General features: G+C 66.2%; 43 protein-coding genes (2 of these 43 cut by a window edge). 25 read left to right on the plus strand and 18 right to left on the minus strand.

Annotated features, from left to right (window positions below):
* The 17 genes in view from AC3FLX_RS08295 to AC3FLX_RS08375 are tightly spaced (at most 47 nt apart) and all read left to right on the plus strand, a layout consistent with a single transcriptional unit that may run on beyond the window.
* On the plus strand, positions 1–233 hold the 3' portion of the coding sequence (locus AC3FLX_RS08295; RefSeq protein ID WP_488695489.1) for a lysophospholipid acyltransferase family protein. The gene continues 547 nt to the left of window position 1, outside the view; only the last 233 of its 780 coding nucleotides appear in the window; its start codon lies off the left edge, out of view; its stop codon occupies positions 231–233.
* Positions 220–489 (plus strand): phosphopantetheine-binding protein, encoded by a 270-nt coding sequence (locus tag AC3FLX_RS08300; protein WP_488695490.1) that lies wholly within the window; start codon positions 220–222, stop codon positions 487–489. The genes AC3FLX_RS08295 and AC3FLX_RS08300 overlap by 14 nt, the downstream gene beginning before the upstream one ends.
* 47 nt (positions 490–536) lie before the next feature.
* Positions 537–797: an acyl carrier protein gene (locus tag AC3FLX_RS08305; protein ID WP_488695492.1), complete on the plus strand. Its 261-nt coding sequence runs from the start codon at positions 537–539 to the stop codon at positions 795–797.
* Positions 798–809: 12 nt separating this feature from the next.
* Positions 810–1,367 carry a COG4648 family protein gene (locus AC3FLX_RS08310; RefSeq protein WP_488695493.1) on the plus strand — a complete coding sequence of 186 codons (558 nt, stop codon included), beginning with the start codon at positions 810–812 and terminating at the stop codon, positions 1,365–1,367.
* Complete coding sequence (locus AC3FLX_RS08315) at positions 1,360–3,033, plus strand: ApeI family dehydratase (RefSeq protein WP_488695495.1); 1,674 nt, start codon at positions 1,360–1,362, stop codon at positions 3,031–3,033. Before AC3FLX_RS08310 ends, AC3FLX_RS08315 begins: the two co-directional genes overlap by 8 nt.
* Complete coding sequence (locus tag AC3FLX_RS08320; protein ID WP_488695496.1) at positions 3,030–3,782, plus strand: glycosyltransferase family 2 protein; 753 nt, start codon at positions 3,030–3,032, stop codon at positions 3,780–3,782. Before AC3FLX_RS08315 ends, AC3FLX_RS08320 begins: the two co-directional genes overlap by 4 nt.
* Positions 3,779–4,813 (plus strand): lysophospholipid acyltransferase family protein, encoded by a 1,035-nt coding sequence (locus tag AC3FLX_RS08325; RefSeq protein WP_488695498.1) that lies wholly within the window; start codon positions 3,779–3,781, stop codon positions 4,811–4,813. Before AC3FLX_RS08320 ends, AC3FLX_RS08325 begins: the two co-directional genes overlap by 4 nt.
* Positions 4,791–5,207 (plus strand): acyl-CoA thioesterase, encoded by a 417-nt coding sequence (locus AC3FLX_RS08330; RefSeq protein ID WP_488695500.1) that lies wholly within the window; start codon positions 4,791–4,793, stop codon positions 5,205–5,207. Before AC3FLX_RS08325 ends, AC3FLX_RS08330 begins: the two co-directional genes overlap by 23 nt.
* Entirely contained in the window at positions 5,204–5,827 is a 624-nt protein-coding gene (locus AC3FLX_RS08335) for a LolA family protein (protein WP_488695502.1), read from the plus strand. The genes AC3FLX_RS08330 and AC3FLX_RS08335 overlap by 4 nt, the downstream gene beginning before the upstream one ends.
* On the plus strand, positions 5,820–8,192 hold the full coding sequence (locus AC3FLX_RS08340; RefSeq protein ID WP_488695504.1) for an MMPL family transporter: 2,373 nt from the start codon (positions 5,820–5,822) through the stop codon (positions 8,190–8,192). The genes AC3FLX_RS08335 and AC3FLX_RS08340 overlap by 8 nt, the downstream gene beginning before the upstream one ends.
* Positions 8,189–9,418 carry an NAD(P)/FAD-dependent oxidoreductase gene (locus AC3FLX_RS08345; protein ID WP_488695506.1) on the plus strand — a complete coding sequence of 410 codons (1,230 nt, stop codon included), beginning with the start codon at positions 8,189–8,191 and terminating at the stop codon, positions 9,416–9,418. The genes AC3FLX_RS08340 and AC3FLX_RS08345 overlap by 4 nt, the downstream gene beginning before the upstream one ends.
* Positions 9,406–9,978: a DUF3261 domain-containing protein gene (locus AC3FLX_RS08350; protein WP_488695508.1), complete on the plus strand. Its 573-nt coding sequence runs from the start codon at positions 9,406–9,408 to the stop codon at positions 9,976–9,978. The genes AC3FLX_RS08345 and AC3FLX_RS08350 overlap by 13 nt, the downstream gene beginning before the upstream one ends.
* Positions 9,975–11,165: a beta-ketoacyl-ACP synthase gene (locus AC3FLX_RS08355; RefSeq protein ID WP_488695510.1), complete on the plus strand. Its 1,191-nt coding sequence runs from the start codon at positions 9,975–9,977 to the stop codon at positions 11,163–11,165. Before AC3FLX_RS08350 ends, AC3FLX_RS08355 begins: the two co-directional genes overlap by 4 nt.
* 2 nt (positions 11,166–11,167) lie before the next feature.
* On the plus strand, positions 11,168–11,653 hold the full coding sequence (locus AC3FLX_RS08360) for a hotdog family protein (RefSeq protein WP_488695511.1): 486 nt from the start codon (positions 11,168–11,170) through the stop codon (positions 11,651–11,653).
* Entirely contained in the window at positions 11,650–12,381 is a 732-nt protein-coding gene (gene fabG / locus AC3FLX_RS08365; RefSeq protein ID WP_488695512.1) for a 3-oxoacyl-ACP reductase FabG, read from the plus strand. Before AC3FLX_RS08360 ends, fabG begins: the two co-directional genes overlap by 4 nt.
* Positions 12,378–13,613 carry a beta-ketoacyl-ACP synthase gene (locus AC3FLX_RS08370; RefSeq protein WP_488695513.1) on the plus strand — a complete coding sequence of 412 codons (1,236 nt, stop codon included), beginning with the start codon at positions 12,378–12,380 and terminating at the stop codon, positions 13,611–13,613. Before fabG ends, AC3FLX_RS08370 begins: the two co-directional genes overlap by 4 nt.
* Positions 13,614–13,616: 3 nt before the next feature.
* Positions 13,617–14,312 carry a 4'-phosphopantetheinyl transferase family protein gene (locus tag AC3FLX_RS08375; protein WP_488695514.1) on the plus strand — a complete coding sequence of 232 codons (696 nt, stop codon included), beginning with the start codon at positions 13,617–13,619 and terminating at the stop codon, positions 14,310–14,312.
* Positions 14,313–14,332: 20 nt separating this feature from the next.
* Here the strand turns inward: AC3FLX_RS08375 and AC3FLX_RS08380 are convergent, their stop codons facing one another.
* A complete protein-coding gene (locus AC3FLX_RS08380) occupies positions 14,333–15,067 on the minus strand; it encodes an IclR family transcriptional regulator (protein ID WP_488695516.1) in 735 nt (244 codons plus the stop codon).
* 268 nt (positions 15,068–15,335) lie between these two features.
* Between AC3FLX_RS08380 and AC3FLX_RS08385 the strand changes: the two genes are divergently transcribed.
* The 4 genes from AC3FLX_RS08385 to AC3FLX_RS08400 all read left to right on the plus strand — a co-directional run bounded on the left by AC3FLX_RS08385 (position 15,336) and on the right by AC3FLX_RS08400 (position 18,205).
* A complete protein-coding gene (locus AC3FLX_RS08385; protein ID WP_488695518.1) occupies positions 15,336–15,704 on the plus strand; it encodes a helix-turn-helix domain-containing protein in 369 nt (122 codons plus the stop codon).
* Positions 15,704–17,026, plus strand: coding sequence for a type II toxin-antitoxin system HipA family toxin (locus AC3FLX_RS08390; protein WP_488695519.1), 1,323 nt, complete (start codon positions 15,704–15,706; stop codon positions 17,024–17,026). The genes AC3FLX_RS08385 and AC3FLX_RS08390 overlap by 1 nt, the downstream gene beginning before the upstream one ends.
* A gap of 212 nt (positions 17,027–17,238) precedes the next feature.
* On the plus strand, positions 17,239–17,403 hold the full coding sequence (locus AC3FLX_RS08395; RefSeq protein WP_488695520.1) for a hypothetical protein: 165 nt from the start codon (positions 17,239–17,241) through the stop codon (positions 17,401–17,403).
* A gap of 19 nt (positions 17,404–17,422) precedes the next feature.
* Entirely contained in the window at positions 17,423–18,205 is a 783-nt protein-coding gene (locus AC3FLX_RS08400; RefSeq protein ID WP_488695521.1) for an alpha/beta fold hydrolase, read from the plus strand.
* 77 nt (positions 18,206–18,282) lie between these two features.
* Here the strand turns inward: AC3FLX_RS08400 and AC3FLX_RS08405 are convergent, their stop codons facing one another.
* The 4 genes from AC3FLX_RS08405 to AC3FLX_RS08420 form a co-directional block, all read right to left on the minus strand.
* Positions 18,283–19,011, minus strand: a complete 729-nt coding sequence (locus AC3FLX_RS08405) for a DUF4198 domain-containing protein (RefSeq protein WP_488695523.1) — start codon at positions 19,009–19,011, stop codon at positions 18,283–18,285.
* Between the two features lie 26 nt (positions 19,012–19,037).
* Complete coding sequence (locus AC3FLX_RS08410; RefSeq protein ID WP_488695524.1) at positions 19,038–21,476, minus strand: TonB-dependent siderophore receptor; 2,439 nt, start codon at positions 21,474–21,476, stop codon at positions 19,038–19,040.
* A 117-nt stretch (positions 21,477–21,593) separates the two neighbouring features.
* Positions 21,594–22,622 carry a FecR domain-containing protein gene (locus tag AC3FLX_RS08415; RefSeq protein ID WP_488695526.1) on the minus strand — a complete coding sequence of 343 codons (1,029 nt, stop codon included), beginning with the start codon at positions 22,620–22,622 and terminating at the stop codon, positions 21,594–21,596.
* A 3-nt stretch (positions 22,623–22,625) separates the two neighbouring features.
* A complete protein-coding gene (locus AC3FLX_RS08420; protein WP_488695528.1) occupies positions 22,626–23,147 on the minus strand; it encodes a sigma-70 family RNA polymerase sigma factor in 522 nt (173 codons plus the stop codon).
* 910 nt (positions 23,148–24,057) lie between these two features.
* On the opposite strand from AC3FLX_RS08420, the gene oxlT reads away from it, so the two are divergent.
* Complete coding sequence (gene oxlT / locus AC3FLX_RS08425) at positions 24,058–25,380, plus strand: oxalate/formate MFS antiporter (RefSeq protein ID WP_488695530.1); 1,323 nt, start codon at positions 24,058–24,060, stop codon at positions 25,378–25,380.
* A gap of 88 nt (positions 25,381–25,468) precedes the next feature.
* Here the strand turns inward: oxlT and shc are convergent, their stop codons facing one another.
* Positions 25,469–27,448 carry a squalene--hopene cyclase gene (gene shc, locus AC3FLX_RS08430; RefSeq protein WP_488695532.1) on the minus strand — a complete coding sequence of 660 codons (1,980 nt, stop codon included), beginning with the start codon at positions 27,446–27,448 and terminating at the stop codon, positions 25,469–25,471.
* Positions 27,445–28,032 (minus strand): TetR/AcrR family transcriptional regulator, encoded by a 588-nt coding sequence (locus AC3FLX_RS08435; RefSeq protein ID WP_488695534.1) that lies wholly within the window; start codon positions 28,030–28,032, stop codon positions 27,445–27,447. Before AC3FLX_RS08435 ends, shc begins: the two co-directional genes overlap by 4 nt.
* Before the next feature lie 165 nt (positions 28,033–28,197).
* On the opposite strand from AC3FLX_RS08435, the gene AC3FLX_RS08440 reads away from it, so the two are divergent.
* Positions 28,198–29,751, plus strand: coding sequence for a methyl-accepting chemotaxis protein (locus AC3FLX_RS08440; protein ID WP_488695536.1), 1,554 nt, complete (start codon positions 28,198–28,200; stop codon positions 29,749–29,751).
* 14 nt (positions 29,752–29,765) lie between these two features.
* Here AC3FLX_RS08440 and AC3FLX_RS08445 read toward each other — a convergent pair whose 3' ends face one another.
* Together AC3FLX_RS08445 and AC3FLX_RS08450 are read right to left on the minus strand one after the other, a co-directional pair.
* The gene (locus AC3FLX_RS08445) at positions 29,766–30,032 is read right to left on the minus strand and encodes a DUF1653 domain-containing protein (protein ID WP_488695629.1); all 267 of its coding nucleotides are present in this window, start codon (positions 30,030–30,032) and stop codon (positions 29,766–29,768) included.
* Between the two features lie 124 nt (positions 30,033–30,156).
* Positions 30,157–30,708, minus strand: a complete 552-nt coding sequence (locus tag AC3FLX_RS08450; RefSeq protein WP_488695537.1) for an RNA polymerase factor sigma-70 — start codon at positions 30,706–30,708, stop codon at positions 30,157–30,159.
* Positions 30,709–30,936: 228 nt separating this feature from the next.
* Here AC3FLX_RS08450 and AC3FLX_RS08455 point away from each other — a divergent pair, with 228 nt between their 5' ends.
* The gene (locus tag AC3FLX_RS08455) at positions 30,937–31,701 is read left to right on the plus strand and encodes a 4'-phosphopantetheinyl transferase family protein (protein WP_488695539.1); all 765 of its coding nucleotides are present in this window, start codon (positions 30,937–30,939) and stop codon (positions 31,699–31,701) included.
* On the opposite strand, the gene AC3FLX_RS08460 is transcribed toward AC3FLX_RS08455, so the two are convergent.
* From AC3FLX_RS08460 to AC3FLX_RS08475, 4 genes are all read right to left on the minus strand, one after another.
* Complete coding sequence (locus AC3FLX_RS08460) at positions 31,665–33,038, minus strand: lysine N(6)-hydroxylase/L-ornithine N(5)-oxygenase family protein (protein ID WP_488695540.1); 1,374 nt, start codon at positions 33,036–33,038, stop codon at positions 31,665–31,667. The two genes, AC3FLX_RS08455 and AC3FLX_RS08460, sit on opposite strands and share 37 nt — an antisense overlap.
* Positions 33,039–33,107: 69 nt before the next feature.
* Positions 33,108–34,154 carry a GNAT family N-acetyltransferase gene (locus tag AC3FLX_RS08465; RefSeq protein ID WP_488695542.1) on the minus strand — a complete coding sequence of 349 codons (1,047 nt, stop codon included), beginning with the start codon at positions 34,152–34,154 and terminating at the stop codon, positions 33,108–33,110.
* Positions 34,155–34,179: 25 nt separating this feature from the next.
* On the minus strand, positions 34,180–35,178 hold the full coding sequence (locus AC3FLX_RS08470; protein WP_488695544.1) for an alpha/beta hydrolase: 999 nt from the start codon (positions 35,176–35,178) through the stop codon (positions 34,180–34,182).
* Positions 35,179–35,198: 20 nt separating this feature from the next.
* Entirely contained in the window at positions 35,199–36,860 is a 1,662-nt protein-coding gene (locus tag AC3FLX_RS08475; protein ID WP_488695545.1) for a cyclic peptide export ABC transporter, read from the minus strand.
* Between the two features lie 167 nt (positions 36,861–37,027).
* Between AC3FLX_RS08475 and fhuF the strand changes: the two genes are divergently transcribed.
* Entirely contained in the window at positions 37,028–37,771 is a 744-nt protein-coding gene (gene fhuF / locus AC3FLX_RS08480; protein ID WP_488695547.1) for a siderophore-iron reductase FhuF, read from the plus strand.
* Here the strand turns inward: fhuF and AC3FLX_RS08485 are convergent.
* The 5 genes from AC3FLX_RS08485 to AC3FLX_RS08505 all read right to left on the minus strand — a co-directional run.
* Positions 37,713–37,907, minus strand: a complete 195-nt coding sequence (locus AC3FLX_RS08485) for a hypothetical protein (RefSeq protein WP_488695549.1) — start codon at positions 37,905–37,907, stop codon at positions 37,713–37,715. The two genes, fhuF and AC3FLX_RS08485, sit on opposite strands and share 59 nt — an antisense overlap.
* Positions 37,904–39,064 carry a PepSY-associated TM helix domain-containing protein gene (locus AC3FLX_RS08490; protein ID WP_488695551.1) on the minus strand — a complete coding sequence of 387 codons (1,161 nt, stop codon included), beginning with the start codon at positions 39,062–39,064 and terminating at the stop codon, positions 37,904–37,906. Before AC3FLX_RS08490 ends, AC3FLX_RS08485 begins: the two co-directional genes overlap by 4 nt.
* Positions 39,065–39,127: 63 nt before the next feature.
* The gene (locus AC3FLX_RS08495) at positions 39,128–41,362 is read right to left on the minus strand and encodes a TonB-dependent siderophore receptor (protein WP_488695553.1); all 2,235 of its coding nucleotides are present in this window, start codon (positions 41,360–41,362) and stop codon (positions 39,128–39,130) included.
* Positions 41,363–41,452: 90 nt separating this feature from the next.
* On the minus strand, positions 41,453–53,308 hold the full coding sequence (locus AC3FLX_RS08500; protein ID WP_488695555.1) for an amino acid adenylation domain-containing protein: 11,856 nt from the start codon (positions 53,306–53,308) through the stop codon (positions 41,453–41,455).
* Positions 53,309–57,671, minus strand: partial view of an amino acid adenylation domain-containing protein gene (locus AC3FLX_RS08505; protein ID WP_488695556.1) — the 3' portion only. 3,455 nt of this gene lie beyond the right edge of the window; 4,363 of the gene's 7,818 nt are visible here — the last part of the coding sequence; its start codon lies off the right edge, out of view — the gene reads right to left on this strand; its stop codon occupies positions 53,309–53,311.

A 57,671-nucleotide genomic window follows, 5' to 3' on the forward strand; every position in this document is an offset into this window, starting at 1 on the left:
GCGGATTCGACCTCACGCCGGTGGTGATTCGCTGCGAACCGCCTACGCTGACAAAGGGAGACAAGTGGTATCAGGTGCCGGCCAGGAGGCCGCGCTATGAAATCGAAGTTCATCCGGATCTCAGCGTGGCGCCCTGGATGCCAGCCGATACGGAAGCCGTGCTTGCGGTGCGGCGGCTGACGCGCTCGCTATCCGAATTTTTTACGAGGGAGATTCGCCGTGAAGGCGCTTGAACAGGAAATCAAGGAACTCATCATCACGTCGCTGTCGCTCGAGGACATCAAGCCCGAGGACATCGATAGTGAAGCGCCGCTGTTCGTGGAAGGGTTGGGGCTTGACTCGATCGATGCGCTCGAACTCGGGCTGGCCTTGAGCAAGAAGTACGGCATCACCATGAAGGGCGACAAGGAAGAAATGCGCGCCCGCTTTGCGAGCGTGGCCTCGCTGGCCGTTTATGTGGCCGCGCAGCGCGACAAGTCGGCCACGTAAGCTGGCGAATCAATCGGCACTTTTTGACGGGGGGACGGGAGTACAACATGACGCACGACGAAATCCTTGCACGCGTGGCCGCGGTGCTTGAGCAGATGTTCGAAATCGCGCCCGGGCGGGTCACGCTCGATGCCCGCCTCCACGACGATCTCGATATCGACAGCATCGACGCGGTGGACCTGCTTGTCAGACTGAAACCGATGTTGGACCGCCCCGTAAAGCCCGAACATTTCAAGTCGGTGAAGACCGTGGGAGACGTGGTGAACACGCTCGCACATTTGATCGATTCCCCGGCGGCCACCGCCTGACACCGGACAAGCATGACATGGCGCAAGTGGGGGCTGGGACTGCTGACGATGGCATACCCGCTCGTAATTTATTTTGGTCTGCAACACTACTCGCCGCGCGTGATGGCGCTGGCGCTGGTGGCGCTCGCGCTGTTGCGCGCCACTACCAGCCGGCAGGCCGGATGGCGATGGCTGGCCTTGCTGGCCGGCGTGCTGGCTATCGTGGTGCTGGTTTCCGACCAGTCGTTACCGTTGAAAATCTACCCGGTGCTTGTGAACGTGGCGCTGCTGGGTGTGTTTGGCTGGAGCCTTGCGCATCCGCCAACGCTGGTGGAGCGGCTGGCCCGTCTGCGCGAGCCGGAGCTGCCCGCGCACGCGGTGGCCTACACGCGGCGCGTGACGCAGGCCTGGTGCGTATTCTTCTGCTGCAACGGCGCGATCGCCGCCGTTACGGCCTTTGTCGCCAGCGACCGGATCTGGGCGCTTTATAACGGCGCCATCTCGTACGGATTGATCGGTGCGATGTTTGCCGGCGAATGGCTGGTGCGTCAGCGCGTGAAGTCTCGCCATGCGGAGGGCCATCATGGCTGAACGCATGACCAATGTCAGCGGCGCGATGCGCCGGCTAGCGGCCAGGGCCGACGCCGCGGCGTTCGTGGCGCGCACGGCGGCATGGCGGCATGCGTTTGCATCGCAGGCTGGTCTGCGCTGGGCCTTGTACCTGGATCGGCCCGATGCGTTTGCTGCCGCGCTGTTGGGTGCATGGCATGCCGGCAAGCACGTGGTGCTGCCGGGCGACGCACGTCCCGAAACGGTTGCGGCATTGCGCGATACCGTCGATGGCATGGCTGGCGATTTGCCGCAGGGTTTGCAGCCCGCGTGCGATGCCCCGGCATTCGACTGGCCGCAGCTTGCCACGCACGATACGTGGGTCACGTTGTTCACGTCGGGCTCGACCGGCGCGCCGGCCGCACTGGAAAAACGCCTGGCTCAGCTCGACGGCGAGATCCACGCGCTCGAGCAAGCGTTCGGCGCGCTGATACCGGCCGATGCCAGCGTATTGAGTACGGTTTCGCACCAGCATATCTATGGCCTGCTGTTCACGGTCCTGTGGCCGCTCGCGTCCGGGCGGGCCATCCCGTCCGCGCGGCTGGCATTTCTGGAAGAGCTGGTGAGCCACTGCGCGGCGGATCGCCGGCCGGCGGTCCTGGTCAGCAGCCCGGCGCATCTGAAGCGGATGCCCGGCATGGTGGACTGGCGGGCCACGCACGGCGTTCTGCAGGCGGTGTTCTCGTCTGGCGGGCCGCTGCCCGCGGATGCTTCGGCCGACGTGGAGCGCCTGATGGGGCTGTCGCCGATCGAGGTATTCGGCAGTTCGGAGACCGGCGGTATCGCGTGGCGCCAGCGCAAACTTCACGCGGATGCCTGGACGCCGCTGCCTGGCGTGGGCTGGCGGCTGCAGGACGGGCAGCTCGCGGTGCGCTCGGTGCATCTGCCCGATAGCGACTGGCATGTCTGCGCGGACCGCGCGCTGCCGACGCAAGCGGGCGGTTTCGTGCTCGCTGGCCGTACTGACCGCATCGTCAAGATCGAGGAGAAGCGTGTCTCTCTGACCGCGCTCGAACAACGGCTGGCCACGTCGCCGCTGGTACGCGAAGCGCGCGTGGCGATGATTGCCACCGCGGTGGGCGAACGGGCAGGAGCCGTTGTCGTATTGAACGATGCCGGACGGACCGAGCTGGACTCGCGCGGCAAGCCCGCCGTCGTTCGCGCGTTGCGCCAGTTGCTGAGCGGCGCCATCGATCCGTTGGCGCTGCCGCGCCGGTGGGCGTTCCCGCGTGACATGCCATGCAACGCGCAAGGCAAGACCACGGAGGCGATGTTGCGCGAGCTGTTCCGGCACACGATGCCCGTGGTGCGATGGATCGATGCCGATACGACGTCCGCGCATGCCGAACTCGACATTGCCGAGGACCTGGCGGTGTTCGACGGCCATTTTCCGGGCATGCCGATCGTGCCCGGTGTGGCCCAGGTGGACTGGGTGATGTCGCTGGCGCCCGAACGGCTCGACATTCCCCCGCGCGAGCGCTTTGCCCGGATCGATACGCTCAAGTTCCACGCCGTCATCCGGCCTGGCACGAAGGTCAGTCTCGCGCTTGCCTGGCAGCCGGCCGAATGTGTGCTCGGATTCCGATTCACTTCCAATGCCGGCCCGCATGCGAGCGGCAAGATTGTTTTCCATCCCGTAGCTTCATGAGCGCAGTGTTTCGACCCATCGTCCTGGTACCGGTTTTCGACCATGAGCATGCCATTGGCGCTATGGTCGAGGCGATCCTGCGCCATCCGTGGCCGTGCCTGCTGGTCGACGATGGCAGCGGCCCGGCGTGCGAGCAGACGCTGCGCGAGATTGCCGCCGCGCATCCGGAGCGTGTGCTGCTGGAGCGCCGGCCGCAAAACCAGGGCAAGGGTGCCGCGATGATGGCCGGATTCAAGACGGCTGCGCGGCTCGGCTATACGCACGTGCTGCAGATCGATGCCGACGGACAGCACGACGCGGCCGATATCCCGCGTTTCTTCGATCTGGCACAGGCGCACCCGGACTCGGTCATCGCCGGGTATCCGGTCTACGATGACACGGTACCGATGCACCGGTTCTACTTCCGGTACCTGACCCATGTCCTGGTCTGGCTCATCACACTGTCCGTCGACATCCGCGACTCCATGTGCGGGCTGCGGGTATATCCGCTGCAGGCCGTCATGGGCTTGATGTCCGACACCAGGCTGGGTCACCACATGGAGTTCGACACCGAGGTCATCGTCCGCCTTTACTGGCGTGGATCGCCGGTGGTGAACGTGCCCACGCATGTCACGTATCCGTCCGACGGGGTATCGCATTTCCGCATGCTGCAGGACAACGTGCTGATGGCCGGGATGCTCACCAGGCTGCTCGTGGGCATGATCTGGCGCGTGCCGTCGCTGCTGTGGCGCAAGGTGAAGCCGGCATGAGCGTCGTCCATCCCGACACTTCCTCTTCCGGGTCGCAGTCCGCACGCGCGCAGCACTGGAGCGCGATCGGCGAGGCGACGTGCGTCTGGGGCATCTGGCTGCTGTATGCGCTGTACCGCGTATTCGGGCGCGTGCTGTTCCGCATGGTGATGGTGCCCGTGGTGGCCTACTTCTGGCTGGCCTATCCGCTGGCCCGCCGGTCGTCGGCGGACTACCTGCGGCGCATGGAGGCCGCCACCGGTGCCATCGGCACGCGACCCAACTGGCGGCATTCGCTGCTTCACCTGTTCTCGTTCGGGGACACGATCCTGGACAAGCTGCTGGCCATCGGTGGCCGCTATCGCTTCGAGCACGTGAGCAAGGAAGGTGCCGACGTGCTGCTCAGACAGATTGCCAGCCGGCAGGGCGGCATCATCATGACCGCGCACGTGGGATGCCTGGAGCTTTGCCGCGCGATGGCGAACCGCATCGACGGGCTGCGATTGACCGTGCTGGTGCATTCGGCACACGCCGAGCGTTTCAACCGCATCCTGGCGCGGCTGGACCCCGATTCGACACTGCAGCTTTACCAGATCGACGATATTTCGCCGGCCACGGCGGTGGAACTGTCGGCGCGGGTTCAGGCGGGCGAGTTTGTGGCGATCGCCGGCGACCGCGCGCCCGCGCATGGCGGACGTGCGGTGCGTGTGCCATTTCTTGGCGCGCCCGCGCGCTTTCCGGTTGGCCCGTACGTGCTGGCCGCGCTGCTCAAGTGCCCGCTGTTTGCGATGGGCTGCGTGCGCGCCGGCAATGGCCACGTGATTCGCTTCACGGAACTGGCACGCAGCGTCACGTTGCCGCGTGCCGCGCGCGAGGCGCGGCTCGCGGAACTGGCGCAGCGTTATGTGGACTGGCTGGAGCTGCTGGTCGTGCGCTCGCCATTCGACTGGTTCAACTTCTACGACTTCTGGGCCGAAGACCCGATCAGCGTCGGGCGGCTCGATCCTGCACAGGCTGCGCGCGAACAACATGCCGAATCTCACGAGTCATGAAATCCTGCTGACACCCGCCTTCCACGACCTCGATCCGATGGACGTGGTGTGGCATGGCAACTACCTGCGTTACTTCGAGCAGGCGCGCTGCGCATTGCTGCAGCAGATCGATTACGACTATCCGCAGATGCGGGCATCCGGCTTTGCGTGGCCTATCGTCGATATTCGCGTCAAGTACGTGCGTCCGCTGCGCTATGGTCAATCGGTCATCGTGCGCGCGACGTTTGCCGAATGGGAGCATCGGCTCAAGATCGTCTATGAAGCACGCGATGCGGCCAGCGGGCAGCGCCTGACGCGCGGCTACTCGATCCAGGTGGCGGTGGACATCGCAACGCAGGAAATGCTCTACGTCAGCCCGCCCGTCCTGTTGGAACGCCTTGGAGTGCCCACATGAATCGCCGGGACATCCTGCGCGTGCTCGCCACCATCGGCTGCCTGGCCGCGCTGCCGGCGCAGGCCGCCGAAGACCTGCCGACGGCCGTGGCCGCGAGGCTCACCGAGGCGCCGGTCATCCGTGGTCAGTTCGAACAGACGCGGCGGTTGTCCGGCTTCAGCAATCCGCTGGTTTCGCACGGGGACTTTCTCGTCGTGCGCGGCCGCGGCGTGGTGTGGACCACGCTTGACCCGGTGCCGTCGAGTCTGCTGGTCACGCCGGACAAGCTCGTCATGCGTGGCGCCGATGGCAAGGTCCAGCAGCAGATGCGCGCCGATGCCCAGCCGGCCATGCGCGTGGTGGGCGAGTCGATGATCGCCATGCTGCGCGGCGATTTCCGGAGCCTGTCTTCGCGTTTCGATGTGACGGGCAAGCTGGTCGGCAGCAAGGGATGGACGCTGACACTCACGCCGACCGATGCCGGCATGCGCCGCGCGTTCTCCCGTATCGACCTGTCGGGCGACCAATACGTCCGTAACGTAAAGCTGGAAGAGGCCAACGGTGACAGCACGGTGGTGAAGATGATCAACCCCGTCGCCGCGAACCGGCTCGATGCAGCGGAGGAGCAACGCCTTGAGTAATGCGGCAGGCAGCCTGGCGATGCAGGGTACGCTCACGCGGCGGGACCGTGTGCTGGCACTGGCCTGGCTGTTGCTCGTAATCGTGGTGGCCGTGCATCAGGTGCAGTTCTGGCGTGCGTCGCGCCTGGATACCGATGTCATGGCGCTGCTGCCGACCAGCGCACGAACGGCCACGGCCGATCGCGTGCTACGCCAGCTCAGCGAGGGCGTGTCGCGCGAAGTGGTGGTCCTGGTGGGCGGCCGCGACTGGGCGCAGACGCGCGCGGCGGCCGACCGCTTTCGGCAGGTGATCGGACACGACAACGCGCTGCTCCGTTCACAGGACAAACTTGGGGCTTTCGATCTCGAAGCCGCGCTGGCGTTCTACCGGCCGTGGCGAGACCGTCTTCTGACGGACGCCCAGCGGCAGCAACTGGCCAGTGCGAGTGCGGATACGCTGGCGCAGCAGGCGTTGACGCGGCTCTATCAGTTTTCGATGGGTCCCAGGCTGACGGAATGGGCGGCGGACCCGCTCGGGCTTTGGCAGGACTGGTGGCTGGCGCGTGCGGACGCGACGCGCGTGCGCGAGCGCGACGGCATGGCGACCGTCACTGGCGATGGCAAGGACTGGGTCCTGCTGACCTTCCGCAGCGGCAAGTCGGGATTTTCGGCCAACGGCAATACCGACTATGGCGATCTGCTCGGCCGGGCGGAGGCGGCAGCGCGCGGCGGCGACGATGGCGTCCGTGTGATTGCGGCTGGCATTCCGCTGCATGCGGAGGCCGCGGCGTCGCAGGCCAATTGGGAAATGAACGTTATCGGTCTGGGCTCGCTGGGTGCGGTGCTGCTGTTGGTGTGGCTGGCGTTTCGCTCGCTGCGGCCCATCCTGCTGGTCGGTTTGTCGCTGCTGATCGGTACGGGCATGGCCATCTCGGCGACGGCGGTCGTGTTCGACCGCGTGCACCTGATCGCGCTGGTATTCGGTGCGAGCCTGATGGGCGTGGCGGAGGATTTCGGCATCCACTATTTCGTGACGCGGCAGGCGATGCCGCGTGCCACGCCGCCGTCGGTCATGCGCTTTCTGCTGCCGGGCCTGTCGCTTGCCTTGCTGACCAGCGTGATGGCGTATCTGGCGCTGGGCATCGCGCCATTCCCAGGCTTGCGCCAGATGGCGCTTTTCTCGGCCGTGGGGCTGACGACGGCATTTCTGACGGTGGTGTTCTGGTTTCCGTTGCTCGATCGCGGCACACCACGACAGACGCGCTTGTCGACCTGGCTGGCAAATAGCCTGGCCCGATGGCCGCTGGTCCGCAACGATCGCCGAACCTGGATGGCGCTGGGCCTGCTGATGCTGTTCATCGTGGCAGGGGTGTGGCAGGTGCGCGTGGTTGACGATGTGCGGCAGTTGCAGAGTTCGCCTCCGGCGCTGATGGAGGCGCAGCGCAAGGTCGGCCAGTTGCTTGGCACGCCCAGCCCGGCCCAGTTTGTGCTGGTGCGCGGCGCCACGCCAGACGAGGTGCTGGCGCGTGAGGAGGCCGTCAAGGCGAGCCTGACGGGCGCGCTCGACCGGCATGCGTTCGACGGCTTCGTGGCGATTTCGGACTGGGTGCCATCGGCCACGCGGCAACGTGCCGACGCGGCACTTGCCGATCGCCAGGAAGTCGCCGTGCGCGAACGGGTGGCAAAGTCGCTCGGCGGCACCGTGCCCGCGCCGTCGGCTGCGCCTGCCACCAATGTGCTGACGTTGCAGGCATGGCTCGCCAATCCGGTTTCCGAGACCGTGCGCCAGCTCTGGCTGGACAAGGAGGGCAGCGGCTACGCGAGCGTGATGCTGTTGCGCGGGTTGAACGACGTGGCGGCCATCCCCGCCATCGCCGCGGCGGTGCGCCAGGTGCCGGGCGCCGAATGGGTGGACCGTGTGGCCGACTTTTCGTCGCTGCTGCATCACTACCGCGTCCTGATGAGCTGGCTGCTGCTGGCGGGTGCGGCCTTCGTGGGCCTGCTGCTGGCCTGGCGCTACGGACGCAGCGGCTGGCGGGCGCTGGCACCGACGCTGCTGGCGGCCGCGTTCAGCGTGGCAATGCTTGGGTGGCTGCATGTGCCGTTGCAGCTGTTTTCGATTCTGGCGCTGGCATTGCTGCTCGGCGTTGGCGTCGACTACGGCATCTTTCTACTTGAGCATCCCGGCGACGGCGTGTCCTGGACGGCCATCGTGCTCGGCGCCGCCAGCACGCTGCTGGCTTTTGGATTGCTCGCACTGTCTTCCACACCGGCGCTGCATGCATTCGGCATGACGATGTTGTCCGGCGTGGGTGCGGTATGGATATTGTCGCCGTGGTTCAGGCCCATTGTGGCAAGCACGGCGCAACAGGAGGTACATCGATGAGGACGGAACAGGCGGAAGTCGTGATTGTGGGAGCCGGCCCGGCCGGCTCGGTGGCCGCCGGGTTGCTACGTAAGCGTGGTATCGGCGTGCTGGTGCTGGAAAAAGAGACCTTTCCGCGTTTTTCGATCGGTGAAAGCCTGCTGCCGCAAAGCATGGCCTATATCGAAGAGGCCGGCATGCTGCGTGCCGTGGTGGAGGCCGGCTTCCAGTACAAGAACGGCGCCGCGTTCGCGCGCGGCGACCGATATACCGACTTCGATTTCCGCGAGAAATTCTCGCCGGGTTGGGGCACGACGTATCAGGTGCAACGCGCGCATTTTGACGACGTGCTGATCCGCGAGGCACAGAAGCAGGGCGCCGAAGTGCGCTTCCGGCATGTGGTGGAAGCAGTGGACGTCAGTGGTGCGCGGCCGGTGGTGACGGTGCGCGGTGAAGACGGCATCAGCTATGCGGTGCAGGCGAAGTTCCTGCTCGATGCTTCCGGCTTCGGGCGGATTCTGCCGCGACTGCTGGACCTGGAATCGCCGTCGAACTTCCCCGTGCGCGCCGCCATCTTCACGCATGTGGCCGATGGCATTCCGCTGGGCACGTTCGACCGCAACAAGATTCGCGTTGGCGTGCATCCCGTGCATGCCGATGTCTGGTACTGGACGATTCCGTTTTCCAACGGCCGCTGTTCGCTTGGCGTGGTAGCGGAGAAGTCGTTTCTCGACCGGTATGACGGCGACGAAATGGCAAAGCTGCGCGCGCTGGTCGATGAAGATCCCGGCCTGGCCACGCTGCTCCGCAACGCGCAGTGGGACACGCCGGCGCGGCAGATCGCGGGCTATGCGGCCAATGTGCGTTCGCTGTGGGGCAACGGCTATGCGTTGCTCGGCAATGCCGGTGAATTTCTGGACCCGGTGTTCTCGTCGGGCGTGACCATTGCCTTCAAGTCGGCAAGTCTGGCCACGGCCTGCCTGGCCCGACAGCTGGAGGGCGAGCGGGTGGACTGGGAAGCGGATTTCGCAAAGCCGCTGAAGGCCGGTGTGGACTGCTTCCGCGTGTTCGTGGAGGCCTGGTACGAAGGCCGATTCCAGAAGCTGATCTTTCATCCGGATTCACCGCCGGACATTCGCGCCATGATCTCGTCGATTCTGGCCGGCTATGCGTGGGACACGTCGAATCCGTTCGTCGCCGAACCGAAACGGCGCCTCAGTGTGCTGGAGCAGCTTTGCAACGTCTGAGTCTGATCCTCCTGGTGGCGATGTGCGCGCTCATAGCGGGCGTGCAGGGATGTGCCAGCGTGGCCCCGAAACCGGCGGAGCTGCCGGTGCTGCGGCTGGCGCCTGCGTCCCTGGGCCGCACGTTGAACCTGGAGCAGCAGATCACCGTGCAATATCCCTCGCCACAAGGCGAGCAGACGCGCGAGATGCTGGCGCTGCTTGAAGCCGATGCCACCCATACGCGGCTGGCGGCGCTGGCGGGCAACCAGGTGTTGGCGCGCATCGACTGGGATGGCCGTGAACTGCATGTCACGCGCTCGCCGTGGGCGCCGCCCGAGCTGAAGCCGGAACGCATACTCAGCGACATGCAACTGTCGCTCTGGCCCGTTTCCGCGATACAGGCGGCCTTGCCGGCAGGCTGGCGCGTGGAAACCACGGACGGCGTGCGCCAGTTGCGGGCGGGCACGGAAGTGGTGGCGGAAGTCCGATATCCCGATGCCATGACGACGCTGTTCACGCAGCGGCGCGACGGCTATCGGCTGACCATCCGCACGTTGCGTGACAACGGGAGTGCGAGATGACGGTCTATCTTCACGACATGAACGTGCTGTGCGCGCTGGGTAGCGGCAACGACGCGGTGCGCACGGCGCTGTGGCGTACCGATGGCCCTTCGGGCGGCGCGATGACGGACCTGTACACGCCGGGCACGCCATTGCATCTGGGCATCGTCGGCGAGGCCATCGACGTAGCCGATCTGCCGCCCGATACGCCGCCGTCCCAGGCCAGCCGAAACAACGCGATGCTGGAGCGCGCGCTGATGCCGCTGCATGCCGCAGCCGCGGCGGCCATCGCGCGCGTGGGACCGACAAGGGTGGCCATCGTGCTGGGCACCAGCACTTCGGGCATCCACGAAGGCGAGCTTGCCGTGCGTGCGCGAGCGGCAACGGGCGAGTGGCCGGCCGGCTTTCACTACAGCCAGCAGGAACTCGATTCGCCCGCGCGTTACCTGGCGCGCCGGCTTGGGGCGGCAGGCCCCGCCTACACCATTTCCACGGCATGCTCGTCGAGTGCGAAGGCGCTGGCCGCCGCCGCGCGGCTGCTCGAATGCGGGATAGCCGATGTCGCGATCGCGGGTGGCGTCGATACGCTTTGTTCGTTCACGATTGAAGGGTTCCGTGCGCTGGAGGCGGTGAGTGCCACGCGGTGTAATCCGCTTTCCGTCCATCGGCAGGGTATCAACCTTGGCGAAGGTGCGGCCCTGTTTCTGATGTCGCGTGATGCCGGCCCGGTGCGGCTGACCGGCTGGGGCGAAACCTCGGATGCGCATCACATCTCCGCGCCGGACCCTGCTGGCACGGGGGCACGCGCAGCGATGCTGCAGGCGCTGACGCGGGCACGGCTCCGTCCCGCCGACATCGACTACCTGAACCTGCACGGTACGGCCACCGAGCAGAATGACGTGATGGAAGCACGCGCCGCGACCGACCTGTTCGGCGCCGATCTCGCGGTCAGTTCGACCAAGCCGCAGACCGGGCACACGCTGGGCGCCGCGGGCGCTGTCGAGGCGGCGCTGCTTTACCTGACGCTGGTCGACAACCCGCGCGGCCGGTTGCCCGCGCACTGGTGGGATGGCGTGCTCGACCCCGGCATTGCGCCACTGCATGTGGTGGGGCCCGACGAATCGCTTGGACGGCCGGTAAGGCACGCCATGAGCAATTCGTTCGCCTTTGGCGGCAGCAATTGCGTACTGGTGATGAGCGAGGGCTAAAGATGGCTGGCGCCGATCCGTTATCGAATCCACGGAACCCTCTGCCGCCCGTCGCCGAGCTGGTACCCCATGCGGGTGCCATGCGCCTGATCGACGAACTTCTGGAGGCCGATGCCACTCACGCGGTGGCACGTGCAACCGTGCGGCCCACCCAGCTGTTTGTTGACGATGCCGGCATGCCCGCGTGGATCGGCATCGAGTACATGGCGCAGACCATTGCCGCCTGGGCAGGCATGCAGGCCCGCTCTGCGGGCGGTGCGCCGCGGCCGGGATTTCTGCTTGGCGCGCGGCGCTATGCCTGTGATGTCGCGGCATTTCCCGCGGGCAGCGTGCTTACCATCCACGTGCGGCTGGAAATGGCGGGCGATGACGGCCTGTCGCTATTCGCCTGCACGGTAGCGCAGGATGGCAATGAGGTGGCCCGCGCCACGGTTTCCGTATACGCGCCTGACGATGCGCAGGCATTCCTCGAAGGACAGCAGACATGACCAACCAGACTGTGCTCGTGACGGGCGCATCGCGCGGCATCGGCAGGGCGATTGCCCTGCGCCTCGCGCGCGATGGCCATGACGTGGTGGTCCATTGCCGCGCCAGCGTCGAAGAAGCCAATTCCGTGGCCGATGCGGTACGCGCATTCGGCCGCAATGCGCGCGTGCTGGTATTCGACGTGAGCCAGCGCCAGGCCGCTGCCGACGCGCTGCTGGCCGATATCGAGGAGCATGGCTGCTACTACGGCGTGGTGTGCAACGCCGGACTCGCGCGCGATGCTGCATTTCCCGCGATGACTGGCGAGGAATGGGACGAGGTCGTGCATACCAATCTGGACGCGTTCTACAACGTGCTCAATCCGGTGGTGATGCCAATGGTGCAGCGCCGCCGTCCGGGGCGCATCGTGACGTTGTCGTCGGTATCGGGGCTGGTCGGCAATCGTGGCCAGACCAACTACAGCGCCGCCAAGGCGGGCATCATCGGCGCCACGAAGGCGCTGGCGGTGGAGCTTGCCAAACGGCAGATCACGGTCAACTGCGTGGCGCCGGGCCTGATCGACACCGAAATGGTCGACGCACATGTGCGCGAGGAAGCGCTGAAGATCATTCCGGCACGCCGGCTGGGTAACCCCGATGAGGTAGCCGCGGCCGTCGCCTTCCTGCTGTCCGCCGATGCCGGTTACATTACGCGGCAGGTGATTTCGGTGAACGGGGGCATGTTCGGATGAAACGGGTGGTGGTGACGGGTGCCGGTGCCGTCAGCGCGCTGGGCAACGACTGGGGCACGGTGCGCGAGCGCCTGGCCAGCGGCCGCAATGCCGTCGTGCACATGGATGCCTGGGCCGGCATTCGTGGCCTCAACGCGCACCTTGCCGCGCCGGTGCCGCCGTTCACGCTGCCGTCGCACTACACGCGCAAGCGCACGCGCACGATGGGCAGGGTCTCGCAGATGGCCGTGCTGGCCAGCGAGGCAGCGCTGGCCGATGCGGGGCTGGCGGACCATCCGCTGGTCACGGGCGGCCTGATGGGCGTGGCGTATGGCTCATCGACCGGCACCCCGTCGGCCGCGCAGGATTTTGCGCGCATGATGAGCGAGCGCACCACGGACGGCATCAACGCCACGACGTATATCCGGATGATGTCCCACACCACGGCCGTCAATATCGGACTCTTCTTCGGCATGACCGGACGTATCCTGACCACGTCCAGTGCGTGCACGTCGGGCAGCCACGGTATCGGGTATGCGTACGAAACCATCGCTATGGCCCGCCAGGTGGCCATGCTGGCGGGCGGCGCGGAAGAACTCGATGCGACCGAAGCGGCCGTCTTCGACACGCTGTTTGCCGCCAGCACGCGCAATGACACGCCTGGTGCCACGCCGCGCCCGTTCGATGCCGGGCGCGACGGCCTGGTGCTGGGGGAGGGTGCCGGCACGCTGGTGCTGGAAGAACTCGGGCACGCGCAGGAGCGTGGTGCGAGCATCCTGGCGGAGATCGTCGGGTACGGCACCAACAGCGATGGCAACCACGTCACGCAGGCCCAGCCGGAAACGATGGCCCAGGCCATGCGCATGGCGCTGCACGATGCCGGCCTGCAGCCGGACCGCATCGGCTACGTGAATGCGCACGGGACGGCCACGGAGCAGGGCGACCTGGCCGAGGCGGAGGCCACGCATTCGGTGTTCGGCGCGCATGTGCCAATCAGTTCGCTGAAGAGTTATATCGGCCATACGCTCGGGGCCTGCGGGGCGCTCGAAGCGTGGATGACGATCCAGATGATGCGCGAGGGATGGTTTGCGCCAACGATCAACCTGGACCAGCCCGACCCGCGCTGCGCGCCACTCGATCATATCGTCGGGGAAGGGCGCCGCCTGGACACCGACTATGTGATGAGCAACAACTTTGCGTTTGGCGGCATCAATACTTCGCTGATCTTCCGCCGCTGGACCGATCGATCCTGAACCATGCCACTTGCCCTGCGAACCGGATCGGTCATGGCGTTTGCCGCGATGGCGCCACCTGTCAGCCGCTGGATGTCGGCCGAAGAACTGGCGCGCCTGGCGGACATGCGAGCGCAGCAGCGTGCCGAGCAGTTTGCGGCAGGCCGCTGGCTGGCGCGCCGGCTGCTGGCGGTGACGTTTGGCGGCGATGCGTCGGAATGGGCGCTGTCGGCCGCCGAGGATGCGCCGCCGCTGGCCACGCACACGGCTGGCGCGGTAGGCACGCCGGTGTTCGTGTCGATTGCGCACTCGGGGGATCACATCGCCTGCGCGGTATCCGACATGCCGGTGGGCGTCGATATCGAGGAATTGCAGCCGCGCAGGCATCTGGATACGTTGATCGAGGCCACCACCACCGAGGCCGAACGCGCCGCGCTGCCCGAACTGCTGGCGGACGACGATGACGAAGCGCGCATGCTGGCGTTCTTCCAGCTATGGACGCTCAAGGAAGCATGGATCAAGTGCCACGGCGGCAACCTGTTCCAGACGATGATGGGGCATGTCGTGGAGGCCGTGCCGGCGCCGCTGGCGCAGGCCAACGGGCTGACATGGCGCCGCAAGAACGCCGTGCTGGCACTGGCGGCCACTACGCTGGTGGAAGAACTCGAACTGCCGCACGCCACCGGCTGGCGGTTGCAAGCGCGCGAAATCGTCGACTAGGCCGTCCGGCCCAGGTCCGCTCAGGTTTTTTCCAGCGAGGCGCAGGCCGCGCGAAGGATGGCGGCGTAGCGCTCCAGGTGCGGCTCGATCCGGTACACGGGACCCGCAATCGAAATGGCATAGCACTCGCCGGAGAGTCGTACCGGCCAGGCCAGCGCGCCCACATCGGGCATCGATTCACTGATATTGACGTACGCGCCGCGCTCTCGCGCCTGGCGCAGGTTCGCTTCGAGCGTGCCCGGCGTGGTCAGCGTGCGTGGCGTGAATTGCTGAAAGTCCAGCCGGGGCAGCAACGCCGCGCGCTCATCATCTTCCATCGCCGCCAGCAGTGCCTTGCCGATCGAGTTGGCATGCAGCTCGCGCCGTTCACCGGCGGTGGCGATATAGCGGATCGCGTGGGGCGACTCCAGTACGTCCAGGTAGACGACGGCGGTGCCTTCATGGAGCTTGCCGATGACAATGGTCTCGCCGGTGGCATCGCGCAACTCGCTCATCGTGCCGTGCACGCGGTCGAGAACGGGATCGTGCCTGGCAATCTGCTGAGCCATCGCCAGCAGCCGTCCGGTGGGGTAGTAGCCCTGGCGGCGGGCCGTTTCGTAGAGATAGCCGAGCGACGTCAGCGTGCGAATCAACGCCAGGCAACTGGAGGCCGGCACCGCCAGCAGGCGGGCCAGCTCGGACAGCGACAGCGCGCGCCGTTCGCGCGCGAAGGTCTCGATGATCTCGATCACGCGCAAGGCGGTCTTGACGTTCATCGCTGGGGACTTGGTTGGCTCTGGGCGCTCTGGCATGGGCGGCGGTCGGGTTCGGATCGGGCTGACGCTATCGGGCCGGACTGTAGCACGGCACCGCGCTGGCCAAGCGCCCCGTAGTGCACGGCGCTACAACCAATATGTTGTAAATCAGTTTTACAACCTATGCGTTGTAACTTGAAAATACACCCTATACGTAGTAAAACGCCTTTACAACCGATTCGATGTGCGGGCGTGGCGCATTCTTGCGCGGGCCTGCGCGCTGCCCGCTATGGCCACCACCTATCCCATTCGCATCCTGAGTCAGCTCGGGCCCGTGCTGCAGGGCTTTCGCAAGTCGCGCGGTCTGACGCAGGCTGACATCGCCGCACGGCTTGGCGTCAGCCAGCAGAGCTATGCGCGGCTGGAGGCGAATCCGGGCCGCGCCAGCATGGCGCGAGTCCTGGCGGCGCTGCAGGCGCTGGAAGTGGACCTGACGCTGACGCCCCGCGTGGCGGCCGAGGCCGCTGGGGCGGCGGGCGCCCGGCGGGGCAAGCCGCCGGTCAAGCCAGTCAAAGCCGCCAAGACCGTAAAGCCGGCCAAGACAGCCAGGCCGGCACCGGCGCGCAAGCGCGGGGCGGACCAGGGCGAGGACTGGTAATGGGTCGGCGTCCGCTACGGCGCAGGCTTGGCGTCTGGATGAACGGATGGCTGACGGGTACCTGGGAACAGGGTACCGACGGCGAGTCCTTTACCTACGATGCCGACTGGATGGAAAGCGACCAAGGGCGGCCCCTGTCGCTCTCGCTGCCGTTCCGCTCCGACGCCGCGCCGTATCGCGGCAGCGTGGTGACCGACTATTTCGACAACCTGCTGCCCGATAGCGATGCGATCCGCCGCCGTCTGGCGCAGCGCCATCGCACCCAGGGTACCGGTCCGTTCGATTTGCTGGCGGCATTGGGCCGCGATTGCGTGGGCGCGCTGCAATTGCTGCCGGCGGGCGCGGAGCCGGAAGACCTGCGCACCATCCAGGGCACGCCGATGGATGAAGCGGCCATCGCACGGCTGCTGCGCGACGCGACGCGGAATGCGCCGCTGGGCCAGCACGACGACGAGGGCGACCTGCGGCTGTCGATAGCGGGCGCGCAGGAAAAGACGGCACTGCTGCTGCACGGCGGCAAATGGCTGTTGCCGCATGGCAGTACGCCGACCACCCATATCCTGAAGCTGCCGCTGGGGCTGGTTGGCAACATGCGGGCGGACATGCGCACCTCCGTGGAGAACGAATGGCTGTGCGCGCAGATGGTGCGGCATTTCGGGCTACCAATCGCGGACTGCGCAATCGCCACGTTCGAGGACCAGAAAGTGCTGGTGGTCGATCGCTTCGATCGCCGGCTGGCCCCCGATGGCAGCTGGATCATCCGCCTGCCGCAGGAAGACTTCTGCCAGGCACTGGGCATCTCGCCGCTGGCGAAATATCAGGCCGACGGCGGGCCGGGCATTGCCGACATCATGACCGTGCTGGCAGGCTCCGAGGCGCCTGCGTCCGACCGGCGTAACTTCTTCAAGGTGCAGATCCTGTTCTGGCTGCTGGCCGCCACCGACGGCCATGCCAAGAACTTCAGCCTGTCGATCGGCCCGGGCGGGCGCTACTGGTCGACGCCGCTGTACGACGTGCTGTCGGCCTTTCCGATCATGGGCGGCGGCGCCAACCAACTGGCCCCGCAGAAGGCGCGCATGGCAATGGCGGTGCGCGGCACCCAGAATCACTACCGCATTGGGCAGATCATGCGCCGGCACTGGCTGGAGCAGGGGCGCAGGGTAGGGATGCCCCCGCCCGAAGTGGAAGCCATTCTTGCCGAGCTGAAAGACGCGGTCGAGCCAGCGATTGCCGCGACGTCCGCGCAATTGCCGGTGACGTTTCCGGGCGACGTGGCCGAGCGCGTCTTTGCCGGACTCCGGGCGCAGGCCAGACGCATCTGAGGCACGCGAGGCATCCGTCGCCTCCGCCTTCCGCCTTACCCGCAGGCATGCACGCCGATTTGTACCGCTCTGTATCCGGGCGGACGATCGATACGTCGCCACACGCAATAGCCGTTTCCGCCACACGGATGCGATACGTCCGGCCCTTCCAATAGACCCTATGGCGACAGCGCACGGTGCGCCGCCAAAAACCGGTCTGGTAGGAGCCACCCATGTCGAAATTCAACATTGCGCTGCAGCTGACGAGGACAGTGTTCTCGTCGTTGCCGCCCGGTGCGCTCCAGGGGTTGACGCTGGCCACGGTGGCAGCAGCCACGGCCTGCGTGGCCCTGGCGGTGGCATCGCAAGCGCGCTCCGTACCGGCCTTCAACCACTAAAAATGTCTGGAGAGATCCCATGTTGAATCGAACGATTGTATCGCTGGCCGTGGCGGCCCTTGGCCTGACCGCGGGCGCCGCGGCCTACGCCGCTCCGGCTGCCGGCAATGCGCAGCCTTCCGTGGTCATCGTGCATGGCGCCTTTGCCGACGGCTCGGACTGGGCCAAGGTCATCCCGTTGCTACTGGCCAAGGGGGTGAAGGTGCAAGCCGTGCAGAACGGGCTGGAATCGCTGGCCGGGGACGTGGCGGCCACGCGGCGCGCCATCGAGAACCAGTCCGGCAAGGTGGTGCTGGTGGGGCATTCGTGGGGCGGCACCGTGATCACCGAGGCCGGCGCCAACGACAAGGTTTCCGCGCTGGTCTATGTGGCGGCGTTCGCGCCGGAAGCAGGGCAGTCCACCGAGGAAGCCGGCAAGGCATTCCCGCCCGCGCCGGGTATCGGCAAGCTGGTGGCGGACAAGGACGGCTACTTGTCGCTGCCGCCGGACGCGGTGGCCAGTGATTTTGCCCAGGACGTGCCAGCCGCCCAGGCGCGCGTCATGGCGGCCACCCAGGGGCCGATCCAGGCCAAGGCGTTTGGAGAGAAGACGAGTGTTGCGGCATGGGCCAGCCGTCCGTCGTGGTACATCGTCAGCGCCAACGACCGCATGATTCCGCCGGACCTGGAGCGCGCGATGGCCCGGCGCATCAACGCGAAGGTGACCACGCTGCCGACCAGCCACGTGCCGCAGCAATCGAGGCCGGCCGATGTGGCAAAGGTGATTCTGGATGCCGTGCAGTCCGTAAAGACGCAGCAATAACGCATCGCAATTGTTGACCGGCGCAGCCCTCTCCCGGAACCGATGGGAGAGGGCGCGCCGCTATCGCAGGCCGGGACTTACTTGTTCGGCTTTGCGGCCGGACCGGCTGGCAGTGGTTCGATACCATCGCCCTTCACATACGTAACGGACGTCACGTAGCTGGCCGCGGTGTACTTCTCCACGCCATTCACGCCCTGGCGTTCGCCGCCGCTCGGATCGCTGTGCGACAGCTCGGCCACATACATGCCCTTCCAGGGCATATCGAACGTGACCAGGCCCTGTTCGTCGGTGCGGGCTTCCTTGGCCCAGCCGGATTGCGTCACCAGTTCGACCTTGGCCTTGGGCAGCGGCTTACCCTGGTAGTAAGCCTTGAACGCGCCAGGCTGGCCGGCGGGCACGAGGTCCAGCGTCAGTTTTGGCTGCTGGGCGGTAAAGTCCGACACCCAGCGCGCGGCCGGGTAGTAGCGGTTCGTGAATTCCTTGTCGCCGCGCTTGCCCGTGTGGAGCGGATACTTCGCGTCTTCCGCCACCAGCGTGTCTCGCTCGCCAAGCGTGAACGGTACCTGGAAGCCGTTACCGGTCTTCGTGACATTGGCGGTCTTCTCGCCGCTGGCGGAGATCAGCGTGGCGGTGGGTGCCACGAACTTGTCCAGTAGGCCCGGAGACACCTCGCGCAGGTTCTCACCGAATTCGCCAAAGCGGATCGATGCCGGCTGGCCGGCGGGTTGCTCGATCCAGATCTGGTGTGCGTGGGCCGCGCCGGACAGCGCAATCAATGCAGCGGCAAGGGAAATGGTCTTGTTCATATGGCTCATGCCTCGTCGTGTTGACTTCAGAAATCGAATTGCGCGGAAAGGAACACCGTGCGCGGTGCCGCAACAGTAGCGTAAGTGCCGCTCACGAGCCAGTAGTTCGAATTGAACAGGTTTTCGACGTTGGCTCGGAAGACGACCGACTTGCCCATGACTTTGGTCCGGTAGCGCGCGCCAATGTCGTAGCGGGTCCAGCTTGGCATGCTCAGCGTGTTCGTCGCGTTGAAGTACAGCGACGAGGTATGGATGATCCGTCCGTTCAGGCTCAGGCCGGGCACCCAGGGCACATCCCAGTCCGCGCCAAGGTTGAACGCATTGTTCGGCACGCCGTTGGCCTTGTTGCCGTCGTTCACGCCGCCGGCCGTCTTGGTCAGCTTGGCGTCGTAGAACGTGGCGCTGGCCATCAGGCGCAGGCCGCGCAGTACTTCGCCATAGGCCGACAACTCGATACCGCGGTTACGCTGTTCGCCGTCAAAGCTGTAGAGGTTGGTGGCCGGATCGGTGATGGCGCTCGGGCGCTCGATCTGGAAGGCCGACACGGTAGTCGATATCGTGCCCCAGTCGACCTTGACGCCGCCTTCATACTGGTTCGACTTGTATGGCGGGAACACCTGACCCGCATTCGCGGCCGTGGCGGGTGCCACGCCGCCGCGCGACAGGCCCGACGTGAAATTGCCGTACACCGACACGTTCTTGACGGGCTTGATCACGATGCCGGCCAGCGGCGAGACAGCGCTCTGGTCGTAGTTCGACGTCATCGCGCCGGTGGTGGTGCTGAAGTTGTCCAGCGCCACGCGCTGGTGGCGGAAGCCGCCGGTCAGCAGCAGGCGGTCGTTGAACATGGCCAGCGTGTCGGTCAGCGTGAAGCTGGTAAGCGCGGTGTCCGATGCCTTGCTTGCGTCGATGCGATTGCCCACGACCGGTGTCAGCGGCACCGGATTGTAGATGTTCGATGCCTGGGCCGGCGCCGACGACGGCACATAGGCGTTGCCCAGTTCCTGCTCCAGGCGCGTGAAGCTGGCCGTGACCGTATGGCCGACGCCGAACGTGTTGAACGACGCGCGCGCGCCCACATCGGCCGTCCACGTCTTGCTGTACGAATCGTAGAATGAATTCGTGGCGGTGAAGTTGCCCTGCGCGTTGGCCGGGCCGCCCGGGAACGTCTGGTAGGCCGTGCCGTCGCGATAGCCGCCGGCCGCGTACACCGTCAGGTTCGGCAGGATGTCGTATTCCAGTCGTGACATCACGGCCGTGTCGTGCAACGCGAGTTCGGTGCCGGGGTAGAAGTTTCGATGGCCCGACGGCGCGTCGGGGATCTTCGTCACGCCGGCCTGAAAGCCGATCTGCGGACGAAAATTGTCGGTACCTTCGTGCTGGGTGTAGGTGTCCAGCGACCAGCGCAGCTTCTTGCCCCGGTAGTCCAGTGCCAGCGCGCCCACGCCCTGTTTCTGGCGGCCGTCGTCGATGGTGGTATCGCCGCCACGGACCACGCCGTTGACGCGCACGCCCCATTCCTTGTTTTCGCCGAAGCGGCGTCCCACGTCGGCCTGCACGCCGAACAGCGATTTGCTTTCGTATGTGGTGGTCAGGCGCGTCAGCGGCTCGTCGCCGGCGCACTTGGTCACCACGTTGATCGCGCCGCCGATGCTGCCGCTGGGGCCGATCCCGTACATCAGCGTGCCTGGCCCTTTGAGAACTTCCACACGTTCCATGATCGCCGTGGGCATGCGGCTGGACGAGGCCATGCCGTACAACCCGTTCAGCCCAACGTCGCCGCTGGATACCGTGTAGCCGCGAATCTGGAAGTCCTCGCCAAAGCCCCCGCGCGAGGTCAGTGTGCGTACCGATGCGTCATTGATGACCACGTCGGCCAGCGTTCTGGCCTGCGTGTTGTCGATCATCTCGCTGGTGTAGTTGGTGGTGCTGAACGGCTGGTCCATCACGTCGGACGTGCCAAGCACACCGAGCCCACCGCCACGCGCCACCTGGCCGCCGGCGTAGGCGCCTGGCAGGTCGTGGGCGCCCGCGGCGGACACGGTGACCACGAGCAGCGTGGTGGTGCCAATATCCGGGCCGCTGCTGAGCGGGCCGTTGATCAGATAGCTGCCATTCGACTGTTGCGCGACTTCCAGGCCGGTGTTGGCCAGCAGGGTATCCAGGCCGGCGCGCGGCGTGTAGGTGCCGCTCAGTCCCTTGCTCTGCTTGCCGGTCGTGATCTCGGGCTTGAACGACAACATGATGCCGGCATCGCGGCCAAAGCGGCTCAGCGCGTCTTCGAGCGAGCCGGCCGGGATGCTGTAGGCGCGTGCGGCCGCGGGCTGGGCTTGCGCCATTGCTGGCACGGCCAGGCTCGGCGCGACGATGACGGTGCCGAATGCGATGCGGCCGACCAGCGATGTCAGCAGCTTGCGGCGGAAAACAGGATTTGACTGACGCTGGCGCGCCTGGACCGGACCCATGTACAGACCTTTCGAATGGAGGAGAGATGAAGTTCTTGCCCTCCTTGACCCGCGAAAATCGGAAACGGATCAGGTCCAGCAAACTTTTTCATGCGATGGGATGGATGCGGCGCTGCATCAGTTGCGGCGCGCGGGCACGAGGCGTATCTCGTCCTGGCCCCAGAGCCGCGTGACGGTCTCCTTCTGCAGGTTCAATGTGCTGCTCAGCGTCTGCAGGACCTTGCCTGGGTCGTCGAGCGGGAATGAGCCGGACACCTTGACGCCCGCGATGGCCGGATCGCACGACAGCGAGGCGCGGCTGTAGCGCCGCAGCTCGCCAATGAATGCGTCCAGCCGCATACTGCGCGCCACGATGAATCCATCGGCCCAGGCAATGCGGGCGGCCTCGGCAGGGAAGGGCGTGCCAGTTTCCCGCGCCGTATAGCGCGCGCAGGTTCCGGCCTGCAACACCCGTGGCTGGCTATGGCTATCGGCCTGGCGCGGACGGATTTCGACGGCGCCCTGGAAGACGCAGACCTCGGTATCGCCGTCCGCCTGCCGTACCGCATAGCGGGTGCCCAGCGCGTGGGCGGTGCCGTGCAAGGTTTCGACCAGGAATGGCCGGCGCGAAGGGTGCGGGTCCTTTGCCGTGGTGATCAGGATTTCGCCGGCCAGCAGTCTCACGCGCCGTTCCGTGGCGTTGAACAGGATGTCCGCGGCGCTGTCGGTGTTCAGCGCCAGCTGGGTGCCATCGGGCAACGCCACGATGCGCCGCTCACCGACGGCCGTACGGTAATCCGCCGCCCACTGGCGCCACGGCGTGTGCTCGCGGGCCATCCACGTCAGCCCACTGGCAAAGGCCAGCGTGGCCAGCGTCTTGATGGCATGGCGACGGGGCTTCTGCTTGGGAGAACTGAGCGCGGCGCGTGCCACGCCGGCCGTCTCCGGCGCGGACAGCGGCTGCAGCCAGCTTTGCACGGACTCGATACGTTGCCACGCCCGCTCGTGGTCCGGATGCTCCGCGCGCCAATGCGCCCACGCCTGCCGCACTTGCGGCGGCGCATCGCCAGCCTGCAACTCCACCAGCCATTCGAGCGCGCGTTCGGCGACGTGGGCGGGAATCGTCGCGGCATCGGCCGTCGCCCGGTACCAGGAAGACGTCGGCACGTGTCAGCCCACGAACGAGAGGTCGGCAAAGTAGCACTGCTGCAGACCCTTGACGACGTACCGCTTGACGGTGGGAATGGAAACGCCGAGTGCCTCGGCCACCTGGGCATGCGTCTGACCGTCCAGTTGTGACAGCAGGAAAGCCTGCCGCACGATCGGCGGCAGGCCATCGAGCAGGAGGTCGAGTTCCAGCAGGGTTTCCAGCAGGATCGCGCGCGCTTCCGGCGAGAGTTCCACTTCGCGCGGCGCATGGGCCAGCGCGTCCAGATAGGCACGCTCCAGCTGCTCGCGCCGCCAGTGGTTGGACACAAGGTTCCGGGCGACCGTGGTCAGATACGCGCGAGGCTCGTCCAGCGTGGCCGGTATGCGCTCGCTGTTCAGCAGCCGCACGAACGTGTCGTGGGCCAGGTCAGCGGCCTGCTCGGCGCTGCCAAGCCGCCTGTGCAGCCAGCTCTTGAGCCACGAATGGTGGTCGCAATAGAGCGACTCGATGGTCGAGGGAAAAAGGGAGCCAGGCGTACTCATGATCTAGCCGTCATCGGTGACTACACGCAGCCCCGTGAGCGGTACCGGCTAGCCATGCAGTTTAACAATCCGTACAAATGAGAATCATTACTATTAACAGAAAGGACAGGTGGCTGTCAAATAACAGCGCCTGCGCATGCGTGCCGATACGTTGTGGATGCAACACAGACATTGGCGACATGAGAGATGTGACGACCTATCCATGCCGATTGACACGCCTTCCGTAATGAAGCGGTTATTGGGGATATTAAAAGTCGCACTCCATTTCTGACAGAAATGTAATGTTCAAAATAAGAGAAAACCCTTGAATTACATTTAGCGCGCAAAACTTCACCTATAAATATGGCTACGTGTTGCGAACTGGTGTCACGCATCACGCCTCCGCCCGCCTGTGCTAGCCTGCGGGCTTTTTTTTGCCCTTTTATAATCGATGCATTCCATTTTATTGTGAATGCGTCGCTGTTGATTTTTCCCGGTAATGAATTGAGTTTTCCGGCATGGTGAAAACCCTGCCCGTTCTTTATCTTGACTAACCTGGTATATCACATACCTTGTAACCATCGCGTCTCTCGATTACGCAAACATTACGCCGAACATTACAAATCTGTAATTCATTCGGCGATTTTTAAAATGGAGGGGATTTAAGATGAAGAACGAATAGCCAGTTGAGAAACTGCCTGGAAACCAAGGCTGCAAAAGGGTTTCGGCGCGCATTCGGTACCTACTCGTGGTTTGAGCAATGGCGGTCCTGCGCATGGGTTTCACAAGCTCAAGAAGACCAGAACAACTAGAACGACGACACAGGAGACACGCAAATGCATGCGACCACATTAGGGTTCGAGCGCACGGTGCCCGTGTATCGAACCGCATCTCCACGAAATACAGACCATTCGATAAACGGGAGCGCGCAATGACTCATGCACCGACAGGGGCTATGCGCCCCAATTCAGATTTTTCCGAAAGAAAACGCTGGTTCCAGCTAATGGTTGGCGTCGTCTGTATGGTGGCGACGGCCAATATCCAATACGCCTGGACCCTGTTTGTGCCGGAAATCCAGGACACCTTTGGCTGGTCGCGCGCAAATATCCAGATAGCCTTTACGATCTTCGTGCTGGTCCAGACTTGGCTGGCACCTATCGAAGGCTATTTCATCGATAAATTCGGGCCACGGCTGATGGTGGCGTTTGGTGCGCTTTTCATCGGCTTTGCGTGGGTGATCAATTCGCAGGCCACCACGCTGATGGGCTTCTACGTGGGCGCGGCCGTTGGCGGGCTGGGTGTCGGATCGATCTACGCCACCTGTATCAACAACGCGATCAAGTGGTTCCCCGATCGCCGCGGCCTGGCAGTGGGCCTGACGGCAGGGGGCTACGGCGCCGGCTCGGCAGCGACCATCCTGCCGATCGCCGCGATGATCGAGTCGCAGGGCTTCCAGCACACGTTCATGTTCTTCGGCATCCTGCAAGGGTCGCTGGCGTTCCTGGCTGCCTGGTTCCTGTGTGCGCCGAAGGCCAACGAAGTGAAGGCGTCGAGCAAGATCTACCAATCCACGCGCGACTACACGCTGCGCGAGGCCCTGGCGACCAAGCTGTTCTGGCTGATGCTGGTGATGTTCGTGCTGGTGGTCACGGGCGGCATGATGGCCGTGGCGCAACTGGGTGTCATCGCCAAGGACCTCGGCGTGAAGGAGTTCAAGGTCGACCTGTACTTCTTCACGATGGCCGCGCTGCCGCTGGCCCTGATGCTGGACCGCGTCATGAACGGTATCTCGCGTCCGCTGTTCGGCTGGATCTCCGACAATATCGGGCGAGAGAAAACGATGGTGATTGCCTTCTCGCTCGAAGGCATCGGGATCATCGCGCTGGGCTACTTCGGAAGCAACCCATATGCGTTCCTGATCCTGTCGGGCGTGGTTTTCCTGGCATGGGGCGAGGTCTACTCACTGTTCTCGGCCCTGGCCGGCGATGCATTCGGCACCAAGCACATCGGCAAGATCTACGGCGTGCTGTACACGGCCAAGGGCATCGGCGCGCTGTTCGTGCCAATCGGCAACCTGATGATGGAAGCCACTGGCACGTGGTCCACCGTGCTCTATACCGTGGCCACGATGGACCTGATGGCCGCGTTCCTGGCGCTCACGGTACTAAGGCCCGTGTTCACCAATCACGTGGCGGCGGCCAAACGAAGGATTGCCGACGAGCAGGGCAGCGGCACGACTCAGGTGCCAGCCTGATGCAGGCATAGGAGACGCCCGGAGCAAGGGCCGATTCCTGATGGCACGGCACGGGGCGCTCAAACGCCCCGTTTTCATTGCACTCAGCTCAGGCCAGTTCGCGCTCCGCGACGGCGGCCTGGCGGGTTTCGGCGGCACGGCGTGTCTGCGTCAGCCGCCGGTATCGCCCCAGTGCCCACAGCGGAAAGTACGCGGTGTACCCGTGGTACTTCAGGTGGAAGATGCGCGGAAAGCCGGGCGCGTTGTGGAAAGGATGGCTCCAGAATCCATCGTCGCCCTGCGCGTCAACCAGATAGGCCACGCCGCGCTTCACCGATTCGGATTCGTGTTCGCCCAATGCCAGCTGTCCCAACAGCGCCCAGGCCGTATGCTCAGACGTGCTGCCGGCGGCATGGGTGCCGGCCAGCTCGGGATGCAGATAGCTGTCGTTCGTTTCGCCCCAGCCGCCGTCGGCATTCTGCTTGCCGCGCAGCCAGCCCACGGCATTGCGCACCATCGGCACGCCGCGGTCGACGCCCGCCAGCGCCAGGCCGGCCAGCACGCTCCATGTGCCGTAGATGTAGTTGGTGCCCCAGCGGCCCCACCAACTGCCATCGGCTTGCTGGGTCTCGCGCAGATAGCTGATGCAGCGCTCGCGCGACGAGGCGTCCTGCGGACGGTTCGTGACACCCATCGCCAGCAGCACGCGGCCCGACACATCCTCGGTAGGCGGGTCGAGCAGGGCGCCGTGATCCGCGAACGGAATGGCGTTCAGGTACTGGCGGTCGCAATTGGCGTCGAAAGCGCCAAAGCCGCCGTTCTTCGATTGCAGGCCGATCGACCAGTCGAGCGCGCGGTCGACGTGAGGCTTGAACCGAGCAGCCTGTCCCGTGCGCTTGCCGTGCGCATGCAGCATGGCAAGCACCACGGCCGTATCGTCGACATCCGGGTAGTACGGATTGGCGTACTGGAACGCCCAGCCGCCCGGCTTGGTTGCCGGCGCCGCGTTGTGCTCCCAGTCGCCGGTCAGGTCGAGCACCTGGCGCTCGGTGAGCCAGTCATAGGCGCGCGCGATGGCGGCCGACGACCGCTCGCTGGCCGGTGCCTGTTCCAGCGCCATCAGGCTCCATGCCGTGTCCCAGACCGGCGACAGGCAAGGCTGGCAATACGAAATGCCATCGTCCCGATGCACGATCAGCTTCTTCAGCGCATCCATGCAATCGCGGCGCATCGGATGGTCCTTGGCGTAGCCCATTAGCACCATCATCTCGTAGGCATAGACCATCGGCGGGAAGATGCCGCCAAAGCCGTCCTCGCCGTTCATCCGTTCCTCGCTCCACTGCACGGCGCGCTGGATTGCCTTGCGGCGCAGCGCGCGCGGAATCAGCGGTTCGGCGTGGCGCACGACACGGTCGAGTTTCAGGAACAGCCCCTGCAAGCCACGCTTGCGCGGGAAGTACTCGGTTTCCAGCTCAGGTGCCGTCACGAACAGTTCCTGCACATGGATGCCGAGCGGGTTCTTCGCCCGGGCACGCATCGAGCACAGCACCAGCAGCGGCACCATTGTCGTGCGGGCCCAATAGGCTACCTTGTCCATGTGGATCGGCGCCCAGCGCGGAAACAGCATGAACTCCACCGGCATGAACGGCGTGGCGCGCCAGGGCACCTCGCCGAATGTTGCCAGCAGGATGCGCGTGAAGACGTTCGATTTCGCGGCGCCGCCGTGCTGCAGAATCGCGTCCCGCGCCTGCACCATGTGGGGCGCGTCGGGCGAATCGCCAGCGGCCTTCAACGCAAAGTACGCCTTGACGCTGCACGAGATATCGAGCGCGCCGCCGTAGTAGAGGTCCCATCCGCCATGCCGGTCACGCCGTTGCAGCGCGCGCAGGTACTTCGCCATGCGGGCCTGGAGTCCGGTGTCGATCTCATCGACGAAATGCATCATGAGGATGTATTCGGCGGTGATCGTGGCGTCGGATTCGAGTTCGAAGCACCAGTGTCCGTCGGCGTGTTGCAGGTCCAGCAGTGCGTCGCGCGCACGTACCAGCGCGGCATCGATATCCGATGCCGAAATGTCTTGTGAGGTCATGCTTGTTCTGTTTCCGGGCGCGGCTGGGTCAGTTGTTCGAGCTGGCGGACCAGCGCCGCGCGTTGGGCGGGATCTATCGTGCGATGGCCGAGCAGGTCGGCCAGCCAGAGGCCATCGGCGGCCAGGCGGCACAGCAGGAGCCGCGCCGTATCGTCGCACTGCGCGGCGTCATGCTGTAGCGACGCCGCTTCCCATTCCTGATAAGGCATGCGGAATTCCGGGCGGGCCATGACCAGCATCATCGCTGCCTTCCAGAGTTCGCGTTGGCCTGCTTCGACAAAGCCGTCGGCCGAGGCCCGCAGATAGGCGCGCGTATTGCGGCCGTGCGGTTCGGTATCGGACGCGGCCACCGTGTCCACCTGGCGCTTGAAATGGCCAAGCACCTCGCTTGACAGCGCCTCCAGCAATTCCTGCTTGCTTGAAAAGTGGTGCTGCAGTCCGCCTTTCGATACACCGGCGCGGGCTGCCACGGCATTGAGTGTCACCGCGCCAATGCCTTCCTCGACCAGCAGGTCGATGGTTGCGGCAATCAGGCGGTCGCGTATCAGCTGCGGCTGTTTGGGGCGGCGATGGGCTTCACTCATGGCGCCGGAAGATACCATCCGGACGGATTGTTTGCAATGTCGTCTCCGCGCCGCTTTTGCGCGGCCGCCAATGTCTACATATGTCTACATGCAGTGCAAACACTTCAGTCAGCCGTTTTGGTAACCGTTAGTGCGCTGCAGCATCGACTACCGGTTCCTCCAGCCATGCCAAGCAAACTCTCGATTCGATTCCGCCTCAACGCGGCCCTGGCCGTCCTGGCCGCTCTGCTGACCCTGATCGGTGTGATCGGTGTGTTCGGGATGCGTGCATCCATTGCCGACATCCAGGAGATCTATACGAACCAACTGGCGTCGACCAGGTTTGTCGCGGCCTCGCAGCTCAATGCAGCGGTGGTGCGTACCACGCTGGATCGTGCCGTGTTCCATCCCGATGCCGCCGATGTGCCGGCGACGATCGATAAGGCCGCCGCGTATCGGGAAAAGTCGGAGAAGGCGTGGGGTGCCTACCAGGCGCTGGCCAAGTCCGCGGAGGAGAAGGCGCTGTCGGACAAAGTGGAAGCGCTGCGCGCCAGGTTCTTCAAGGAAGGCGTGGAACCGCTGGTGGCGGCGTTGCGCGCGCAGGATGCCGCGGCCGTCGACCAGCAGGTGATGGCCAGGATTCCGCCGATATTCGTGGAGCTGACCGCCGCCGTGAACGCGCTGGAGCGTAATCAGAGCGATCAGGCCCAGGCCATGTACGAAAACGCCACGGCGCGTTCGCAGCGCTTTCTCTGGATGGTGATTGGCGCCGTCGGCGTTGGCATCGTCGGCGCGGTGGCCTGCGCTATCGGTTTGCGCCGCGCCATCTCCGAGCCGCTGGTCCGCATGCTGGAAAGCTTCGGGCGGATTTCGCACGGTGACCTGACGGAACGCATCCGCGTGACCAGCCATGACGAGATGGGCGACCTGACGCAAGGGCTGCAGCAGATGCAATCGGGCCTGGTCGACGCGATTCACACGATGCGCGGCGGCAGCGATGCCATCGCTACGGCCACGCGCCAGATCGCGGCCGGCAACCTGGACCTGTCGCAACGTACCGAGCAGCAGGCCAACGCGCTGGAAGAAACCGCCGCCAGCATGGAGCAACTGACAGCCATCGTGCGCCAGAACGCCGAGAACGCCCACCAGGCCAATCTGCTTGCCGCGGCCGCGTCGGACACCGCGTCACGCGGTGGCGAGGACATGCGCAATGTGGTGTCCACGATGAGCGGCATCCAGCAGGCTTCGCGCAAGATCGGCGAAATCACGGCGGTGATCGAAGGCATCGCTTTCCAGACCAACATCCTGGCCCTGAACGCCGCCGTCGAGGCGGCTCGCGCGGGCGAGCAGGGCCGTGGCTTTGCCGTGGTGGCTGGCGAAGTGCGCGAACTGGCGCAGCGCTCGGCATCGGCCGCCAAGGAAATCGTGCAATTGATCAACGACACCGTGAATCAGGTGGAGGCCGGCACCGAGCAGGTGGACAAGGCCGGTACCACGATGCACGACCTCGTTCAGGCCGTGGGCCGCGTCACGTCGATCATGGGCGAGATCAGCACGGCGTCGCGCGAGCAGAGCGCCGGCATCGACCAGGTTGGCAAGGCCGTCACGCAGATGGACCAGATGACCCAGCAGAACGCCGCGCTGGTGGAAGAAGCCGCGGCGGCGGCCAAGGCGCTGGAGGAACAGGCCGATGTGCTGCGCGCGTCGGTATCGTCCTTCCAGGTGCCCGCAATGGCCTGATTCGGCAGGAAGCCTCAGGCCGGGTCGAGCGGCGCAAAGCGCAGCCGCTCGTCTTCCAGGCGTCCGTGGAACATCTCGGCCGGGCGTGCCCACGGCGACGTGTTGTGCGGCCAGATATGGACGTAGACCGTCAGCACTTCGCCATTCTCGGTGTGCGTGGCCTCAAAGACGCGCCGATACAGACCGCCCTTGTAGTGGCGATGCGTGGCCAGCTTCAGCGCTTCGGCCTCGCTGGCTACCTGGTAGCGCGGGTTCTTGCCTTCGCCAAATTCGCTGACCAGCGCAAAGGCCTGGGTGATGGCGTCGATGTCCGAGTTCTGCATGGGTATTCCGGTTCGGTCTGCGTCTCGCAGACGGGCCCGCATTCTACCGTCGACCGCAGTCCTCGGTCCCTGGCGCGGCCACTCAGATCGCCTGCTGGCGCGTCAGCCGCGCGCGGCAATGGATGCAGGCATCGCGCACCATGAAGTTCACCAGCGTCGGTGATACGCCGAGTTGCGATGCGATGTCTTTCTGCGCCATCCCTTGCACGCGGCACATCTCGAATGCGCGTTGCGTGCGCTCGGGCAGCTCCGCGAGCGCGCCAGCCAGCGCACAGAGTGCCTGGCGGCCGATGATGATCATGTCGGGCGATGTGGTGGGCGAGGGCGCGTTCATGCCTTCGTCCTCGGCAGCCATCCATTTCTGCTCCAGCGCCTGGCGCCGGTAGGTGTCGATGGCCAGGTTCCGGACCACCTGGAACAGATAGCTCAGACGGCAGCGGATGGCGCCGTCGTCAGTCATGTCGCGCAGCCGCAGGAACGCGTCCTGCACCACGTCTTCGGCCATATCGCGGGACCCCACGATCCTAGCTGCGGCGCCTACCAGCGCGCGCCGGTTTTCCATGAACAACCCCAATAGCGTATCGGCGCCCACGGGCGCGGCGGGGCGTTTTCGAACTTCGGTTGCGGGAATCACGGGGGCGGCTCCTTGGGGCTGATGCAGTGCGGAGCAGGTAAGTTAATAATAATGAGAATGATAGTCAATTAACTAAAATGTAACCCTGATGTTACTTCAAGAGAAATAGTTGTCACGATTCCAGCATATGGAAGCAATTAAATTTCACGATTTCTGCTTCGTCTAGGCGGCGGATGCGGAGCCTTCGGCAGGATTAATTTCCTGGAACGCTCATTCGTCACGTATTGGATGGACGCGCGAATCCTTGCGGCCGAGTGGCCGCTGACACGATTGCCCAGCCCCCTGCCGACCGTGGCGCTTTGGCAACTCGATCTGAAAGACCTCGCTGAAATCGGGGAGATGGCGGCTGCCTGCCTGAGTCCGGAGGAGCGGGCGCGCCACGCCGCGCTGCGCCACCCGCGGGACCAGCGGCGGTACGCCGCTACGCGCACGGCTTTGCGTTGCCTTTTGGCGCGACGGCTGCAATGCGAGCCGGCGTCGCTATGCCTGGTGTCCGGCGCTCATGGCAAACCGGCGTTGGCGATGGCTGGCGCGCCGGCGTTCAACGTGTCGCATGCGGGAGACTATGCGTGGATCGCCATCGCGGATCGTGACGCGAAGGTGGGCGTGGAAGGAAGCGCGGAAGTGGGCGTGGATATCGAGAGGATCGATGCAACGCTGACGCAGGCCGCGCTGCGCGACATGGCCGCGCACTGCCTGACGGCGCGCGAGTGCGCGTGGCTGGAAGCGCAGCCGGCCGACGCATGGCCGCGCGCGTTCTTCACGCTATGGACGGCCAAGGAGGCGTTGCTGAAGGCGCTCGGCATCGGGATCGCCGATCACCTGCAGCATGTCTCCGTGATCATCCGGGCGGCCGGCGACGCGCGCCACGCCGCGGTGCCCGAGTCCGGCCTGCCCGCCGCGCACGCGGCGGCGCTGGCGCGGACCCGGCTATATGCGCTTGCCGCGCCCGACGGTTATGCCGCCGCGATGGCCTGGCTACCGCCGGCCTGAAGCGGCTGCGCCGTCCAGCCTTGCGCGGCGTTCAGCGCATCGTGGATATCGCCCGCGATTTCCTCGGCGCGAACCGGCAATACCGACAACAGCGTATCGCTGAGCCCGTGGCTGCTCTGGCAGAACCCCTGCAGGTACACCGGCACGGCCAGCTCCGATGCGGTCTGCACACGATAGTTGCGATCCACCGAAAGATCGCCCAGGTAGCGGCTCAACGGTTCCAGCAGGCGCCGATGGCTTTCGCGCTCGTAGCCCGTGGCCAGCACCACGGCATCGTAACGGCGCGTCTCGGTATCGGCGGTGGTGGCCGTGCTTGGCGCGGTGGTGGCGACGGTCAGCTCCACGCCATGCGTGCCGGCGTGCGCGGCTTTGACCGCCTTGCATGTCAGCAGGTTGACGCGGAACTGGCCGCTGACCTTCTGGCGATACAACATGCCGTAGATGCGTTCGATCAGGTCCGCATCGATGACCGAGTAGTTCGTGTTCAGGTATTCGTCGATCAGGCGGTTACGGCCGGCCTGGGTCTGCTCGAACACCACGTCCGTATAGGCCGGCGCAAAGATTTCGTTGACGAACGGACTGTCGTCGGCGGGTTTCAGCGCCGCGCCGCGCACCAGCCAGTCCACCTTGGCCGACGGGTGGTTGTCGTGCAGGTCGATGAATGCTTCGGCGGCGCTCTGGCCCGCGCCAACCACGGCGATGCGCATCGGCTTGCCGCTCGCGCACGGCTGTTGAAGGACCCAGTTCAGATAGCCGCTGTGATGCGTGACCCGGGCATCGCCACGCAGGCTGGCAAATGCTTCGGGAATGCGTGGCGTGCCGCCCGTCGACAGCACCACCGCGCGAGCCGTGCGCACGCGCTCGCGGCCCTGGCTGTCCACCGAAACCACGCGCACGCGGTTGATCCGGCCATCGTGGCCGCGCGGCGGCTCCGGCTCGATGCGCTGCACATCCTCGCCCGCGCTGCACTGTCCGGCAAAGTGGCTGGCGGCCCAGCGCAGGTAGTCGTTGTACTCCATGCGGCTGGGATAGAACGTGCGCAGGTTGATGAAATCGACCAGACGACCGTGGCGGTGCAGATAGTTGACAAAGCTGTACGGACTGGTCGGGTTGCGCATCGACACAAGGTCCTTCAGAAACGAGATCTGCATCTCGCTTTGGGATACCAGCGTATTGCCGTGCCACTGGTAGTGCAGCTGCTTTTCCAGAAAGTGGGCGTCCAGCGGCCTGCCGGCTGCGTTCTGCTCCTGCAATGCAATGGCCAGGGCCAGGTTGGACGGCCCAAAGCCGATGCCAATCAGGTCGTGGACGGCGGGAGGAATGTCGCGAAGCGTCATGGGTTCGGTCCTTGGCTCAAATCGGGAGGAAAGGGTGGGGCGCTCGGGCGTCCCACCGGGGCAGATGAATCAGGGGCGCGTAGCTTCCGGCGCGGTCGGCGCCGGCATCAGCAGGTGTTCTCCAAAGAACCGCTCGCGCAGCAGCATCACCAGCATGGCGCGCTTGTGCGGGAAGTCGAATTCCTTGATTTTCGAGAACCCTGCCTTATCCAGGTTGGCGATCTGGCGCAGGTGGTCCGCGCGCGGTTCGCCCACGATGCGCTGCGTGCGCGGATCGTCCAGGAGCTGGTAATGCTGGATGGACGGGAACCACGCGGTCAGGAACGCCTTGCCGCGAAACGCCGGTTCGCCGATCAACACGTGCCAGCCCCGGTCGTGGTCCAGTGCGTCGTAGAACGGGGCGATCCGGTTCTCCTTGGCCCAGTAGACCTCGAAGTAGCCGAACGGCGTATCGTCGAACGCGGCAATCAGCGGCAGCATGTGACGGTCGTCGATCAGCCCTTGCAGGTAGGCGCGGTGCTTTGCCTCGTCGCCTTCCTCGTTCCAGAAGTAGGCCACGTCGGGATCGTTCATCCATCGGTCCAACAGCGGCAGGTCTCGCTCCAGTTCGGCCGCGCGCAGCGTCAGCGTCTTGTCGAGCCACGGGATGTACCGGGCGTAGACCACGCCGGCGGGCTTGGGCGGACGCTGCGGATGACGCTTGCCGTCGGTCATCGCATAGTGCAGCGGATAGGGGCCGGCGGATGGCGCCATGTAAAGCTCGGGGCGCTGCCACAGCAGGCTTGCGTGTGCCACGCTGGCGCCAGTCTTGTCTTCGACGCATACGCCCAGGCCGGCCAGCTGGTGCGCGGCGTCACGTGATTCGATCTTGACCTGCAGGCTGAATGGCGCGCCGTTCGCAAAGGCGGCATCCAGGGCAGCCACCGTTGCGTGTGCCAGCGCGTTGGCGTCGGTGTCGCAGTCCAGCAGGTGCAGCGCGTTGTCGTCGAGCGCGAACCGTGCAAGCTGCCGGCCGTGCTGCGTGACTGTCAGACGTTTGCCATCGAAGCGGCTTTCGCAGCGCAAGAGCGGCTGCGCGGCGTAGGCGATGTGTGAGAAAGAGGTCGGGATCGGCATCGGTTCGGTTCAGGCGGAATGGTTGTCAGGCGGCATGCAGTCGAGACGACGCAGGGCGGCCGGGATTTACAAAGGCATGCGCCAGCGCGCCGGCAAGGTCTTCATGTGCCTGCGCGGCGTCGGCCACGATATTTCCCATGCGCAGGAATTCGTGGACCATGCCCGCGTATTCGCGCACGGTCACGGGCACGCCGGCATCGGCGAGCTTGCGTGCGTAGGCATGGCCTTCGTCGCGGAGCGGGTCGCATTCGGCCAGCACGATCCACGCCGGTGCCACGTCCCGGTGACTGGCCGCGCGCAGTGGCGCAAAGCGCCAGTCCTCGCGGTCACGCGCATCGCGCAGGTACTGGCTGTAGAACCACTCGATCGTTTCGGTATCGAGCAGGTGGCCATTTCCATAACGCCGATGCGATTCGGAGTCGGTGCTGCCACCCAGGCCCGCGTAGCACAGCACCTGGAGGCACGGCTGCGGCAGCGCGGGATCGTCGCGTGCGGCCAGCGCCAGCATTGCGCTGAGCGTGCCGCCCGCGCTGTCGCCGCCGACGGCGATTCGCTCTGCATCGAGCCCCAGCGCGGCGGCGTTCGCGCCAAGCCAGGCCAATGCGTCGACGGCGTCATTGGCAGCGGTCGGAAACTTGTGCTCGGGCGCGAGCCGGTACGCGACCGATACCACGGCGCAAGGTGTGCGCGCCGCAATCGCGCTGCAAAGCGATGCATGGGAATCGAGGCTGCCAACCGTGAAGCCGCCGCTATGAAAATGCAGCAATACCGGTAGCGGTGGACCATCGCCACGCTGGCGCGGTGCATAGAGCCGCGCGTCGATCCGCTGGCTGTCGCGGGTCGGGATGGTCAGGGTTTCGACGCGGGCCAGCGGTTCGGACGGAAGGTCCAGCGCAACGGACGCCTCGTCGAATTCGCGCCGCGCCTGTGCCGGCGTCAACTGGTGGATCACCGGGCGCTTGCCCGTGGCGGTGGCGATTTCCACCATGTCGAGCAGTGCTTCGAGGTCTGGGTGCAGGGGCATGGGCAATATCGTGGATGACGTCAGGCGGCCGAGGCCACGGCCAGCGGCTCCGCGGCGGCCTGGGATGCGGTTGCGGTATCGGTTGCGGTATCGGCAACGATCTGGCCGTTCTCGATCTTGACCATGCGGTCTGCCAGATCGAAATAGCGGTCGTCATGCGAGATCACGAGAACGGCCTTACCCTGCGCACGCAGTTCGGGCAGTACTTCCCGATAGAAGATGTCCTTGAACAGCGGGTCCTGATCGGCGGCCCACTCGTCGAGAATCAGCACCGGCCGCCGCTCCAGGCAGGCAACGATCAGTGCCAGGCGTTTGCGCTGGCCTTGCGACAACGCCTGCGTGGTGAACCGCCCGTCGCGCACGCTGACTTTGTGGCCAAGCTGAAAGCGCTGTATCAGGCGATTGGCTAGTGCTTCGTCCTGCGGGTCATGGGCCAGCAGCGTGTCGAACAGGTGGAAGTCCGAGAACACGGCCGAGAACAGCCCACGGTAGTCGGCCAGTTGCGTCGCATCGGCTGCCTGCCCGTTGTGGCGCAGATGACCGGACAGCGGCGGATACAGGCCCGCGATCAGCTTGGCCAGCGTGGTCTTGCCGCTGCCGTTGCCACCCACCAGGAATACGATTTCGCCGGCGCGTAGCGTCAGATCGACCGGACCGAGCGCAAAGAAGCTGTTCTCGGCCTCGTGGAAATAGCGGTGGCTGGCGCCGTCGAGCGCGACCGATGCGAATGGCGCGGCCGCCTGGCCACGTGGCGGCGCCTCCGGTTCGGCATCGGCGCCGAGCGCTTCGATGCGCGCATAGGCGACGCGCCCCATGCTCAGCGCGGGCAATGCATTGAGCAGCGACTCCAGCGGAGACATGATGTACAGGAACATGATCGTGAAGCCGGTCATGACTGCCGGATCGAGCGGCGTTGCTCGCGGGGTGAACAGCACACCGCCGATCACTGCAAAGAACAGAAAGCTGCCGAAGCCGAGCGCGACGAAGAAGATCGACAATCCGCGCGTCCGCGCCGTGCGTACGGCTTCGAGTGTCACGCCGAGGCTGTCGTGCAGGAAGCTGCGCTGCTTGTCATGATTGAGCTTCAGCTCGCGCGCACCGGAGACCAGCGCCTTGAACTGGCCATGCAGGGCGTCCTGCGCCGCGCCGGCCTGCTTCAGGTGCACGAGCGCGCGACGATGATTGAGGTGATACACCCACGAACCGATCGCAAGGATCGCGCAGGCTATGCCGAACGTCGGCAGCGACAGCCAGGCCAGATAGCCCAGGCAGCCAAGCACCACCACGCTGTTGGTCAGCACCACGGGAATCACAGACAGGCCATTCGCCACATGCTGGCTGTCGTCGGCAAGCGCGGCCTGCACGCGTGCATTGCCAGTCTGTTCGATATGCGGGTAGGGCGCACCGATAAAGCGCTCGCAGATCTGTGCGCGAATGCGCGCCAGTGCGCTCTGGCTCACGCGCACGAACAGTGTGGAAGCCAGCGTGCGGCAAGCGAGCACCGCAATGGCCAGCGCCGCGAACGGCAGTGCGAGTTGTGGCGCGTCCGCGCCTTGCGTGGCGAGCACGCGATTGATCAGCGCAACCATGCTGACGGCGCACAGGCCTGCTGCAAGACTGGCCGCCGCGGCCAGGACGATGGTCAGCCGCAGCTTGCGCGGCAGGGAAGCGATAAGCGACATGCGGAAGGAATTTGGGATCGACACTGTCTGGAAGACGTGCGGCGGCCACGGAAAGTTAGGGCGGTGCCGGGCGGCCTAATTCCTTGCGATGGCCATTCGTCTTTGGCAGTGGGCGTGCTTCACGCCCTGTTTCCGCCTGAATCCGATGATCGTCCGATGATCCCCCGATGATTGATTTCCTCGCCCCGTTTTTCACCGGCGCCTTGCGTCCATACGCCGAACGGCTGCATGTCGCGGCGCCGGCACAGACACCGCGTGCGGACTGGGCCGTCGAGTGTCTGGCGCGCCTGTCGCAAGCCACGCGCTGCGCGGACCTGCGCGCGCTGGCGGCAGCCTGGTTCCGTGACTACACGATGGCGGTGGTGCCAGGGGCGCTGGTTGCGGCGGCCGTGCATCGGCGCCGCCTGCCATTCGATTGGGCGGTCCCGCGCATCGCGCAAGAGGGGTGGCTTGAAAGCCTGGTGTTGCCGGATGGTGGTGAGCCGGCCGTCACGACGTTGCCAGCCTTGCTGTCACCGCTGATGAACCGACACTTGCCGGATGTCGTGGCGGCGTTGGCAACCGCAGGCAGGGTTTCCCAGCGCCTGCTCTGGTGCACCGGAGGTGTCGCGGCATCGGGCATCGCCCGGCAGCTTGCCGCGCATCCGGCTTTGGACGCGGCAGGGCGCGCGGAGGTGCTGGCATGGATCGATCACGCCGTATCGGCCGACGGGTATTCCAATGCGCTCCACGGTGCTTTCCGGACGGGCGCGGAACCGGGCTCGCCGGGAATCGCGCCCGTGCGCCGCATCTGCTGCCTGAACTACCGGCTGCCCGCCGGAGAGCACTGCGGCACGTGTCCGCGCGTGGCGGTCAACCCAGTGCCGAACGATCCTTCGCGCGCCACTGCCGCCACAGCCACCACGCGGTAACAGCCACTGGCACGCCGAGCCCGACCCAGCACAGCGCATCCCACGCGCCGTCGCCAAAGATGCCGGCCGCCAGGCCGCCCAGCGATAACACGCCAAGCAGAACCGGCATCGGCCATGTATCGTCGATCAGTTTCATGCCTGGTCTCCCGACAGTTGCGGCGGCAGCGGGGAGCGCGCATCTTCACGGCTGCGGCGCGGACGCTTGAGCCAGAAGATGAATCCGGTGATGGTGGCCCCGGCGGTCAGCACGGTCAGCAGCGCCCACAGGATCTGCAGCGGCCGTCCCGCGTAGTCGCCAAAATGGAACGGCGCCGATAGCAGCAGCACCTGCAGATACCAGGGCATGCCCCGCACGGCGGCCACGCTGCCGTCGCCAGCATCGACCAGCACGATGGCATAGACGCGCTTCTGCAGTTCCGTATGGCCGCGCAGGACCACACCGTAGTGGCGGCCCGTGGAGAATTCCGTATTCGGATAGAACACGAAAGCGGGGTCCTTGCCGGGCACGGAATGGCTGGCCGCCGCGAGCGCACGGTCGACCGGAACCAGCGACGCGGGCGTCGGTCCCGGCAGCGTGGCGATCAGATGCTGCAGCTCGGTCTTCTGCCACACGCCGATGATCAGCGGCGAGAACGACAGGAAGGTGCCCGTCAGCCCCACCACGAGCGCCCAGGCCATCACGACGATGCCGAACAGGTTATGCAGATCGGCCTGCACGATGCGCACGGGCTTGCCAAAGCGCACCAGCCCGAACGCCAGCTTGCGCATGAACGGCCCGTAGACCACCAGCCCGCTGATCAGGCTCAGCGCGAACAGCACGCCGATAAAGCCGATGAAGAATTGCCCCGGCAGGCCGAGAAACAGGTTCAGGTGCAGCTTGAGGATGAAGCCGCTGAACGTCTCGCCCGGCGGTCCGGGCTTGCGTGTGGCGCCGGTGGCGGCGTCGAACTGCGTGGTCGTGCCGTTGCGCAGCTTTGGTTCGCCCGGTGGACCCACCCGCACGCCGATCGCGTCGGCATCCTCATCGGAAAACGAGATGGACTTCGTCACCTGCCCGGGATAAGCGGCCTGCGCCGTATCGACCAGCGATTGCAGCGACGGACGTTGTGCCGGCACCGCCACGGTGCGTTCGGCGGCCACCATGCCGTGATGCTCCTGGCCAAGCAGGGCGTCGATGTCTTCGTGAAAAATCAGCAGCAGCCCGGTCACGCACAGCACCAACAGGTTCAGCGTGCATAGCAGGCTGGTCCATCGGTGAATCGCGTACCAGAAACGCAGCGTGGGGGCTTTCATGTTCTTGTGCTCCTGCGGAACAACGCGGCCCGCCCAGGTTGCAGGGCGGGCCGCATATGCCGCTTACCAGCGGTAGCTGGCCGTACCGATGATGGTGCGTCGGCGGCCGTAGTAGCAGTTGGTCGCGCTATCGCACGCCGCCACATACGTCTTGTCGAACAGGTTGTTGATGTTCAGACGCAGCGTGTAGTGCTTGGCAAACGAGTAGCTGGCGGCCAGGTCGAACAGCGTGAACGCCGGCACGGTCGTCACGTTGGTCTGGTCGTAGGTCTTGCTGACGTAGCGCACGCCGCCGCCCAGCCAGACGCCCTGCAGGAAGCCGAAGTCGCTCGACAGGCGATAGTCCGCCCACAGCGACGCCATATGCTTCGGAATGTACTGCGGGGTCTTGCCGGCATTCGGCGCGCTCGGACCTGCCTTGGTGACTTCCGCGTCGGTGTACGTGTACGACGCCAGCACGTTGAAGTTCGGCGTCACCGCCCACGTGCCTTCCAGTTCCACGCCGCGCGAGCGCACTTCGCCAAGCTGCGAGAACTGGCCCGTCACCGGCGACGTCGTGAGCACGTTCTCCTGGGTCAGGTTGAACAGCGACATCTGTGCAAAGCTGCGGCTGCCGACGGGCTGGAACTTCAGGCCGGCCTCGTACTGCTTGCCCGTGGTGGGCTTGGGCGAGCCGCCGCCATAGAGCGTGGTGGCGCCAGTCGGTTCGAACGACGTCGAATAGGCGAAGTAGGGCGACAGGCCGTACGGGCCTTCCCACAGCACGCCGGCGCGGCCGGTGAACTTGCCATCGTTGGTGCCGGTGTTGGCAACGGCATTGGTGGCAATCGTGCGCGTATCGGTATCGACGCGGGCCTTGTCGTAGCGGCCGGCTGCCTGGAACACCAGGCGATCCGCCACGCGCAGCATGTCCTGCAGGTAGAAGCCGATCTGGCTGCGGCGCGTGTCGGTATCGGTCTGGTAGGCCGTCCTGACGAAGTTGCCGTAGACCGGGTTGAAGGCGTTCAGCGGCGGTTCCGTGGTTGCGGTGGGAATGCCGTTGGCGGGCGTCACCGCCGTCTGGCCCAGCAGACGGTCAAAGTGCGAATACGAGTAGTCGATGCCGGCCAGGATCGTATGGTCGAACATGCCATGCTTGACCTTGACCTGTGCCTGGTTGTCGACCGAGAACACGTCGAACGATTCCGTCGAACGCAGGCCAAGACGGCGCAGCAGGTACGGGCCGTTCGGCGGATTGGCGACCAGACCGCTGTTGCTGCCGATGTTTTCGTAGCTCACGTACTGGTGGGCATAGCGCAGGTTCTGGCGCAGCGTCAGCGTGTCGTTGACGCGATGCGAGAACTCGTAGCCCGCCATGTACTGCTCGCGCTTGAACCGGTCAAAGCCCGGTTCGCCCGTGAACAGGTCGGTCGGGATCTTCGAGCCATTCGCCAGCGGCGTGATCGTGCCAAGCGCCGGCAGGAAGTTGGCGCTGTTGCCGGCGTTGTCGTGATAGATCTGCGTGTAGAACGTGAAGTTGGTGTCCGCGCTCGGACGCCACGTGATCTGCGGCGAGATGAACAGGCGGTCGTCGCCAGCCTTGTTGGTCTGCGTGCCGCTATCGCGTGCCAGCGCGGTCAGGCGGTACAGCACCTTGCCGTCCTGATCGAGCGCGCCGGTGAAGTCGCCCGAGATCTCCTTGCGATCGAAATTGCCGAAGCTCAGATTGATTTCATTGAACGACTCGGCCTGCGGACGCTTGCTGACCTGGTTGACCAGGCCGCCGGGCGATGTCTGGCCATACAGCACCGACGACGGACCACGGACGATGTCCACGCGCTCCAGGCTATACGGTTCCACGTCCCAGTAGCCGTAACCGCCGGACCAGGGCAGCTTCAGGCCGTCCCAGTACTGGCCGTTCTGCGCCGCGTTGAAGCCACGGATGTAGTACGTGCCGCGCCGCGTATCCACGATGGGCTGCGTGCGCACGCCAGCGCTGTAGCGCAGCGATTCCTCGATGGTGCTCGATCCCTGGTTGCGGATCTGGTCCGCGGTGATCACGCTGATCGACTGCGGCGTGTCTTCGATCGGCACATCGGACTTGGTACCCGACGTCGACTTCTTGCCAACCGGCCCGTAGTTCTCGGCCACGGTATCGGCCCGCACGCTGACGGTCGGCAGCGTTGCTTCGCCGCCCGCCGGTGCGCTGGATTGCGCATACGCTGCCTGCATCGATACAGCCAATGCCAGCGCGGTCAGCGCGAATGGTTGACGGCTCCCCTGGGCCTGGGCAGGCCCACCGTTTTTACCCCTTTTCATATTTCTCCTGTTTTCTGCAGTTTTTCGATTGCGCCGGATATTCTAAATAGAAATCATTCGTATTTCTATTACATGGATGTTGCGGAATACCTACGTCGGAAGGGTTGCGGCCGGGATGTCCGCACCGCCGGCGGGGGATTGGCTCGTCATGGCCACCGGCGCAGCGGCATCGATGCTTTTGCCAAGATCGGCCAGCAGCCGGGCATCGCGGACGATCGCGTGGTGGTCCACGCCATCGATCACGGTCTCCCGCGCGGGCGTGCCCTGCCAGCCGGCAAGGCGTTCGGCGGCCTCTTCGCGGCCCGTGCGCCACCAGACAGACCGTGGCGCCTGTACGACAGGTACCGCTGCATCCGCCGCCGCCAACGCACCAAGCCGGTACGCCGCCACGAACATCTGCGCCAGTTCGTCGGCGCCAAGTACGGCTTGGTGCGACGACGTAGCCGCAAGCGGCGCGAGCAATGCGCGGACCGATTCGATATCAGGCATCGCGGCGACCGATATCGGCACGGCGAGCGCTGGGGCGCCGGGTAGCAACCGCGCGGCAAATTCGGCCAGGGCCGCCGGCCAGGCAGGCGCGTCACCGTCGCGTTGCGCGGTCGCTTCCGGCACGAACGGGTCCACCAGGCCGAGCCATTGCACGCTCTGTCCCTGGCTCTCCAGCTCGCGCGCCATCCATGTGGCCAGCGTCGCACCGATCGACCAGCCGAGCAGCAGGTACGGACCCTGCGGCTGCACCGAGCGCCATTCGCGCACGTAGTCGGCGGCGATAGCGGCCAGCGAGACGTCGCTCCAGGCCGGATCGCCAAGCGCGCGCGACTGGAAGCCGTAGACGGTGCGCTCGCTGCCGAGCTGCGCGACGATGGCGTCGTAATCGAACAGCGTGCCCAGCGCCGCATGGACGCATGCCACGGGCGGTAGCGTGCCGCCCGTCGGCCCCTGCGCCAGCACGCGCAGCGCGGTGGGAGCGGACTTGCTGTCCACGGACTGGTCGGGCAAGAGCTGGCCGATTGTCGGCGTGCGCATCAGGTCGCGCAGCTTCAGGTCGATGCCGAGCGTCTTGTTGGCGCGCACGCGCGAAATCACCTTCAGGCTCAGCAGCGAATCGCCACCGAGGGTGAAGAAGTTGTCGTCCAGACCGATGCGGTCCACCCCGAGCACGTCCTGCCAGACCTCGGCAAGCCAGCGCTGCGCGTCGGTACGTGGCGCAACGTATTGGTCTGCCGCTTCTGCCTGCGGCGCGGGCAAGGCACGGCGATCGAGCTTGCCATTGGGCGTTAGCGGCAGGGCATCGATCACGACGAAAGCGGCCGGGACCATGTAGTCGGGCAGTTCAGCCGCCAGCGCGTTGCGGATGTGAGCCACATCGAAGGCGCCGCTGGCGGGCACCACATAGGCGGCCAGCCGCGCGCCGGATGGGCCTTCGACGGCGATCACGGCGGCGTTGCCGACGCCTTCCTGCGCGAGAATCCGCGCTTCGATTTCGCCCGGCTCGATGCGGAAGCCGCGAATCTTGAGCTGCTGGTCGATGCGGCCCAGGTATTCGAGCTGGCCGTCGGGCAGCCAGCGCGCGAGGTCGCCAGTGCGGTAGAGCCGCGCGCCGTCGTCGGCAAACGGATCGGGAATGAAGCGCTCGGCGGTCATCGCGGCGCGGCCCAGGTAGCCACGCGCAAGGCCCAGGCCGCCGATATGGAGTTCCCCGGCAACGCCGGGCGGCACGAGGTTCAGCTCGGCATCGAGCAGATAGCAGCGACGATCCCCGACCGGTCTGCCGATGGGCGCGTAGGTGCCGGAGAAATCGGCGGCATCGGCGCGTACCTTCCAGACCATCGGGGTGACGACGGTTTCGGTGGGGCCATAGCCATTGATATAGGTCTGCGCGCCGAGCGCGCGGCGTGCCTGGGCAAAGGCGCCACGCGGCATGGCCTCGCCGCCGAACGAGTACAGGGAGACGGGCGGATGCTGGCCGCGCTGTTCGCAATGCTCGGCAAGCTGGCGCAGATAGGCGGGCGGAAAGCCGGCATTGGTGACGCCGTGGCGAGTCATGGTGGCGGCGGTCTGCTCGGGCGTCCAGAGCGCATCGTCGCGCAGCACGAGGGAGCCGCCGCAGGCCAGGGCGCAGAGCCAGCGCTCGTGTGCGCCATCGAAGGCGAAGGAGAGGAAGTGCAGCTCGCGGGAGTGGGGTCCCATCTCGTAGGCGTCGATGGTTGCGGCCACATGCATGGCCAGCGGGCCGTGCGGGACGCAAACGCCCTTGGGCCGGCCGGTGGAGCCGGAGGTGTAGATCACATAGGCGAGCTGGTCGGGATGGACGGGCACCTCGGGCAAAGGAGCGACATCTGCGCCCACCATATCGAGGGTGAGCACGGGCAGCGAGGCGTGAGCAGGCAGCGCATCGAGCAGTGCCGGTTCGGTGACGAGCAGGCGGATGGCGCTGTCTTCGAAGAGATAGGCCAGGCGGTCGCTGGGGTAGGCCGGATCGAAGGGGACGTAAGCGGCGCCGCTGCGCATGACGGCGAGCAGGGCGACGATGATGTCGGGGGAGCGGGACAGGGCGATGCCGACGCGGTGCTCGGCGCCGATGCCCCTGGCGTGGAGGACGGCGGCGAGGCGGTCGGCGCGTGCGAGCAGTTCGCCGTAGCGCAGCGTCTGGTCGCCGCAGATCACGGCGACGGCATCGGGCTGTGCAGTGGCCTGCTGGGCGATGCGCGCATGCACGGGCAGGCAGTCGTCGGCGGGGGCTTCGCCCTGGCCGAGTGCGAGTAGCGCAGCCTGCTCCCGTGGCGCCAGCAGGTTCCAGTCGCCTACGGATTGCGCCGTGCCGACCGACGTCAGGAGTCCGGTCATCTGCGCGCAGATGCGCTCCACCTGCGCGGCATCGAATGCGCGGCGCATATAGGTGAAGCTCAACCGCAGGGTCTGCCGCAGGCTGACCTCGACGTCCATTTCATACTCGGTCAGTCCGGTGCTGCCTTGCGTGGCAAAGCGCAGACCGCTGCGCGTGGCCGACTCCAGCGCGTCTTCGAGCGGAAAGTTTTCGAAGACGAGAATGCTGTCGAACAGCCGCTGCCCGGCTTGTCCGCCCCAGCGCTGGATATCGGACAGCGGCGTATGACCATGCTCGCGCGCCGACAGATTGAACGCCTGCAGTTCACGCAGCCAGTCGCCCAATTCCTGCTCGGGACGCGGCGTGGCCACGACCGGCAAGGTATTGATGAACAACCCGAGCATCTGCTGGGCGCCGGGCACTTCAGCGGGGCGTCCCGCAACCGTGGCGCCGAAGGCTACGCGCCGCTGGCCGGTGTAGCGCTGCAACAGCAGCAGCCAGGCAGCCTGCACGACCGTGTTGATCGTGACCTTCTGCGCGCGGGCAAAGGCGGCAAGGCGGTCGGTGATCTCGGCGCTGCATGTGTGCTGCAGCAGGCCGTAGCCCTCGCCGGAAGCCGGTGCCGGCATCGCCTCGGCCAGTCGCGTGGACGTGTCGAAGCCTTCGACCACCCTGCTCCAGAAGGACTGCGCGGCCGCGGCGTCACGGCCCTGAAGCCAGCCGATGTAGTCCGCAAAGCGGCCTTCGGGGGCGGCGACTGGTTCTCCTGCATAGCGTTGCAGCACTTCACCCAGCAACTGCGACGTGCTCCAGCCATCGACCAGCAGATGGTGCACGGTCCAGACCAGATGGTGACGCGCAACGCCAGTGCGGACCAGCGTCAGGCGCATCAGCGGCGGCTGTTCCAGGTCGAAGCCGCGCGCCAGCTCGGCGGCGGCCAGTGCATCGAGCGCCGCCGCCTGCGACGCGGCATCGCGCCCCGACCAGTCTTCCTCAGTGAATGGCAGTGCTACATCGTGCGCCACCCATTGCAGGGGCTGCTCGCCGCGCGGAATGAAGCCCGTCCGCAGCGTGTCATGGCTGGCCAGTGTGTCGCGCCAGGCCTGCGCAAAGCGGGCCGGATCGAGTCCGTCGATATCGACGCGAAGCTGGTTGATATAGGCATTCCCGGCATCGGCACGCGCCACGCTGTGGTAGAGCATGCCCGCCTGCATCGGTGACAGCGGATACACGTCCTGCACGCGCGCGGGGTCCAGGCCAAGGCTGTCCAACTGAGGCTGCGACAGGCGCGCAAGCGGAAAGTCGGCGCTGCGCAGCGTGTCACGGCGTTGGCTGGACGGCCCTTGGGCCGGGCGATCCTGCGCCGCGAGCGGCGTCATGGCGGCGGCCACGTCGGCCAGTGTCTGCTGTTCGAACAGCGCCTTGGGCGTCAGATGCTGGCCCAGCGCGCGCAGGCGGGCGACGATCTGCAGGCTGAGGATGGAATCGCCACCGAGCTCGAAGAAGTTGTCGTGGCGGCCCACGCGGGACACCTTCAGCACGCTGGACCAGGCCTCGGCCAGCACCGTTTCAGCGCCGGCCTGCGGCGCTTCATAGGCCGCGCTACCCGTGAAATCGGGCGCGGGCAGTGCACGACGGTCGAGCTTGCCGTTCGGCGTGACCGGCATGCTGTCCAGCGCGATCATCGCGCCGGGCACCATGTAGTCGGGCAGCGCCTGCGCCAGCCACTGGCGCAGCGTGTCGGCATCGGCAGTGACGCCAGGGGCGTGCACCACGTACGCCACCAGCCGGGGCGGGCCATCCTGAGTGTGCGCAAGCACGACGGCTTCCCGCACGCTTTCGTGTGCCAGCAGGCGCGCTTCGATTTCGCCGAGTTCGATTCGCAGCCCGCGAATTTTGACCTGATGATCGAGGCGGCCAAGGTACTCGATCTGCCCGTCGGCGCGCCGGCGCGCCAGGTCGCCGGTGCGGTAGAGCCGTTCACCGTGGGCGCTGTGCGGGTCCGCTACAAAACGCTCTGCGGTCAGCGCGGGCCGCGCCAGATAGCCGCGTGCGAGTCCGGCGCCGCCCAGATACAGCTCGCCAGCCACGCCTTCCGGTACCGGCTGCAGCGCGGCGTCCAGCACATGGGCGCTGACATTGGCAATCGGGCGGCCAATCGGCACGGAGTGGCCGTCGTCGTCGCGGCAGGTCCAGTGCGTGACGTCGATGGCCGCTTCGGTCGGACCATAGAGGTTGTGCAGCCCGGCGTGCGGCAGCAGACCGGTCGTGCGGCGCGCCAGATCGGCGGGCAGGGCTTCGCCGCTGCAGACGATGTGGCGCAGGCTCGCGCACGACGCGGCAACGCTGTCATCGGCCACGAACGCTTGCAGCATCGACGGCACGAAATGCAGAGTGGTTACATGGTGGCGTGCAATCAGCGCCGCAATGCGCTGCGGATCTCGATGGTCGCCAGGCGCGGCCAGCGCGAGCCGCGCGCCGGTCATCAGCGGCCAGAAGAATTCCCAGACCGATACGTCGAAGCTGAACGGCGTCTTCTGCAGCACGGTGTCGGTACCGCCCAGGCGATATTGCTGCTGCATCCACCAGAGCCGGTTGAACAGCGCAGCGTGCCGGTTGGCCGCGCCCTTCGGGCGGCCCGTGGAGCCGGAGGTGTAGATCACATAGGCGAGGTTTTCCGGCGACAGTGCCGGCGCCGGGTTGTCGTCCATCCCGGCGGCCTCGCACGATGCCGTGTTCAGGTCGATCTGCGACACGGCGCGCGACAGCGCGGGCATGGCATCGGGCCGCTGCACCAGGACCAGCGCCACGCCGCTGTCCTCGATCATGTAGCGCAGCCGGTCGGCCGGGTAGTCGGGGTCGAACGGCACATAGGCGCCGCCAGCCTTCAGGATCGCCAGCAGCGCCACGACCATCTCCACCGATCGCTCGGCCAGCACGCCCACCGGCACGTCCGGGGCCACGCCGCTGGCGATCAGCCGGTGCGCCAGCGCATTGGCGCGGCGATTCAGCGTCGAATAGGTCAGTGCCACATCGCCCAGGCACAACGCAATGGCATCGGGCTGTTCGGCGGCGCGCGCCTCGAACAGACGATGCACGGGTTCGCTGGCGGGGTAGGGTTGCGGCGCGGTGCCAAGCGCGAGCGCGGCGCGTGCTTCCACTGGCTCCAGCAGACCGATCCCAGCAAGCGGACGGCCGGCATCGGCCGCCATCTGGCGCAACACGGCAAACAGGCTGCCCGCCAGCTGGTGCGCCTGTGCTTCGGCCAGCATGGCACGGTCGAAGCGGCAGGTCAGGTGCAACGTATCGGTCTGCGCGAACAGCAGCGTCAACGGATAGTTCGTTTCCGCAAGATTGCGCACATCGGAGAATCGGAGGCCACCGGGCGTGCGACGCAGCGCAGCGTCGACCGGATAGTTCTCGAATACGACGATGGAATCGAACAGCGCCTGGCCTCCCTGGCCAGCCCAGCGCTGGATGTCATACAGGGGCGTGTGCTCATGTTCGCGCAGCGCCAGGTTCCGGGCCTGCACTTCGCGCATCCAGTCACCCACGGTCTGCCGCGGCCCCGGCGCGGCAACCACCGGCAGCGTGTTGATGAACAGGCCGAGCATCTGCTGTGCGGCGGGCAGGTCCACGGGGCGGCCGGCCACGGTGGTGCCGAACGCCACGCAGTCCTGATTGGTGCACCGTTGCAGCACAAGCAGCCAGGCGGCCTGCACCAGCGTGTTCAGCGTCACCTTCTGTGCACGGGCGAAGTTCGCCAACGCGCTGGTTTCGTCGGCATCGAGCCAGTGGTGATGCTCGCCTTGTCCTTCTCCGCTTTCCTCGCTTTCCCCGCTTTCCGGGGTCGGCAGCGCGGCGAGCAGGCGGCTGGGCGCGTCCAGCGGCTTGAGCTGTGCCTGCCAGAACGTCTGGCTGGCGGATGCGTCGCGCGACTGCAGCCATCCGATGTAGTCGGCAAAGCGGCCAGCGATGGGCGGCAGCGCTTCGCCGGCATAGTGGCGCAGCACCTCGCCAAGCAATTGGGCGGTGCTCCAGCCGTCGAGCAGCAGGTGATGCACGGTCCAGATCAAGTGATGGCGGTCCGCGCCGGTGCGCAGCAGCGCCACGCGCATCAGCGGCGGCTGTTCGAGGTTGAAGCCCTGCGCGCGCTGGCTGGCGGCAAAGGCGTCCACTTCGCCTGCATCGCGCTCAGTCCAGTCTTCGATCACGACTGGCAGTGCCACGTCCCTGGCCACCCACTGTAGCGGCTGGCCGGCGCGATGGAGAAAGCCGCAGCGCAGGCCGTCGTGGCGCGCCAGCACGGCCCGCCATGCGGCGGTGAAGCGCGCCGGATCGACGCCTTCGACGTCGACGCGCAACTGGTTCGTATAGGCGCTGCCGTGGTCGGAGAACACGCTGTGGAACAGCATGCCCGTCTGCATCGGCGAAAGCGGGTACAGGTCCTGCGTCGCGGCCGGATCGAGCCTGAGTGCGTCGAGTTCGGCCTGCGACACGCGCGCAAGCGGAAAATCCGATGGCGTGAGACCGCAGGCGCCCGATGTGCAATGGGCGACAACGTCTTCCAGGGCGGCGCGGAACGCGGCGGCAAGCGCCTCGATTGCCGCAGCGCGATAGCGGCCCCGTGCATACGCCAGCGATAACCTTAGCTGGCCGTCCTGGACCTGGCCGCTAATCGAAAGCGGATGCGACAGCGGGGTGGCCGGGTCCTGGTTGGCGCCCGTGGCATCGGTCGAGAGTTGCCACGGCGCGTCTCCCGCCAGACTCGCGTCGATCTGGCCCAGGTAGTTGAAGACGACCTCGGGCTTTGGCACGGCTGCCAGGCTTTGTTGCTGCTCCGCGGTGCCAAAGCGGCGCAGCAGTCCAAAGCCAATCCCGTCGGCGGGTATGGCCCGCAGTTGTTCCTTGACGGCGCGGATTGCCGTGCCAATCTCGCCCGTGGCGTCGAGTGCGACGGGGAACATCGTCGTAAACCAGCCGACGGTACGGCTCAGATCGATCGTGTCGTCGACGCCGGGCGTGCGGCCGTGGCTTTCGAGGTCGATCAGCACTTGCGCGCGGCCGGTCCAGGCCGACACGGCACGGCCTAGCGCGGTCAGCAACAGATCGTTGATCCGTGTGCGATAAGCCGCCGGTGCGCGCTGCAGCAGCGCCTGCGTCAGTTCGCCCGGCAGCGTGAGCGAAATACTGGCGCGGTCGGCAATGGTCAGAGAAGCGGCCGGGTCATCCGCCGGAAGCGTGGCATCGATGCCGCACAGCGCCTGCCAGTGCGGCAGTTCCGCCGCACGCGCCACGGCGTTGTCGCGCAGTGCGAGAGACCAGCGCTGGTACGACGCGGTACGTGCCGGCAAGATCGCTGGCGTGCCTTGCAGCCGTTGCTGATAGGCCGAGAACAGGTCTTCAACCAGCACACGCCAGGACACACCATCGACCACAAGATGGTGAACCACCAGCAGCAGTTTCGAGCCATCGTCCGATTGCAGTGCCACGGCGCGCAGCAGCGGACCCTGGGCGAGGTCCAGGCTGCGTTGCGCGGATTCGCAGTGCTCAAGGTGGCTCGCTTCGGACGAGACACGGCGGACCCACAGCAGATCGGCGTGGGTCTCGGCGTCGGCATGGTACTGCTGCCACGTGCCGTGCGTTTCGGTAAAGCGCAGACGTAGCGCATCGTGATGCGCCACCACGTCGGCAACGGCCAGTCGCAGGGCATCGACATCGAGGCCGTCGCGGCAATCGAGCAGCAGCGACTGATTCCAGTGATGACGCCGCGCCATTGGCGTGGCGAAGAAGTCCGCCTGGATCGGCAGCAGCGGGACTTCGCCGGAAGCCACGGCGGCCTCGTCAGACTTGCTCTGATCAGCGGCTACCGCCACGGCTGCGAGTTCGCACAGGGTCTGACGCTCGAAAAGCTGGCGCGGTGTCAGGACCCAGCCGGCCGCCCGGGCGCGAGCGACGATTTGCAGGCTAAGGATCGAATCGCCGCCGAGTTCAAAGAAGTTGTCAGCACGACCTACGCGAGGCAGGCCGAGTATCTCGGCCCAGATGGCTGCCAGGGCGATTTCGGCATCGCCTTCTGGCTGGACGAATGCCTGCGCGCTATCGAAAACTGGCGCGGGCAAAGCGCGGCGATCGAGCTTGCCATTAGGCGTCAGCGGCAGCGCATCGATCACGACGAAGGCGGCCGGGACCATGTAGTCGGGCAGTTCAGCCGCCAGCGCGTTGCGGATGTGAGCCACATCGACGGCGCCGCTGGCGGGCACCACATAGGCGGCCAGCCGCGCGCCAGACGGACCTTCGACAGCGATCACGGCGGCGTTGCCGACGCCTTCCTGCGCGAGAATCCGCGCCTCGATCTCGCCCGGCTCGATGCGGAAGCCGCGAATCTTGAGCTGCTGGTCGATGCGGCCCAGGTATTCGAGCTGCCCGTCGGGCAGCCAGCGCGCCAGGTCGCCGGTGCGGTAGAGCCGCGCGCCGTCGTCGGCAAACGGATCGGGAATGAAGCGCTCGGCGGTCATCGCGGCGCGGCCCAGGTAGCCACGCGCAAGGCCCAGGCCCCCGATATGGAGTTCCCCGGCAACGCCAGGCGGCACGAGGTTAAGCTCGGCATCGAGCAGATAGCAGCGGCGATCCCCAACGGGTCGGCCGATGGGCGCGTAGGTGCCGGAGAAATCGGCGGCATCGGCGCGTACCTTCCAGACCATCGGGGTGACGACGGTTTCGGTGGGGCCGTAGCCATTGATATAGGTCTGCGCGCCGAGCGCGCGGCGGGCCTGGGCAAAGGCGCCACGCGGCATGGCCTCGCCGCCGAAAGAGTACAGCGAGACGGGCGGATGTTGTCCGCGCTGTTCGCAATGCTCGGCAAGCTGGCGCAGATAGGCGGGCGGAAAGCCGGCGTTGGTGACGCCGTGGCGGGTCATGGCGGCGGCGGTCTGCTCGGGCGTCCAGAGCGCATCGTCGCGCAGCACGAGGGAGCCGCCGCAGGCCAGGGCACAGAGCCAGCGCTCGTGTGCGCCATCGAAGGCGAAGGAGAGGAAGTGCAGTTCGCGGGAGTGGGGTCCCATCTCGTAGGCGTCGATGGTCGCGGCCACGTGCATGGCCAGCGGGCCGTGCGGGACGCAAACGCCCTTGGGGCGGCCGGTGGAGCCGGAGGTGTAGATCACATAGGCGAGCTGGTCGGGATGGACGGGCACCTCGGGCAGGGGAGCGACGTCTGCGCCCACCATATCGAGGGTGAGCACGGGCAGCGAGGCGTGAGCAGGCAGCGCATCGAGCAGCGCCGGTTCGGTGACGAGCAGGCGGATGGCGCTGTCTTCGAAGAGATAGGCCAGGCGGTCGCTGGGGTAGGCCGGATCGAAGGGGACGTAGGCGGCGCCACTGCGCATGACGGCGAGCAGGGCGACGATGATGTCGGGGGAGCGGGACAGGGCGATGCCGACGCGGTGTTCGGCACCGATACCCCTGGCGTGCAGGACGGCAGCGAGGCGGTCGGCGCGGTCGAGCAGTTCGCCGTAGCGCAGGGTCTGATCGCCGCAGATCACGGCGACGGCATCGGGCTGTGCGGCGGCCTGCTGGGCGATGCGCGCGTGCACGGGCAGGCAATCGTCGGCGGGGGCTTCACCCTGGCCGAGTGCCAGAAGGCCGTCGCGCTCGGCGCTGTCGAGCAAATCGACGGCATCGAGGGCCACGGCTGGATTGCTCGCCAATTGCTGAAGCAGTTGCAGATAGTGGCGCGCCAGCCTTTGCGCGGTACTCACGTCGAAGAGTTCACGCGCATAGTGGAAGCAGGCGTGAATGCGCCCGGTCGAGTCTTCGCGGGTATCGAGCGTCAGTTCAAGCGCGGTGGAGCGTTCGCCAACCGAAGCGGTTTCCAGTTCCAGGTCCGGCAGCGTCACCTGTGTCGCGCGGTCGCCGCGTCGATGGTTGTGCACGACCTGGAACAGCGGGTGATAGCTCATGCTGCGCTCGGGCTGCAGCGCTTCCACCAGTTGTTCGAACGGCAGGTCCTGATGCGCCTGCGCACCCAGCACGGCATCGCGGATACCGTCGAGCAGCGCGGACAGCGGCTGCCGTCCGTCCATGCGGCCACGCACGATTTGCGTGTTGACGAACAGGCCCACCACGCGCTCGGTTTCCATGCGGTTGCGGCCCGCCACCGGCACGCCCACGCAGATGTCGCGGCTACCCGTGTAGCGGTAGAGCAGCGCGTGAAAGCCCGCCAGCAATGCCATGAACAGCGTGCCGCCCTGGGCCTGCGCGCGTTCGCGCAATGCGCTCGCCAGCGCGTCCGGCAGGTCGATTTCACAGCGGGACGCCATGTAGGCCGCCGCGGCGGGGCGCGGGCGATCCGTGGGCAACGCCAGCACGTCGGGCGCGGCGGCCAGCGTATCGCACCACCACGCAAGCTGGCGTTCCCGTTCCCCGGCTTCGAGCCAGTTGCGCTGCCACGCAGCGTAGTCCGTATAGCCGACCGGCAGGGCCGGCAACGCCAGCGCCTGATCGGCCAGCCGTGCGCGGTACGCGGCGGCAAGCTCGTCGATCAGCAATTGCATCGACCAGCCGTCGGACACGATGTGATGCATCACCAGCACCAGCCGATGCGTCTGCGGACCGAGCTTCAGCAGATGCACGCGCAGCAGCGGTGCGTTGCCGAGGTCGAACGGCGCTTCGGCGATGGCGGCGGCGCGTTCCTCGGCGGCGGATGGGTCCGCCGACAGATCGGTCAACGGCACTGTGATCGTGACGTCGGCACGCACCTGCTGGCTGACGTTGCCATCGGCATCGGCGACGAACGACGTGCGCAGCGCTTCATGGCGCCGGGTCAGCGCGGCAAACGCGGCTTCCAGCGCGGCAACGTCGAGCGCGCCCCGCAGCGCCACGCTGCTGGTGATGTGATAAGCGGCGCTATCGGGTTCGAAGCGATGCAGGAACCATTGGCGCTGCTGGGCGTATGACAGCGGCGCATCGTAGGCGGTGTCGGGGCGGGGCAGCGCCGGAATCGGCAATTGCGAGAATGCGATGCCTTGCTCGGCCATCTTGTCGAGGAAGGCGCGGCGCTGGGCCGGCGCCAGCGTGGCAAAGCGCGCGGCCAGACGCGCCGCGGTGTTGGCTTCGATCATTCAGACTGACTCCAGGGAATTGGCGAATGCTTCGAGTTCCAGCAGGGCGGCTTCATCGGCATGGATTTGCTGCGCCGGGAGCGCGGCTGCCAGCTCGGCAAGCGTGCCGGCGCCAAACAGCAGCGCCAGCGGCGCGTCGATGCCAAGTTCGCCCTGGATACGGGACAGAAGCTGGACGGCCAGCAACGAATGGCCGCCCAATGCAAAGAAGTTGTCGTGGCGGTTCACCACGGGCACGCGCAACAGCTCTTGCCAGAGGGCGGCAAGGCGCGTTTCGAGTTCGCCTTGCGGCGGCTCGTCAGCGGCTGACACGGGGACGTCGGCCTTTGGCAATGCGCGGCGGTCCAGCTTGCCGTTCGCCGTCAGCGGCAGCGCGTCGAGCACGACGATGGCGGCGGGCACCATATGGCTCGGCAGCAGGGCACCGAGCGTGGCGCGCCATGCGGCCACGTCGGGTTGCACGCCAGCCTCGGGCACCGCATAGCCGACCAGCTGCATGCCGTTGCCATTCGATTCGGCCATCACCGCCGCCTGGCGGACGCCGGGCAGTGCCGCCAGTTGCGCGGCGACTTCGCCGGGTTCGACGCGGAAGCCACGGATCTTGACCTGGTCGTCGATACGCCCGAGATATTCGAACGCTCCCGCGGCGAACTCGCCACCAGCGCGGCGGCGCACCCGGTCGCCCGTGCGATACAGGCGCGCGCCGTCGCGCGAGAACGGGTCGGGCACGAAGCGCGCGGCGGTCAGCGCCGCGCGTCCAAGGTAGCCATGCGCAAGGCCCGGCCCGCCCAGATACAGCTCACCCGCCACGCCGTCGGGCAGCGGCGCCAGATCGGCATCGAGCACATATGCCACCGTGCCGGCCAATGGCTGGCCCAGCGGCAGGCCGGTGCCAGGGCAGGGCGTAGTCCCCGCCACGTGCACCATCACGCCAACGGTGGTTTCGGTCGGACCATAGTGATTGACCAGGCGGCAGGCCGGGCGCGTGGCATGGATTCGCGCGCGCAGATCGGCGTCCGTGGCTTCGCCGCCGAGTACGAGCGTATGCGCGGGCAATACGTCGGCCACGTTGGCGCCTGCCGCCGCTGCCCCGTCGAGCAGCGCGCGCAGATGGCTCGGCACGATCTTGAGTACGTCGATGCGATGCGTGGCCATATAGCGCGCAAACGCTGCCGCATCGAACACGCAACGGCGTTCGGGCAGATGCAGTGCCGCGCCGCTGACCAGCGCGCCAAACAGGATGGTGTGACCGAGGTCCGCCGCCGGTGTGGACACCATCGCCATGCGCACCCCATGCGGCAGCGCCAGCGGTGCCAGCACACCATGCAGGTAGTGCGCCAGCGCGCCGTGCGAGATGCCCACGCCTTTCGGGCGTCCCGTGGAGCCGGACGTGTAGATCACGTAGGCGAGGTTGCCGGCGCCGATGCGGCCGGGCGGATTGGCTGCCTCTGCTTCATAGCGTGCCGCGTGCGTCAGGTCGACGACAGGTACGCCAGCCGGCATTGCCGGCAAGCCGCCTGCATGTTGCGTCAGCAGTAGCACGATGCCGCTGTCTTCGACCATATAGGCCAGGCGGTCAGCGGGATAGTCGGGATCCAGCGGCACATAGACCCCGCCGGCCTTGAGGATGGCGAGCAGGGCAACGACCAGCTCCACCGAACGCTCCGCCAGCACGCCGACAGGAACATCGGGACGCACGCCGCGCGCCATCAGTTGCATGGCGAGAGCATTGGCACGGCGGTTGAGTTCCCGATAGCTGAGGGTGTGGCCATCCGCCACCAGCGCCACGGCATCTGGCGTGGTGGCCGCATGGGCCTCGAATCGATAGTGCGCGAGCGGCTGCACAGGCACGCTCGCAGGATCTGGCGATACGGGCGATAGAGACGAGTTGCCGGTCAGGCCGATCTGTCCGAGCGCGCGCGTGCCATCGGCGGCCATCTCGCGCATGACATCGAGCAGGCATTGCGCCAGCTGGCGCGCCTGCGTCTCGGCCAGCCGTGCGCGGTCGAAGCGGCAGGTCAGTCGCAGCACGTCGGTGTGCGCCAGCACCAGCGTCAACGGATAGTTCGTTTCAGCACGGTTGGTGACGTTCCCGAAGGACAGGCCGCCAGGCGCGGTGCGCAGCGCGGCGTCCACCGGATAGTTTTCGAAGACGACGATCGAGTCGAACAGCGGTTGGCCGCCGTGACCTGCCCAGCGCTGGATGTCGTAGAGCGGCGTGTGTTCGTGCTCGCGCAGGGCCAGGTTCAGCGCCTGCACCTCGCGCAGCCAGTCTCCGACGGGCTGGCGCGGGTGCGGCGCGGCGATCACGGGCAGCGTATTGATGAACAGGCCCAGCATCTGTTGGGAGGCAGGCAACTCAGCGGGGCGGCCGGCAACCGTCGCGCCAAAGGCGACACAGTCCTGCTGGGTGCAGCGTTGCAGCACCAGCAGCCACGCGGCTTGCACCAGCGTGTTCAGCGTCACCTTCTGTGTGCGCGCGAAATTGGCCAACGCGGCCGTTTCGTCGGGCTTGAGCAGCAGGTGCTGTTCGGTGTGGCCGTCAGCGGCATCGGCGGGTGGCAGTGCGGACATCAGGCGCGTGGGCGCGTCCAGTGGCCGCAGTTGCGCTTGCCAGAACGCCTGGCCGGCATCGGCATCGCGCGACTGGAGCCAGCCGATGTAGTCGGCAAACCGGCTGCCGGACGTGGTGAGCCGGTCGCCCGCATAGTGGCGCAGCACTTCGCCAAGCAACTGGGCTGTGCTCCATCCATCGAGCAGCAGGTGATGTACGGTCCAGACCAGATGGTGGCGGTTGGCGCCCGTGCGCAGTATCGCCAGGCGCATCAGCGGCGGCCGTTCCAGATCGAAACGAAGCGCCAGCTGTTCCGCCGCGAAACGGTCGAGACTGGCTGCGTCGCGCCCGGTCCAGTCCTCCGCGATGACAGGTAGCGTGACATCCTTTGCCACCCACTGCAGCGGACGGTCGCCGCGATGTAGGAAGCCGCAACGCAGGCTGTCATGGCGCATCATTGCGGCCTGCCATGCCGCGAGAAAACGTGCGGGGTCGAGTCCATCCACGTCCACGCGCAACTGGTTCGTGTAGGCACTGCCGGACGGGGCATAGAGGCAGTGGAACAGCATGCCCGACTGCATCGGCGAGAGCGGATACAGGTCCTGCACCAGCGCCGGTTCGAGGCCAAGCGCGTCAAGGCCGGCCTGCGTGAGTCCGGTCAACGGGAAGTCGGACGGCGTGAAGCCGTGCACGCCCGACGTGCAATGGCGCACCACCGCTTCCAGTTCCACGCGGATCGATTCAGCCAGGCGCTCGATGGTGGCGACGCCGTGCCGGGATCGGCTGAATGCCAGCGTCAGTTGCAGCCGTCCGTCGAATACCTGCCCGTTGACCGACAACGGATGGGACATTGGCGCGGTCGGGTCCTGCGTGGCGCCTGTCGCGCCATTCGAGCGCTGCCACGGGGTGTCGGCAGGGAGACTGGCGTCGAACTGTCCCAGGTAATTGAAGACCACCTCCGCATTGGGCACGGCGGACAGTGCCGCCTGCTGCTCTGGCGTGCCGAACCGGCGCAGCAGGCCGAATCCGATGCCTTCGCCCGGCACCGCGCGAAGCTGTTCCTTGATGGCGCGGACGGCGGCGCCGATGTCGCCGCTGGCATCGAGGGCTACGGGAAACACCGAGGTATGCCAGCCAACGGTACGGCTCAGATCGAGGGCATCGTCCACGCCCGCGGCGCGGCCGTGGCTCTCAAGGTCGATCAGTACCTGTGACCGCCCCGTCCATCCCGACAGCGCGCGGGCCAGCGCGGTCAGCAGCAGGTCGTTGACACGTGTGCGGTAGGCAGCCGGCGCGTGTTGCAACAGCGCCTGTGTGAGGTCATCGGGCAGCGTCAGCGAAACCTCTGCGCGATGGGCGATCGTGAGCGCGCCTGAGCGATCGTCGGCCGGCAGCGTGGCGTCGATCTCGCGCATGGCTTGCCAGTGCGGCAGTTCCCCGGCGCGCTTTTCCGTGTTGCGGCGCAGTGCCAGCGACCAGCTCTGGTACGACGCGGTGCGCGCGGGCAGCACGGCCGGTGTGCCCTGCAATGCCTGCTGATAGGCGGAGAGCAGGTCCTGCACCAGTACGCGCCAGGACACACCGTCGACCACCAGGTGATGGATGACCAGCAGCAGTTGCCAACGGCCGTTGGTTTGCAGCGCCACGGCCCGCAGCATCGGACCCTGGCCGATGTCGAGGCTGCGCTGGGCGGCCTCGCAATGCACGAGCCGTTCGGCCTCGGTGGCGGCGGCGCGGACCCACAGCAGGTCCGCACAGGTCTCGGCTTCGGCATAGGTCTGCTGCCAGATTCCCGCTTGCTCAACCAGC

The organism is Cupriavidus sp. 291-E7, from assembly GCF_057798835.1.

What these genes read in the sequence shown, in the direction of transcription:
- AC3FLX_RS08465 (WP_488695542.1), bottom strand. Translation starts at nt 34,154, where the DNA reads ATGCCGATCCCGACCTCTTTCTCACACATCGCCTACGCCGCGCAGCCG.
- AC3FLX_RS08495 (WP_488695553.1), bottom strand. Translation starts at nt 41,362, where the DNA reads ATGAAAAGGGGTAAAAACGGTGGGCCTGCCCAGGCCCAGGGGAGCCGT.
- AC3FLX_RS08405 (WP_488695523.1), bottom strand. Translation starts at nt 19,011, where the DNA reads ATGAACAAGACCATTTCCCTTGCCGCTGCATTGATTGCGCTGTCCGGC.
- AC3FLX_RS08330 (WP_488695500.1), top strand. Translation starts at nt 4,791, where the DNA reads ATGCCGAATCTCACGAGTCATGAAATCCTGCTGACACCCGCCTTCCAC.
- AC3FLX_RS08355 (WP_488695510.1), top strand. Translation starts at nt 9,975, where the DNA reads ATGACGGTCTATCTTCACGACATGAACGTGCTGTGCGCGCTGGGTAGC.
- AC3FLX_RS08400 (WP_488695521.1), top strand. Translation starts at nt 17,423, where the DNA reads ATGTTGAATCGAACGATTGTATCGCTGGCCGTGGCGGCCCTTGGCCTG.
- AC3FLX_RS08500 (WP_488695555.1), bottom strand. Translation starts at nt 53,308, where the DNA reads ATGATCGAAGCCAACACCGCGGCGCGTCTGGCCGCGCGCTTTGCCACG.
- AC3FLX_RS08395 (WP_488695520.1), top strand. Translation starts at nt 17,239, where the DNA reads ATGTCGAAATTCAACATTGCGCTGCAGCTGACGAGGACAGTGTTCTCG.
- fabG (WP_488695512.1), top strand. Translation starts at nt 11,650, where the DNA reads ATGACCAACCAGACTGTGCTCGTGACGGGCGCATCGCGCGGCATCGGC.
- AC3FLX_RS08490 (WP_488695551.1), bottom strand. Translation starts at nt 39,064, where the DNA reads ATGAAAGCCCCCACGCTGCGTTTCTGGTACGCGATTCACCGATGGACC.
- AC3FLX_RS08390 (WP_488695519.1), top strand. Translation starts at nt 15,704, where the DNA reads ATGGGTCGGCGTCCGCTACGGCGCAGGCTTGGCGTCTGGATGAACGGA.
- AC3FLX_RS08420 (WP_488695528.1), bottom strand. Translation starts at nt 23,147, where the DNA reads ATGAGTACGCCTGGCTCCCTTTTTCCCTCGACCATCGAGTCGCTCTAT.
- AC3FLX_RS08455 (WP_488695539.1), top strand. Translation starts at nt 30,937, where the DNA reads ATGGACGCGCGAATCCTTGCGGCCGAGTGGCCGCTGACACGATTGCCC.
- AC3FLX_RS08385 (WP_488695518.1), top strand. Translation starts at nt 15,336, where the DNA reads ATGGCCACCACCTATCCCATTCGCATCCTGAGTCAGCTCGGGCCCGTG.
- oxlT (WP_488695530.1), top strand. Translation starts at nt 24,058, where the DNA reads ATGACTCATGCACCGACAGGGGCTATGCGCCCCAATTCAGATTTTTCC.
- AC3FLX_RS08410 (WP_488695524.1), bottom strand. Translation starts at nt 21,476, where the DNA reads ATGGGTCCGGTCCAGGCGCGCCAGCGTCAGTCAAATCCTGTTTTCCGC.
- AC3FLX_RS08485 (WP_488695549.1), bottom strand. Translation starts at nt 37,907, where the DNA reads ATGAAACTGATCGACGATACATGGCCGATGCCGGTTCTGCTTGGCGTG.
- AC3FLX_RS08315 (WP_488695495.1), top strand. Translation starts at nt 1,360, where the DNA reads ATGGCTGAACGCATGACCAATGTCAGCGGCGCGATGCGCCGGCTAGCG.
- AC3FLX_RS08380 (WP_488695516.1), bottom strand. Translation starts at nt 15,067, where the DNA reads ATGAACGTCAAGACCGCCTTGCGCGTGATCGAGATCATCGAGACCTTC.
- AC3FLX_RS08305 (WP_488695492.1), top strand. Translation starts at nt 537, where the DNA reads ATGACGCACGACGAAATCCTTGCACGCGTGGCCGCGGTGCTTGAGCAG.
- AC3FLX_RS08440 (WP_488695536.1), top strand. Translation starts at nt 28,198, where the DNA reads ATGCCAAGCAAACTCTCGATTCGATTCCGCCTCAACGCGGCCCTGGCC.
- AC3FLX_RS08345 (WP_488695506.1), top strand. Translation starts at nt 8,189, where the DNA reads ATGAGGACGGAACAGGCGGAAGTCGTGATTGTGGGAGCCGGCCCGGCC.
- AC3FLX_RS08475 (WP_488695545.1), bottom strand. Translation starts at nt 36,860, where the DNA reads ATGTCGCTTATCGCTTCCCTGCCGCGCAAGCTGCGGCTGACCATCGTC.
- AC3FLX_RS08360 (WP_488695511.1), top strand. Translation starts at nt 11,168, where the DNA reads ATGGCTGGCGCCGATCCGTTATCGAATCCACGGAACCCTCTGCCGCCC.
- AC3FLX_RS08320 (WP_488695496.1), top strand. Translation starts at nt 3,030, where the DNA reads ATGAGCGCAGTGTTTCGACCCATCGTCCTGGTACCGGTTTTCGACCAT.
- fhuF (WP_488695547.1), top strand. Translation starts at nt 37,028, where the DNA reads ATGATTGATTTCCTCGCCCCGTTTTTCACCGGCGCCTTGCGTCCATAC.
- AC3FLX_RS08370 (WP_488695513.1), top strand. Translation starts at nt 12,378, where the DNA reads ATGAAACGGGTGGTGGTGACGGGTGCCGGTGCCGTCAGCGCGCTGGGC.
- AC3FLX_RS08335 (WP_488695502.1), top strand. Translation starts at nt 5,204, where the DNA reads ATGAATCGCCGGGACATCCTGCGCGTGCTCGCCACCATCGGCTGCCTG.
- AC3FLX_RS08325 (WP_488695498.1), top strand. Translation starts at nt 3,779, where the DNA reads ATGAGCGTCGTCCATCCCGACACTTCCTCTTCCGGGTCGCAGTCCGCA.
- AC3FLX_RS08375 (WP_488695514.1), top strand. Translation starts at nt 13,617, where the DNA reads ATGCCACTTGCCCTGCGAACCGGATCGGTCATGGCGTTTGCCGCGATG.
- AC3FLX_RS08435 (WP_488695534.1), bottom strand. Translation starts at nt 28,032, where the DNA reads ATGAGTGAAGCCCATCGCCGCCCCAAACAGCCGCAGCTGATACGCGAC.
- AC3FLX_RS08310 (WP_488695493.1), top strand. Translation starts at nt 810, where the DNA reads ATGACATGGCGCAAGTGGGGGCTGGGACTGCTGACGATGGCATACCCG.
- AC3FLX_RS08460 (WP_488695540.1), bottom strand. Translation starts at nt 33,038, where the DNA reads ATGACGCTTCGCGACATTCCTCCCGCCGTCCACGACCTGATTGGCATC.
- shc (WP_488695532.1), bottom strand. Translation starts at nt 27,448, where the DNA reads ATGACCTCACAAGACATTTCGGCATCGGATATCGATGCCGCGCTGGTA.
- AC3FLX_RS08470 (WP_488695544.1), bottom strand. Translation starts at nt 35,178, where the DNA reads ATGCCCCTGCACCCAGACCTCGAAGCACTGCTCGACATGGTGGAAATC.